This is a genomic window from Providencia rettgeri (genome assembly GCF_001874625.1).
Classification (GTDB): Bacteria; Pseudomonadota; Gammaproteobacteria; order Enterobacterales; family Enterobacteriaceae; genus Providencia; species Providencia huashanensis.
In genome coordinates this window covers 2,305,480-2,363,150 of the sequence record NZ_CP017671.1, presented here as the reverse complement: position 1 = coordinate 2,363,150, position 57,671 = coordinate 2,305,480, and the positions used below count along the sequence as shown (strand labels likewise).

The window sequence follows — 57,671 nt, the reverse complement described above, 5'->3', positions numbered from 1 at the left end:
TGAAATGCAATTAGAAGATGCTTTCATACCATTTGTTAGCTTGTGCCTTATCTTATATACAATTCCAAACGTGATACTTTTACTCCCAAACATTGGAATCATAAAAAAGACTGTTTATCTCTCACTGTATTTAATATTTTTATCCTTCACCACTAATATTCTTAACCTTCTGGCTTATAAAACATTTGACTCCATACATTTCATTAATAAAAACAAAATCGAAATAACAGCAAAAAAATGGCATGATGCTGACACACCTATTCCTGCAACACTGAATAAAATTCAAATGACTGCTTTCAATGCATTTCAAACACCAACGCATTCTATCTTTTGTAACTATGATGATATTAAATCATTAACCACAAGAATTGAATTTGATTTCTTTAGACCTGAAAAAACTCCCCCTAAATGTATATTTGTCAACAATGACGATGTAAGTCTAGTTGAAAAGGATAAGTTTATAATATTAACAGAACCTCTAATGAGTTTACTCCTCATTCAATACCAACATCTTTGATCCTTATTTCTAACTCCAAACTTGTGATAAAGCCGTGGCCATCGATTTGATGAACAACACGGCTAATCACCCACTGATGACTGTCAATGGTCGGTTTAAATCCAGTTACCGTGACAGGCATTTCAGGGTATAGGTCTGCGCGTCCCTCAGCCAACGTAATATTAAATTCCGCTACGCCCCTTTGTAGTTTTGACCACTTGGCCGCGGCGGCTCGTTTAGCGGACTGCTCGTTTTTAAAGGTTTGCCGCATCACAAAAACATTACCCTCGGCACCCTCGATGTAATCGCCCTCTTTTTTGCTCGACTTCTCTTTTTTGGGCTTTTGCTTGCGTTTTAGACTGGTTTTCTTTTGTTTGCCGCAGTTCAAATCTAACCAGTAAGCTTGTACGCCGGTGTACGCTTGACGGTCTGCTAACCTGAAATAATGCCTATCCCCACTTTCGCGCATGATGGTAATGACGGGCAATGGCTTGCCGCTTTGCGTGACTCCTTGATTAGGCACGATAAACAACAAACTGCCGTTTTTAGTAGTGGCTATCGCGCCGAGCATTTCAGCCATACGCGTTAAAAAGCTGATATCACTTTCATTGGTCTGGTCGGCGTGGTCAATTTCAATGTGCATCAATTGCTTGCTGACTGCCGGCTTGAGGTTATAACGCCCCGCTATCGCGCTCACTACATCCGGTACTTTGATATCGTGCCAGCTGTATTCCCGTTTGACGTTAAAGTCTTGCCGAAAATCCGCACTACGGGCGGTTACCGTGATTTGGTCGGGAGGGCCTGAGTGACTAATTTCATCAACAGTATATATCCCTTTGTGTACCAAGGCTTCCCCCTGCCAACCAAGGGAAACGGAAATCTCAGCCCCACGCGCCGGTATCGGCTTCAAAACCGCGATTATCCGTTAATGTTAATGACATGAGTCGGTCATTGACGCTCAAGAGCTGCACGCCGCCGACCGTTAAATCAAAGGCAGGAACTTTGACTAAATTCCCCTCTGTCCAATCCGTAAAAAACAATTAGAAAAACTCGGCGTTATCCCCTCCGCGGCCGAAGCTGCCACCGATGCGGCGCGTGCTATGGAGGTTGACCCTAACGAAAAAGACCCATTCAAAGTGCTGAACTCCGTTTCCGCTTATGCAGGGAAAACCGCCAAGACCAACGAGCAAGCGCAGAAACAGCAAGCCGAGGCAACCCAGTAAAATCACCAGTAGCGTCACCGTTGCTGGTAAGCAACTGGAAAAAAGCAGTGAACTACAACAAAAAACCAATGACGTTAACCCGTTAGAAAATACGGAAAAATACGGTACCTTGGTGTATGACAGCGCAGAGAAAAAGAGTAAAGCCAAAGGCAGTAAATCTGCATTAAGTGACGCCGCGGGAAGTGTCGATAGAAATAAACTCGGCGACATTGTGTTTAAAAACTTTCCTGCAGTAACGGCCGTTAATGGGCTATATCAAGAGCCCCGCATTACCGCGAGAAAACCTCACTATTTCCCCAGTTCAATGATGCGCTGATTAATACCTTAGCCCCTATTCAACCCAAATTAAATGCAGTACCGGTGGCAGTATCGCCTACACGGTCAGAACGGCAAATCATGCAGCCGGAATACAATACATTCGAGTTGAATTTTTACGGTGTTGATATGAGTAATAAAAAAGAAATTGCCGATATTGTGAAGCAACAATTAACCATCTTGTTACGTGAACGTGATAGCCGCCGCCGTTCCAGCTTAAAAGATCAGGACTAAATTATGATGATGATTTATGGCATGTTTGTGTTTGAGCTACGCACCGCCCCTTATCAAACCTTTAACCATTCACTTGATTGGCGCCATGTGAAAAATGACCGTGTTGGCCGCAGTGCCAAATGGCAATATGTGGGTGCTGGTGAAGATAAAATCACGCTGTCCGGTACGCTTTACCCCGAAGTGACCGGCGGTGATGTGTCGCTGGAATTATTAAAAACCTCGGCCTATGTTGCCCGCCCATTGCCCTTGATTGAGGGCTCTGGCACTATTTATGGGATGTATGTGATTACCAATTTAGTCACTGATAGAACAGAGTTTTTTTCGGATGGTAAGGCGAAGAAAATAGATTTTACGTTGCCGTTGAGTCGGGTGAATGAAGATGTGAGGGAGAGATTGGCGGGTGTGGATGTTGGGGAGTTGATTACAATACAATAACCAAATTATCATTCCAGCGCTATCAACTGGAATGATATTTTTTTAATATAACTATGCAGTAATTTGAACTATTACTGAAACACACTCATTCCAATTCACTTTACCACCAGAACAGTTTTCAATTGACCAACATTGATTTCTAGAACTGTAGAAACATACATATAAATTAAAGTCTTCATCAGAAAGTGCATTATTAACGATACAAAGTCTATAATCAGGTTCATTTTTTAAGAAGTGTTTATATTCATTGGGGGTTAGCTGAATTTGTTTGCCAAAGCCAAATAAACCTTTAACTTCGATTCTTAATAATTCATCAGATTTATACGCTTCTAAATCCCAACCAACATTGTCACGCTCAACACTTTTTACACTATAGCTCTGTTTCTCATAGTATTCCGTCGTTTTTGCAACTGCTGATTTTTCTGTTTTCCTTCTTAGCTCAGGGTTACTATTATAAATAGCAGAGATAATATCTTCTTGCGTCATACTATCTTGTTGTTCATTTATTAAAGAGGTTCTTAAATTTATAATTCTTTTCACTCGTTCAACAAAATCAGCACCTTCTATGCTATCTCCATACCAAAATGGTGATGTTCCCATCAAGCCTTTACCATTTCTAGGCACCTTCAAGGTTCTTTCTTCTACAGGAAGCAATAAAATATCTTTTGCATCAGCTTCAAACCAATAGCTTTCTTCTTCATCATAATGAGCTCTTGGTTTGGCAGTATTCTCATCTAGTTTTTTGAATATTCCTAAAAACACGTGCATTTCTATACCAACCAATGACAACGTTCCCATCACTAGGACTAGTCGCGCACCAGATAATATCAACACCATCAATGTATGGCTCTTTTATATTATCATTGCCTGAAATTCGCTCTAAATCAAAAGAAGAGCCCCTATTCCTTACATAACCATAATATTCACTGCCAAACTCCAAAAAGTTTCGGTTTTCATGACCTGTTTTCATTTCACTTACGTAAGAACCACCATTAATTATTTTATCCGTAGTTTCTCCACGGTAATTTTCCATCCATCCAATGTTACAAAATAAAATAGCTATACTTTTCCTTAATAATTATATCTTCTTAATCTTTCGGTGCCTCATCAGGGTTAATCTCAGCCTTCAACTTCCAAAATTTAATTAAATTTTCTAATCTGTTAAGCAGGTCATCATAGGTAATAATATCTATTATATGTTTATATTTTCTTTTTATTATTTCAAAATCATGACGTTGTTCATCTGTAAGGTTATGACTTCTCCCAAGAAGCACAATGCCATTAGGATTAGTTATTTTTATACTCATTTCACCATTTGGAAATAAACGCTGGCTAACTAATCTCTCACCTTCAACTCCACTTTTATTCAAATGAAATATGTATTTTTCAACTTGCATTATAGAGCCTGAAAGCTCCTTCAATGGTATGTAATTCTCTCTATAACCATTATTTGTAACTATACACTTTTCAAATGGCTGTTTTATTTCTACAATATCTAAATTCCCATCATAATCGACTAAAATTATATCTATGAATCGATCTTTCCCCCTATATTCATCTTTTATTTTTACATTTTCAGCCACGTGAATATACTTAGGGAATAATAACAATACTATTTGCAGCACCTCTTTCTGCCAAGAATTTTCATTATATAATTTGTAATCAACAAGCATTTCGTTTAGCTTCAAAAGGCTGTTTTCATATTTAATAATCTCTTGAAGTGCATATTGCCCTAAAATATTCTCAGAACTTATTGTGACTTTTTTATTCATATATTTGTTATACTGACTAAAGAAATCACGTTTTTGATTTATATACTCAGAAAGAATCAATGATATTCTTGATTCTGTGTACCTATCCAATTCATAACTGTTAGGAAATTCTTTGATAAGTTCAAAATAAGCACTTTCAGGTATATTACCATCATGCTCCCCACCAACGTATATATCACCATCTATAATATTACTTAGTTTTCTAGGGATGGATATATTTCTATGTGCCACAAAGCTTTTAACTGAAAACTTAACATTTCTATGAATATAGAAATTAGAAGTCATATCCAAAACTTCACTATCTATTTTATAATATTCACCTATCAACTCACCTATTACAAATAGATACCTTCCTTCACTTTCTTTCCCAATCAGTTTTTTTTTACGCAAAAAAAATGTTCTTAGTAAACAAATAGTTCTTCCATTTTCAAATTCATGGAGAACCCAATCATAACTAGCATTCTCAACCTTGTAATCTAAATATACAAATCCATCTTCCCCATAGATACTTATCATGCAAAAATCCTTTTATATTTAATAATGTAGAAATATAATTTTTTTCCTCATTAAAAGCTACAAACAAAATCACACTATCCATAACAATCTACATTTCTGGCCAATTAACACCCACCCCCAACCCAACATCCACCCTATTCACTTCTACTCGATGCTCTTTCCAAGCCCTTAACTGCTCCCGTTCCTTATCTGTCGCAATACCAAGGTCAACGGCGTCTTGCAAAGGTGCAATTGCGGCGGTAGCCTCATTTAATAGCGCTTGTTTTTGATACTCGGCTTCAGCGATTAATTGTTGTTTTGATGGTGGAGGATTGGCAATTTCTAACGCTTTCTTTTCTGTAATTTCAATCAACGCATCGCTAATTAAATTGTCTTGGGAACCATCTGCTGAATAAGCAAAAACTGTATTATTTATATCAATGTAATATTTCATTGCCTCATCTCCATCACCCGTGCTTTCGCATTTACGGTAGTAACAAATTTATAGGTAGAGCCTCTAGGGACAATACACATCGCCCCTTGCACCGCAGCGCCTGATGAACGAACCGTGCTAAATAATTCAAGACCATCAACAAAAAATGTCACTCCGGGGTTTTGTGAGTTTTCAGTCTGCATAACCGCAATTGCGATGGTATTTCCCGTTGAGTTTGTATAAGTCACCCCACTTTTTCTATCTGCTGATACATCTTTCCATTTTTGGGTATATCCAAATCCTGTATTTATTTTTGTATCGACCTCTGCTTTGGTATACGCCCCCACGTCCCCTGCATTCAGTGCTATATCTGCGGTCAGTGCTTTATTGTTTATTTTGCGCCCACTTGGCACGCGTCCATTCGCGTTATTATTCGCATTGTTTGCTGCAGTGTTGGCTGCATTGGCGGTCGCTTGTGCATCTGTACCAGCTTTTTTCGCATCGGTGACTTTAGTGTTGGTTTCTGCTTTGGTATAAACGCAATGTGATCACTAGCTGTTTTGAACCAACGCCGTATTTATCACGCCCTGATTTCACCACCTTAGCGCAGGATTTTGTGGTTTTTGGTAATGGTTACCTTGAAAAGCGCATTAACCGGCTCGGCGATATGTTAACGCTTAAACCCTCTTTGGCTAAGTACACCCGCACCGGTGTGAATGAGGGGCAATACTGGCAAATGAAGAATTACCAAGATGCCTACGAATTTCGCAAAAATAGCATGATTCATTTGAAAAACCCGTGTATTCACCAAGAGATATACGGCGTTCCCGATTATTTGGCTGGACTAATTTCCGCTAACTTGAATCATTCAGCTACCCTGTTTCGGACAAACTATTATGAGAATGGCAGTCACGCCTATGTGATGGTTTATCTATCGACAACTCTAGCAAATGATGAGGCTGTGGAATCATTAAAGAAATCACTCACAGAAGCGCGCAAAGGTAAGGCGTTTAAGAATATCTTTGTCTATGCTACTAATGGTGAAAAGGATGGGATTCAAATTTTACCATTCTCACAAATCAGCGCCAAAGATGAGTTTGTCGGTATCAAGGACACCACGGGTGATGATTTGTTGGCCATGCACCGTATACCACCACAACTTATGGGGATCATCCCGCAAGGCTCGGGTAGCCTTGGCGATATCGAAAAGGCCGCTATGGTATTTTGGTTTAATGAATTATTGCCACTGATGGAAAGCATGAAATCAATTAACGACATGCTAGGCGTTGAGGTGATCCGCTTTAAACAATATGCGTTGCTGGATTTCTTGACTCAGGCAAAGGGAAAAGAGCCGAATTATAAATAAACCATTCAATTCACATTAACCGATGTTCCCCCTTCAAAGCTAATAGAACGGCCTTAGCGCCGTTCTACCTATTCCACATACCCAAATTTATTTTTTATCTCATCTAGGCTGTACAGCCTGAATACTCACAAATAACACCACTCATGGACTAATCACATAATAGCCAGCGCGGCTCACCTTTACCCCTTTGCGCGCGCTTGCTCCCCCGCCTCGCCCGCACGCAAAAGGTGTGGGATTTTGTGCGGGTGTGCAATACAGTTAAACCCGCACCAATTCAAATAAGTAATAACAATTTGATGATAAAATAATTGTGCTGTTTAGTGCAAAATTTTAATACTCTTCGTTTTAAGAGTTCCTAACTTTGAATCTAACTGCAACTTTGAAAATATTTTTTGACATTTTAATTATTATTATCATGATATTACTTAATTTTATGAAGCGTTAACAAAAGGTGCAAAGTGTGATTGAAAGTTTTAGTTTAAAAAACGTTGCAACATATGATGAAAATGGCGTAACCATAAAAAATTTGAACAAAATTAATTTTATTTATGGTGGAAATGGATGCGGAAAAACTACTATTTCTAATTTTCTAACGGACACTAGCGATACAAAATATACCAATTGTAATATCAATTGGAAAAATAACAGTCCGTTACAAACTTTAGTATATAACAAATCATTTAGAGATAAAAATTTTGGCTCTAGTGATATTGCAGGCGTTTTTACATTAGGACAAGCATCTACTGAAGAAATAGAAAAAATAAATAATAAAAAAAGAGATGCTGAAAAAGAAAAAGAAGGAGTTAGTACGCTTAGAAAAACGTTAGATTCAGCAGAAAAAAGCATAATAGAAAAAGAATTAACGTTTACGGAAATAGCATGGAAAACTTATAGAAAGTATCAAGGTGATTTTAAAGAGGCTTTTAGAGGCTTTATTGGCAGTAAAGTTAGCTTTAAAAACAAAATCATAGATGAATATCACAATAATAAATCCACTGAATTAAAAACACTTAAAGACTTAAAGGAACGCGCAAGTGTTTTATTCGGTGACACTCCCATTGAATACGAATTAATTCCTGAAATAACAGGGTTTAACTTAAAGGAAATAGAAGAAGATATTATTTGGACCAAAAATATAATTGGTAAATCTGATGTTGACATCGCCAACTTAATAAGTTTTCTTAATAATAATGATTGGGTAAACCAAGGAAGGAAATATTTAAATAATAGTTCAACATGCCCTTTTTGTCAAAAAAACACTATAGATGAAGAGTTCAGAGTAAAACTTGAAGAGTACTTTGATGAAAGTTTCACTGATGATATTGTAAAATTAAAAAACCTATCTGAAAAATACATTACATATAAAGATAGAATAGAAAGTCACATTGAACATGTTAATGAACTATTGGCTAAAACTCCAAATGTAGAAGTGGAAAATATAAAACTATATTCGTTTTCCTTGATAGCAGCCATAAATGGAAACATTTCATTATTCAAATCAAAAATAGAAAAAACAAGTTTAAAAATTAACACAGATAAAACATTCGATTTTATTGAACAATTAAATCAAGCGATAAGTATTGAAAACGAAAAAATAACCAAACATAACACATTAGTAAATACCCTTAAATCATCATTAATATCACTTAAAAAAGACACATGGTTTTATTTAATAAATGAAATAAAAAGCGATATACTCCAATTTGTAAAGGATAAATCTCAATTTAATAAAACAAAAGATAGTTTACTTCCGAAGATAGAAGAAAAAGAAAAAAAAGAAAAAGAAATCACACGTGAAATTCGTGAGTTAAATAAAAACATGACAAGTGTCAAGCCTACTGTAGATGAAATAAACTCAACATTGCTTTCATTTGGGTTTATTAACTTTAAAATAGTTCCTTCGAATACATTTGATAATCATTATAGCATACAACGACCAAATGGAGAGCTAGTTAAAGATACGTTAAGTGAAGGCGAAGTTACATTTATAACTTTTTTATATTTTTACCAACTAGCTAAAGGAGCACTATCGGAAGAATTGGTTTCAGAAAATCGGGTTTTAGTAATAGATGACCCAATTTCAAGCTTAGATAGTAATATCTTATACATTGTTAGCTCACTAGTAAAAAAAATAATTTATGAAATAAAAAAATCCCCCACATCTAATATAAAACAACTTATATTATTAACTCATAACGTTTATTTTCACAAAGAAGCATCATTTCAAAATGGTCGTTCAAATGGATGTATGCATACTCACTTTTGGATATTGAAAAAATCTAATAGCGTAACTAGCATAAACTATCATGCGCAAAAAAACCCTATAGAATCATCTTATGAATTATTATGGAGAGAAATAAAAGATAAAGAAAATTGTTCTGAAATAACTATCCAAAATACAATGAGAAGAATTTTAGAAAATTACTTTAAGATTTTAGGTAAATTCAGTGACGAAGATATAATTTCTAAATTCAGCAATCCGGAACAACAACAAATATGCAATTCTCTACTATATTGGATTAATGATGGTTCCCATTGTATACCTGATGACTTATATATTCAGCGCCAAGGGGATTCTATTGACATATATCTTTCTGTTTTTAAAGATATATTCAAATTAACAGGACATGAATCTCATTATGACATGATGATGAATTGAGTTCAACATAACTCTGCCACTCAATTTTTTATATTAAGTGGCAGATTAATTTATTTATTATTCATCATCCAGTCTATTCCAACTACTACCCCACTCACGAACTGTTTTCCTACTACGACTTTTCACAACTGGGAAGTATCTTTTAATATACTTAGCTCCTTCGTATTCTACTATCTTTTTACTTTTAGCATTCGGATATTTTTCATCTAAAATCCTATTTAGCTTTTCTGAATTATTTAACTCTATCAATCCTTCTGATTTTGCTTTTGCATCTAATATTCTCACTTTTATTCTAGCATCTCTTATCGATGCATCATATTTATTTGGATTATTACCAGAATAATTACTATTCCTTTCTTCTATTTTTTTTAGCTCATCTATTGCTAATTTTAATTCATTAAGAGTATCCATTTATGTATCCTGCATATTTTCTATCTATTTATATATGTTTAATTAAAAATAACATAAAAAACAATTATAAATATAGTATAGCCCCATTTCAGAAGTCGATTACAATGGTTACAAGTAACCGTAAAGTACCCCATTTGTAACCTTCTATCACTCCTACATTTCTATATATTATCAATGAGATACAAGACTATTTTATTTTTGTAACCATTGTAACTGCTTTCCGAACCCCACCCACGAATTCTGATTACTCGTCAAAAAGATTAGGTAATAGCCCATCTTTACTTCACTATTAACAAACGAAATTCGTATCACAAATAACGTGAGGGGTTCGGAAAAGCGTTACAACCGTTACACCATCTAAAAACCAATCGTAACCTATTGATAATAAAACATTCTCATGTAACGTTTGAACCGTTACAAAGCATCACAAAATAGAGTCTAAAACGTTACAGCCTTATAAAACAATAAGTTAGATTTCTAATTTGTAACCTTTTAAAACCGTTACACATAACGGCAAAGTAATGCTTTTGTAATGTTTTCATATATCAACATTTTAATTATTAATCAATTGGTTATAGAGAAATATTAAAATTGTAACGTTTGTAACGCCTTTCCGAAGCCCCCCCATAAATTTTCTATATTTATAAAAGAGTTTAAATAATAGTCAATTATAACTCTAATGCTTATAGACCTATCTACTCTGTGTTAATAGTCATGCAAAGCTGTCAATTTCCCTGACCCCTTCGGAAAACGGTTACAACGGTTACATACACAAAAAAGACTTATAACTTATTGATAGTAATATACTCCGATGTAACCTTTTTTCGGTTACAACAGGTTACAGAGCAAACCTAAAAAGTTACACCATAATAAATCAACAAGTTAAATTACCGTTGGCGGTTAAGCGGGCTTGCAGAAGGAAGGATATCTTTAAATAAAAGAAAGGCTGCACAAGGCAGCCGATAGAAAGGAAATAGACGATAACTAACTTTCACTGTTTTTTTGGAATACCCAACATCTAAGCACATCAGGCTTCGTTAAAGTACTCCCCACCGCAAGCGTGCTATTAAACTGACTGTTTACCACACTTCGCACCGTCTTAACCCCCACAAACTTACGCATACGCCCCGCTTTCAATAAATTCTTAATATCGGTATTCAATTGTATAGACTGGCGGTATTCACTGGCCACCTGTGCAATATGGTTAAAATTCACCGCATAAACTCCCTTTTCACCGCAATGATTCACACCAAAGACCTCATTATCGTGTAAATAATCAAACAGCTCCCAAAACTCCATCACTTGCGGTTGGTCAAGTTGGATCGCTTGAACTCGTTGTTTGGCCAACTCAATAATAAAGTCACGGGTTTGGCGAATATGAGCCGCTTTTACAGGAAGAACTAACGCTAACGTTTCCAATAATGCGATTAACTGTGCATGGTTTTTGGCGATCCGCTCATGGTTAATCGCCTTGTCCGCAAATAACTGCGCCTGTAAGCCATCTACGCGCTCATTGTATTGCTTTAAAATCGCCGCTTCTTTCATCAATACCGTAGGCAAAAAACCGGATAACCTTTCAATGGGATAACGTTCAAGGGCAATAGCGGCATAACGGGTTTCAACACTTTGCTCCGCTTTATCGGTATAAAGATGAATAATCCGTTCTAAAACGGCGCGTGACGCATTAATTTCAGCATTCTGAGCAATCACAATACTGCCTTTAAATAACGGCTCGTAGGTCTCATTACCGCTATTTTTTACCCCTAACGAACGCGTGGCACGGCCGTTATACAGTGATTTAAGTTCTTCCCAATCAAACGCTTTTAGTTTTGCGTTATCTTGCACGCGATCACTTTCAATTAAACACACCGGCAAATTACTAATCTGTGAAAAGTTTCGCCCTCGAGCGGCAACACTCGATTTTGATGCATCGAACCCCTCGTAATCTGCGCGGCCACATAAACGCCATAAAAACTCAATCAAGGTACTTTTACCAGAACCAGGCTCACCGCATATTTCTAAAAATGGGTAGCTTTTATGGGTCTTGCGTATCTGCTCCGCAAAGAACGAACCCAACCAGAACGCCAATACCACATAACCTTTTGCGCCAAACGCATCCCAAAGGGAACTTAACCAACTGGTATCAAATTCGCTAAAATCGGTATTAATGGCCAATGATGGGCTCAGGCTTAACGTCTTGATATCCAACTTATTGAGAGAGAAATAATCTTCCTCATTTAACGTAAAACACTTACCATCCTGCACCGCAACATCATTAAACACATACACACCATACTCTTTGTTATAACCCACATAATTTTGCGTGATTACCTCTTTGATATCCGGCAAAGCTTGCTTGCAAATGCGGTCCAATTGCAAAGTTGTGCCGGTATAAACCGCCCCTTTGGCCACATGCAATAAACGCTTTTTAAATTCACTGGCACTGGTTAACTGTGAGGCGGTAAAAGTGGCTTTAACTTGCGGCTGGCGAGGGAAATCGACGCGCATGTAATACCATGATTCGTCAGTTTCAACGGACTTTTGGAAATATAGCGGAGTGGGATAACAATTGGCAATTTCAACTACCGTACCGGACTCTTTTACCGCTTTTTGTCTGGCTTCATCTTCATCTAAATCGGGTTCGGCATCATGAATACGCTCAATGGTTTTCATCATTTTATCGATATCCAACTTAAACCAATACAAGCGGTTATCATGTTGAAAATCGAACTCTGAACGCTCCGTCCAGTTAAACATTAAACGCGCCTTTTCAAACGCGGTTGAGGCTAGCAATAACTTGCCGTAATAGCGATAACGGGCAATATCACGCTCCGTTAACTTGCCTTTCATATGCAAGTCATTCCAATCGTTGCCACACTCTTTTTCAGCGGGTCTCGCGGCCGTAGCTTTCCAGCCATCATCATAGCTGCGGGCAACAAACTTTTTCATTGCGCGTTCGCCGGCTGCGCCATTATCTAATGCCCAAACTAACAACGGCTTTTTATTATTTCCTAGCGCAGTACTCAACGCATTCAACGCGACTTCAGGGTAATTATGGCAAGTCATTAACGATACAGCCGCAATACCATTTTGAATCAAGCTAAGGGCATCAAAAATACCTTCCGTTAGCCAAATCTCTTTGGCTTGGGTTAAATCCTGTTGTGGCAATGTCCACCAATACCCTTTATAAGAACCAAAAAAGTTAGCTTTGCGATCAAACCGTGAGGGTCTATCAATAATGCGCTCCCAATATGCCCCCTCGGGTAAAGCAAATTTCACCGTTGCCGCACCTAACCCATTAGCATGATAACTAGACTCGGAATACAACCCTTTCAAGGGAGCGATATCAAGCCCTCTGGCGTGCTGTAAATAGGCATCTGCGGCTGCATTTGGTGCTTGTTGCGTCTTGGGGTAGTGTGCTGACCAGTCATCAAATATATCGGGATAAATCTCTTTTACAATCAACTCAGCGCCACATATATTTTCACGGCCACAACGCAACACAAACGGCATTTCAATTGAGGTAAATAGCTCTTTTTTCTTACAATTTGGGCACACACCTTGGCGCAAATAGCCATTTTGCTCTTTAAATTGAAAGTCGAGTATAAGGCGAGGTAATAACGCCTGAATATGATATGATTTCATGTGATAACCTTAGAGCACACAATCACCGTCTACCCGCGGGTTGTGTGCTTTTTATTTGCTTACAGAAAATGATTTCTCATACGCTGTGGTAATGTTTTTCTTTCAGTTCAAACAGAATTTGGCAGTCAATACACAAGGTGCAGCCAATCACCGCTTGGCGGCGGGCTTCTGGTATCGGGTGATCACAATTCTCACACTCAAACGCAGATACCCTATTCGCGGGTTTCCTTGCAGCTTGAATATTCTGTTCTAGCACTAATGCTGCATGTTCATTGGCGCGGTCGATAACATCAGACATAGTTAAGATCTCCCGCTTGTGACTCGAATTTATCCGCTTCATCAATCAATAACTGATGAATTTGCGCATAATCTAATTTCTCTGTTGTTAGCTTAATAGATTGTTCGTTTTAGGATGATTTTGACGACGAAAATCGAGGCAAATTTAACTTCTGCGTGTCCACAAATTGTCCACACTGAAATGTATTTCTCCGCTGTAAGTACCACCAAATCAGCGTTTAGATCGTCCACAAGTTGTCCACACTTGAACACTTTTAGGCACTTTTGAGCCTTTTTTGTACAGATTATGCACAAAAAAAAGGCACTCGCCCCCGAGTGCCTTTTGACTACAACTCACTGAATATAAAGTAAATTACACCTATTCAGCGGTTCTGGTACTTGTGCGGATGAGGTAGTCAAATGCGCTAAGTGCGGCTTTTGCCCCTTCTCCGGCTGAAATAATAATTTGCTTATAAGGTACTGTTGTACAGTCCCCCGCGGCAAAAATACCTTTAACACTCGTTTCGTTACGTGCGTCGATTTCAATTTCACCCATACGGTTTCTTGCGATGGTATCTCCCAACCAATTGGTGTTGGGTAATAAACCGATTTGTACGAATGCCCCTGCAACCTCAAGTAAATGAACGCTATCATCTGTACGGTCTTTATACTCAAGACCCGTCATTTTGCTACCATCACCTTTAACCTCTAAGGTTTGTGCATTCAAAATAATATCGACATTACTTAAACTGCGGGCTTTTTCTTGTAACACAGAATCCGCTTTCAGTTCTGGTGCAAATTCAAGCACAGTAACATGGTCAACGACTCCCGCTAAATCGATAGCCGCTTCAATTCCTGAATTACCACCACCAATTACCGCTACACGTTTACCTTTAAACAATGGACCATCGCAATGTGGGCAGAATGTAACGCCTTTAGTGCGGTACTCTTGTTCCCCAGGAACGCCCATGTTTCTCCAGCGAGCCCCCGTAGAAATAATGATGCTGCGTGATTTTAAGATACCACCTGATGCTGTCTCAATTTGGTGTAAACCACCTTCCTCTGCTGCGGGTATCAATTTCGCTACCGATTGACCATCAATGACATCAACATCATAACTATCGACATGATTTTTTAACGCGCCCGCAAAAATTGCCCCTTCGGTTTTAATCACTGAAATATAGTTTTCAATATCAACGGTATCCATTACTTGGCCGCCAAAACGCTCGCCGATCACCCCAGTACGGATCCCTTTACGAGCAGTATAAATTGCAGCTGAAGCACCCGCAGGGCCACTGCCAATTACCAGTACTTCAAATGGCTTACGTTCTGTCAGTGATTTTGCTGCGCGTGCATCCGAGTTGGTATCAACCTTGCTAACAATCTCACTTAATGTCATACGCCCTTGGCCAAACTCTTTTCCATTAAGGAAAACCGCAGGAACGCCCATTACATTACGCTCGTCAATTTCGTTTTGAAAAAGCGCACCGTCAATCGCGGTATGGCTAACATTGGGGTTCAATACAGCCATTAAATTCAGTGCTTGAACAACATCAGGGCAGTTATGGCATGATAACGAGTAATAAGTCTCAAAATGGAACTCACCTTCTAGGCCTTTAACTTGTTCCAATAACTCTTGTGCTTCTTTCGATGGATGACCACCAATTTGCAATAATGCCAGCACAAGAGAGGTAAATTCATGTCCCAGTGGCGAACCTGCAAAACGCAAACCACTATCTATTCCTGGGTTAGTAATTAAAAAAGAAGGTGTTCTTATCGCGTCGTTGCGTTCTTCACGCACACTGACTTTATCTGATAGTGATGCGATTTGTTCTAACAGCTGTTTGATTTCATTTGATTTTTGGCTGTCATCTATATTAGCAACTAATTCAACGGGTTTAGTTAAACGTTCTAAGTAGGCTTTTAATTGTGCCTGTAAATTATTGTCGAGCATGTAATCCCCTTTAATTTTAATCATAAAATCGGGTACATATACCCGTCCATGCTTCAAGTTGCAGGCCTAAACACCTGCAACTTGAATAGTTTTTTTATTAATCTAGAAACTAATTAGATTTTGCCAACTAAGTCTAAAGACGGAGACAGTGTCGCATCACCTTCTTTCCATTTCGCTGGGCAAACTTCACCTGGATGGCTAGCTACGTATTGCGCAGCTTTAACTTTACGCAGTAAATCTGAAGCATCACGGCCAATACCTTCAGCAGTGATTTCAATTGCTTGAATGATACCTTGTGGGTCAACAACAAACGTACCACGGTCTGCTAGACCTTCATTCTCACGCATATTTTCAAAGTTACGAGTTAATGCGCCAGTTGGGTCACCGATCATGGCATATTTAATTTTGCCAATAGTGTCTGAGCTTGCATGCCATGCTTTATGTGTAAAGTGGGTATCAGTAGATACAGAGAAAATCTCAACACCTAATTTTTGGAATTCTTCGTAATGGTCAGCAATATCGCCTAATTCCGTTGGGCAAACGAAAGTAAAGTCAGCTGGATAGAAGAAGAAAACACTCCATTTACCTTCAACGTCTTTTTCAGAAACTTCGATAAATTGACCGTCTTTGAATGCTTGGTTAGTAAAAGGTTTGATTTGAGTATTAATTAATGACATATGATGTTCTCCTGTTTGGTTGCCTATTAAGTTACTGTTTTACAGCAATTAAATCCAATCAGTACCCACTATCGATTTGATAGGTATAACCTAATCATTGTCATACAATTAATAGGTGCGACATTAAAACGCTTACTGAACTCTTCAGCAAGCGTTTTGTTGTTAGGAAGGTATTTTTTCTATGATTATGCCATCGTGGCAATAGTTTTGCGGAAGCGGAACAATGCAAGTGTAAAGAAAACACTCCCAATGACGATTAAAATAACAAATTGCGGCCAAACTATTTGGAAACCTGCACCACGATACAAAATAGCTTGCGCAAGGCTAACAAAGTGAGTTGTCGGCATAGTTTGCATAATATCTTGCACTAATTGAGGCATACTCTCACGTGCCGTCATTCCCCCAGAAAGCATATTTAAAGGTAATAAAACTAAAATCATCAATAGACCGAACTGAGGCATGGACCTTGCGATAGTTCCCATAAAAATCCCGATTGACGTCGTCGCAAATAAACTCAGCGCAACCCCTCCCATAAAGAGCAATATAGACCCCTCAATAGGAACTTGCAGCAAGGTTTTAACCACCAGCAACAATGAAACACCCGATGCAATCAGTACCACCAGCCCCATGGACCATATTTTCGACATCATGATTTCAAATGGCGTCAACGGCATCACCATCAAGTGCTCTACTGTGCCATGCTCCCGTTCACGGATTAACGCAGCCCCAGTCAAGACAATAGACAACATCGTGATATTGTTGATAATCGCCATTACGGAACCGAACCACGATTGCGTCAAATTAGGGTTAAAACGCATCCTCACTTCTAAGTCTACTGGCAAGCTTGCATTACTTCGATACTTTGCTAAAAACTCGTTGACCTCTCCTAATGTAATATTTTGGATATAGCTATTTCCTAAAAAAGCTTGACTCATCCGTGTTGCATCAATATTAACTTGGATTTCAGGTTGTCGCCCTGCAAGAACATCTTTTTGAAAATTAGGCGGAATATCGAGTGCGAAGGTGTATGAACCTCTATTTAATAAACCGTCAATTTGGTCAGGTGTAATATCTGCTGGGGGTAAAAAATACGGGGCATAAAAGCTGTTGATGATCCGATTCGATAACTGTGAGCGGTCTTGATCGGCTATCGCAATAGGCGCGTTATGTAACGAACCCGGCGTAACCGTTGCCGATGAATAAATCGAAACGGTAAACGCAAAGACGATCAATGCAAGCATCGCTTTATCTCGGCCTAAGCTGCGTAACTCTTTAACCCCTAGGTTGATGATATTTTGTATTTTACGCATCATACTAAACCTCCTGCTTTTTCAAAAACAATACGCTTAAGCCAATAACAAGCGGTACCGTGATAAGTAGCGGGATAAATGATGCCTGTAAATCAAATAAATTCAGCCCCTTAGAGAATGTCCCCCGAGTGATGGTTAAGAAATGTGATGTCGGGTAGACCATACCAACCCACCGACCTATTCCTTCTAATGAAGATACGGGGTCAATCATTCCTGAAAATTGAGTCGCAGGAATTAAAGTAATGATTGATGTACCAAAAATAGCAGCGATTTGGCTTTTCATAAAACAAGAAATGAGTAAACCAATCCCCGTTGCAATACTGACATACAAGAAAGCCGCTAACGTCAACGTTAGGAAGCTCCCCTTAAATTCCACACCAAATATATATACCGATAAAATGCACAGTAATAAGAAGTTAAACATGCCTAATAAAATATAAGGCAATTGTTTACCAAGCAAAAACTCTAATTTGGTGATCGGGGTGACATAAAGATTGATTATCGAACCTAATTCTTTTTCGCGTACCACACTAAGAGCACTTAACATGGCTGGGATCATCATTAATAACAACGGGATAACCGCAGGTACAATAGCGGGTAAGCTGCGAACATCAGGGTTATAACGATAGCGAGTTTCGATATCGATAGCCGGCATCCCTGCAACCCCGACAGGTTGACGAGCAGCCATTGTACTTAGCCAAGCAAGGTGCATAGCTTGCACGTAGCCACGTACCGTTTCTGCTCGGTTTGGCATTGCGCCATCAATCCATACCCCAATTTTGACATTATTTCCTCGAGCAACATCCCTCGCAAAGTTAGGTGGGATTTCTATAGCAACGGTAATCTTACCACTACGCATTCCAGCCTCTAAATCATCATAATCTTTGATAGGCGGCTGCTCGATAAAATAACGAGAACCTGCGAGGTTTAGAGTATATCCTTGACTTAACCCCGTTTGGTCACGATCTAGTACTGAAAAGCGTAAGTTTTCGACGTCCATGCTAATCCCATAACCCATAATAAACATTAGGATCACTGTTCCAAGTAACGCTAATGTTGAACGAACCGGGTCGCGGCGAAGCTCCATGCCTTCACGAATGGAATAGCTGAATAACCGACGTAAGCTAAAACGCTTTTTAAGTGCATCTGTTGCTTGCTCTTTTAATGCAGGGTCAACATGGAATTCAGGGGCTGTTTCTTGCTCAGCTCCCGCTTCCCCTACAGCATCTTGTAAATAGGCGATAAAGGTTTCTTCAAGAGTGCCTAAACCTCTTTTTTTGGTTAAATTAACTGGCGTATCACAATCCAGTACTTTCCCTGCATGCATCAACGAAATTCGGTCACAACGCTCAGCTTCATTCATAAAGTGGGTCGAAATAAAAATTGTGACACCGTCACGTCTTGATAGGTCTACCATCAAATTCCAGAACATATCCCTCGCGACAGGATCGACCCCTGAGGTAGGTTCATCTAGGATTAACATCTCTGGTTCATGTATCACCGCAACGGCCAACGATAAGCGCTGGCGGATGCCTAGAGGTAAATCATCTGGCATGGTTTCTCTAACATCTTCCAACTCAAAGCGTTGGCACATGTCATTAATACGCTGTGCAATGTTATCTTCTGGAATATGAAAGAGTTTCGCATGCAGTTCAAGGTTTTGCTCTACACTCAGTTCGCTATACAGGGAGAAGGCTTGTGACATATAGCCCACACGCTTACGCGTTTCAATATCTTTAGGGTCAATTTCTTGCCCAAATAACCAAGCTTGTCCTTCACTCGCTTGTAATAGCCCGGTTAGCATTTTCATGGTGGTCGATTTACCACAACCGTTAGAACCTAAAAAACCAAATATCTCCCCTTTAGGGATTTTTAAGTTCACATGGTCAACCGCCACAAAATTACCAAAGCGCATCGTCAAGCCTTGCGCCTCAATCGCAATCACATCATCTTTTGATTTATCACGCGGGGGAATAATGACTTTTTTGTGGCCACTGCGTTTTTCTTCAGGTAACAATTGAATAAACGCAGCTTCAAGATCATCACAATGGGTTTGTTTTTTTAGCTCCGATGCGTGACCGGTGGCTAAAACTTTACCGTCGTCCATCGCAACCAACCAATCGAACCGTTCCGCTTCTTCCATATACGCGGTTGCCACTAATACGCTCATGTTTGTTTGACGTAAACGAATTCGGTCAATCAGGTCCCAGAACTGCGCACGAGATAACGGGTCTACCCCTGTCGTCGGTTCATCTAAAATAAGTAAATCCGGGTCATGAATCAACGCACAACATAGGCCTAATTTTTGTTTCATCCCTCCCGATAGCTTACCAGCGGGTCGGTCTTTAAACGGAGCGAGCCCTGTGCTTTCAAGTAAGTCTTGAATCCGGTACTCACGTTCAGCTTTTGATTGGCCAAACAGCCGGCCAAAAAAATCCACATTCTCATATACGGATAGTGTGTGGTACAGGTTCTTTCCTAGCCCTTGCGGCATGTAAGCAATTCGTGGGCATACTGCCCTGCGATGCAAAGCGCTGTTCATATCCCCATCAAGTACCCTTACATGGCCTTGCTGAATCGCCCTAGCCCCTGCAATTAGTGAAATTAGACTCGATTTACCCACTCCATCAGGCCCTATTAGCCCAACCATTTTCCTCGCAGGGATAGAAAGAACAATGTCATCCAACGCACAATTTTCACCATAATGCTGGCTGACATGCTGTAAATCGATTATCACATCATCCATCAATTTGTTGGTCATTGCGGTAATCTCACCTCAAGTTCAGCAGGCCAAGGCTCATTTGGGTCTAAACGCACATAAGCCTTTCCTGGTAACCCCGTTTTGACGTATTCAAGGTGTTGCTCTAATAATTCAGGTGATATGCGCGCCCTAACCCGGAACATTAGCTTTAAGCGTTCATTTTGGGTTTCCACCGTTTTTGGGGTGAATTGAGCCACACTGGCAACAAAGGTTGTTTTTGCCGGAATAACAATATTAGGCGCAGCATCAAGGATAATATGGACATCGCTACCTATCGCAACTTTCCCTGCATCTTCTGTCGGCAAGAAAAATGTCATATAAACATCGCTTAAATCAACCATATTTAAGACCCGCCCACCGGCTCCAAGTACCTCTCCTGGCTCAGCTACACGGTATTGAACGCGTCCATTTCTTGGGGCTTTTAAAATACTATCGTCTAAATCTGCTAAAATCCTGCGCTCTGTAGCCGTCGCGGCTTCAACACGGTTTTTAGCTTGTACAATCCCTGCAGAAGCAGAATCAATGGCAGAAGTCGATGCGGCAACTTGTGCTTTAGAAGCTTCTAAAGCGGCTCTAGCCCCTTGCATCTGCGCGGTATCATCATCAACTTGCTGCTGTGAAACGGCGTTTGTTCTGACTAATGCTCTAGAACGATTAAGCCGTTTTTGTGCGGCATTCAACTCAGCTTCACGTTGGCGAACGACTGCTTGAGCGGCTAATTTTTCGCTCTTACGTTGTGCTAAGGCAGATTCAGCCGTAGTGACGGCACTAATCGCTTGACGCAATTGTGCTTGTACTTCATGCAGTTGCTCTTGAAGAGCACGAGTATCCATCCGTGCGAGCTCTTGACCTGCTTTAACAAAGGCCCCTTCTTTTACGTTGATTGTTTCAATTCTACCTGCTGTTTTAGTCGCAATATCAATCTCAGTAGCTTCAATACGGCCGTTACTCTGCGCAAAGCCCGCAGGTAGCCCCCCAGAGTTCACACTCCAGTAATAATAGCCGCCCACGGCAATAATGATTATTAAAATGAGATACAACGATACTTTTCGCTTATTTATTTTCATACCATCCCTTTTCCATTAAATGAGAAAACAATGAACAACAATTATTTTGATTATTAACCTGGTGAAATTAATAAAGCCGTATAACTGTTTATATACGAAATAAATACGATTAAGACTGAAGTTGTGATGCTTTCTTTTTTTTAATCGAGCTACATTTTTCCAAATACAGTTCGATTATTAGCTATCTATCTAATTTAACGACATTTTATCAGGATTTATCTTAAGTATAGTTGCCGTACATCACAAAAAAATAGAATAGATTAGAAAAAGTGATAATAAGGCATTTATTGTATATATTTATACAAAAATAAAGCCAGTATTTAATTTACTGGCTTACTTGAATAAACTTTAAAAACATCTTTAATATTACATTTACAAGTTGTTTATTTTCTACAAAAATTAACTAGCAAATATTGCAATTGTTTTTTCATCCATCCGATAACGAACCCACTCATCTTGTGGCTGTGCACCGATACTTTTATAAAAATCGATTGCGGGCTGATTCCAGTCTAAAACGCTCCATTCAAGGCGCTGACATTTGCGCTCTACAGCAAGCGTTGCAATGTATTTCAATAATTTTTTCCCTGCACCAGCGCCTCTGTAATCAGGAGAAACGTATAAATCCTCTAAATATATTCCATTATTCCCTAGCCAAGTTGAATAACTTGTAAAAAATACGGCATATCCTGCAGGTTGCCCGTCAATGTAACAAATTAAAGCTTCAGTATTTGAATCTGAACCGAATAACGAATTTTCAATGTCAGTAACGGAGGCTTTTACTTCATGACGAGCCTTTTCATAATCAGCCAACTCGATGATCATGTCTAAAATTAATGCAGCATCTTGGCGTGTTGCGGGTTTTATTTCTACGTTCATTAGTCATTCCCTTATAATTTGAGCATCAATTTTATGTATTACTCGCTGAAATCCCAACCATCAGAAATTTTATTCATCTCATCATTAGCTGTATAAGTTTTGTTTATACCAATAACTTACTTCTGAGTAGATAAATTAAACAGCGCATTTTAGGACATTGCTCCTTAAACAGTCTATTTGCTATGATACCGACATTGTTCAACTTAACTAAATAATAAGGAGGCTAATCTATGTTGTTGTGTGATTTAATTGAATATTCACACTTCTTTGGTAATCGCCAAAGCTCAGGCTTTCACAGTTTTATACTGCGATAACCCTGCCTGAGCGAAATTACCAATTGGGTGTTCCCTCAGCTTACTGGGTTGTCGTTCTGACAATTCCTTGGCATTTTTATGCCTAAAAATTGAGTAAGCTATGAGTACTTTATTATCTGTAAAATCATTAAACTACGATACACCAACAACGTCTTTATTAAATGATGTTTCTTTTACCTTACAACAAGGTGAACGTATAGGCTTAATAGGCCATAACGGCAGTGGGAAAAGTACATTATTAAAACTGATAACCCACCAGTTATCTCCAAATAGTGGCACTATCACTTATGCAAACCATTGCGTCACCGCTTACATCGAACAGCATTTACCTGCAGATGTTGCTAATCTGTCACTCATTGATGCTATTGTTGAGAAGCTTCCTGAGCAAGATAAAATAACAGACCGCTGGCGGGCTGAAGTTTTATTATCTGAGTTAGGCTTTACGACACAACAATGGGAACAAAAAGCAAACACAATAAGTGGTGGTCAACATACTCGTTTATTATTAGGCCGTGCTTTAATTGAACAACCTGATTTATTACTGTTAGATGAACCGAGTAACCACTTAGATCTGCCTACCCTTATTTGGTTAGGTGATTTTCTGCAATCATGGAAAGGCAGCTTTATACTTGTTTCCCATGACCAAGCGTTACTTGATAAAGTGACCAACTGCACATGGATTTTGCGGGATAAATCGCTCCATTTTTTTCGGTTAGCTTGTAGCGCCGCTCGTCAAGCGCTAATTGAAAAAGATATCGCAGACGAACATCGGTTTCAGGCAGAGCAAAAGGAAATTGACCGCATAACCTCAAGTGCTAAGCGCTTAGCCATATGGGGACACGTGTACGATAACGAAGCACTTTCTCGTAAAGCAAAGCAGATGGAAAAGCATATTGATCGTCTTAAGGATGACCAAACAGAAGTCACAGAGGGTTACCAATGGACATTATCTTTAAATGGCAAATCCATCCCTGCAAACCGCGTACTTGAGTTAGAGAATACCGTCATTTCAACACCTAATGGCTTGCATTTATTTACTAGTGCATTTCATCAAGTTAAAAGTGGCGATCGTATTGCTATTATCGGTGCAAATGGTTGTGGTAAATCAACATTATTGCGTCTACTTTGGCAGCACTATCAGCAAGATTTACGCTATAGTTCGCAGCTAAAGTTTCATCCTGCAATTAGCACTGGTTATTATGATCAGCAACTTGCGCAGCTAAATGATAATGACACTCTACTGGATGCATTACGCCCTTTTGCACCGTTAACAGATGAACAACGCAAAATGGCCTTAATCAGTGCAGGTTTTGCTTATACTCGTCACTCACAAAAAGTAGCAACACTGAGTGGCGGGGAACGCTCTAGACTGTTGTTTATTGGTTTAAGTTTGGCTCAATATGAATTATTGTTACTGGATGAGCCAACAAACCACCTTGACCTTGAAGGGAAAGAAGCACTAAGCGAGCAAATCCGCCAATTTTCAGGGGCATTACTGGTCGTCAGCCATGATAGGTGGCTGATCGAAAATAGCTGCCAACGTTTTTGGTTTATTAACGATAATCGTTTGGAAGAATACCTCAATGTAGATGATATCTATCATAAAATTGAGCAGCAATCCCAGCTGTTGTTAGTCAATAATCCCCCGCTTATTAATGCAAGTGCGGAGCTTGATGTTTACCCTAGTAAAGCAACTCAGGAAGATGAATTGCTAGAAAAATTGTTAGTGTTAGAGGAAAAGTTACAAGCTGACCAAAAACGCAAACTGAATCATCAAAAACCACAATTACAGCAGCAATGGATTGAAGAAATTGCCTATATACAATCTCAATTAGGTTTATAACCTATTCCCCTGATAATTCAATATTATCAGGGGAATTTATACCATTCATGTTTCTATGATAAATTTAATTTATTATAATTTTAAGTAAGAATACTCTTTTTTTAGCATTCTAATTATTTATTTTTTTCATTAACATTAACAATCTTTGAATGTTAATAATATTTTTATATTTTATATTTCCCATTAAAGATAAACATATAGTCCAAAATTTAGTATACCTACAAACCCAATAAACAAGGTTAATTATTATGCAGAAATATAGGATCACCGATATTGAAAAAAATCATGATGGCATCACACTATATAAAATAGAAAACCTAATAACCAAAGAATATGGTGGATGGATTAGTAGTGAAAGTAATTTAAGTCAGGAAGGTAATTGTTTTATTTTAGATGATGCGATGGTATATGGTAACGCTCATATTTCTGGTGATGCACAAATATCTGGTAATGCCTGCATATGTGACGATGCAAAAGTATATGACAATGCTATGGTTTATGGTAATGCTCTAATATCCGATAATGCAAATATTTATGGAAATGCAAAGGTATCTGATAATGCTAGTGTTTCTGGTAATTCTAAAGTATTAGATAAATCCGATGTTTTCGATAATGCTAAAGTTTCAGGCAATGCTGAATTAAGAGGAAGATGCCTTATTATGAATTCAGCTGAAATAAGCGAATTTGCTCAAATCACAGGAAAAGATTATACCGCAGTAATAATAAAAGACTCTGCTAAAGTTTATGGTAATGCCATAGTGACTAATAATTCTATTATTAGTGGCCATGCTGAGGTTTATGACAATGCGAAAATACTTATTAGTTGTCAGGTAACTAATTATGCAAAAGTCTATGAAAATGCCACTGTAGAAGGCAGTCCACTCATTAGTGAAAATGCTCAAGTTTATGGTAATGCCCTTATCAGGAATAATGCAATAATAAGAGGTAATGCGAGGGTTTATGGCAATGCGTCAATAAATTTAGGCACCGTGATAGAGGGAAATGATTATGTATCGGGTATTTGCTACTGGGAGGATATTCACTCTCTATCCGCCTTAAAAATATTCATTCCTGGTGGGGGTAAAGCTGCATCTATTTATGCTAATGGCAACCACCAAGTTCAGGTTGAAATTAATATCGAAGCGAAAAACAATCACAACCAACCACTTGACATATCGCCAAAAGATATATTTAAAAACATTCAACTAGTAGATTATAAGAATGAACCGTTTTCTAATGTACTTCACTATACTGATATATGCGGAAACTATGCCACAAACAGTGGTACGTCTAATAAACAGGTTAACATTTCATCATGTATTGTCTATGTCTCTCTTAACCATCTAATTGAAGCATTTAAACTCTGTGTAAGATGTCAAATTAATCAAGATGAATATACTACAGCCCTAGAATATAATGGGAAAAATAAAATGCCTGATTATGTCCTATTGAATGTACTACCCAAACGTATTTTTTCAGAGTCCGATCTTGATAAGTACTCTCTTGAACACCCCATTATCGAGAAAGGCGTGGGTGGTTACTCAAATAGCATTTTGACTAAATACTACGTAAGATTTAATAATACAAATGGCACAATTACTCATGACGCATCATGCCAAGAGCATCTATGGTTCCACTATAAACAAACAGGTAATTACAAAGGTTGTAGCACATCAACAGACTCTTCAGTCAAACAAAATCACGATGCCGCATATACAACAACATTTCATTTCACACAAAAATGGTCCATCACTGTTACATCAAAAAACCATGAAAAATCAGGGTTATGCTTTTGGAGTTACCGTGTTTGGTATGGTGCTTTATGGAATTATAGTGAATGGGGAGAAAAAATGGCGTTTATTTTGCGTGACCAATATGGAAATGAAGCCACAATTATAGCCAAGGTAGGTAATGATGAACATATTAAATTTTATGTTAGCTAACCAACCGCATTATTATATTTATTAATTTCTCAGCATTATAAATTATAACGCTTATTATTTTAATAATGTCATAATCAAAAACATCCAACAAAAATCAATAATAAATTAAATGGATAATATTCTATGAATACATTTTTTTCACAAAGCCAAAATTTCATAAGTGCATTAAAAACAGGAATAGACCCTAGAACCGGTATTTTTTCCTTAAATATCCCTATCGTTAATATTAATTGTAACTATGGCATGGGCCCCGAAATTAACTTATCATTATGCAGTAGTTCATTACAAAATAATAATAGTGGCTTTGGTATGGGCTTCTCATTACCATTAACCACCTATGACAGTAAGAACAAACTACTTCACTTATCATCTGGTGAAAAATATCTTATTAATGATACTATTGCCAATTTTGAAGTAAAACAAAAAAAGTTAAATAATTTTATTTTTGAACGTTTTGATGATTTTTATAAAATCACCTATAAATCAGGTGTAGTTGAAATATTAGAAGGACCATCTTCGGGAAGTGATATCAAAAATACATTAAAAATCGAAAGTTATGATGGCCATTTTGTTATCCTAAAATGGGCGTTTTTTGGCTTCCCTCACCTTTTAGAAATAAAAGATGAAAATAATGTTTTATTATCGATAGACTACGAAAATTATAATCAGCCTATAATATCAATATATCCCCTATCACTAGAGTGCTATAAAATAAAATTAAAAATATTCAATGGACATTTACAGCAACTTATAAAAACAACAGAAAATTATATTTGGCATTTCAGTTATAATGAATATGGTTACATAGAAAAAATAATACATCCTACTGGGTTGGTTGAATCTATTTATTATCAAAGAGACCTCATTAGATTCCCTGAGGATATATACCCTGCACTAATTGCCGCAACTCGCCATACGTTATCTTTCCAAGGAGAACAACCTGATATTGTCACCTCCTATACTTATACAAACACAAATTATTTAGGCTTTGCTAGCGGATTAAATTTCAAATCGGATACTGATAATTTATATTCGCTTTTAACTAATTATACTTATGGGTCTACAGAAATACAGAGAAGTGATGACCTAATTATAGAAACTAAACGGCTCTATAATAACTATCATTTACTGACAAATGAAATTACAACATATCAATCACATAATGGTTCTATTAATATTAATCGTACAGACTATGATTATTACGCCGTTATCGGTCTTCTTTTTGATAAGCAACCCCCTCAATTTCAATTCGTTAACAAAAAAACTATCACATGGGAAAATCAACAAGGTCAAAAACGACAAGATGTTTATCAATCCGAATTTGACGAACATGGCAACCCTACATTAGAAATACATCCCGATGGTACGCGAACCATTATGCAATGGTATTCAGCAGAAGAAAGTAGCGATACCAATAATAATTTATTGTGCCCTCGCGAAAAAAATGGATTTGTCCGCTTCATGAAATCCAAAATAGTAATACCTAACCAAACTGATTATCAAACACCGACTACATCAACATATTATTCCTACAGCTACCTAGAAAATACCGAGATAATTATTTTACACCAAGAACAATATTATGCAGATAATCGTTTATTGCAAAAACGTATTTTTGAATTTTGTAGCCAGAGAAATGGTATAGAATATGGTAGAATAACAGCTAGTTATAATATTTTTTATCAAGATGGGGAAAACTCAACCCACTTCGATTCAAAACAATCTATTAGCACTTCTATACAAAACCAGCAAATAGTTCAAAAAAATCAATTTCAAGGGCATGATGGTTGCCAATTAGCAACAATGAAAAAACTATCAATGCTGAGTTTATGTTTGCTGAGTGAAATAAATAGGTTAGGCATTCAAACTAATTATACTTATGACCAGATTGGCCGGATATTGAGCCAAACTGAAGCTGTGGGTTCCGCCTATGAGCGAACAATATATTGGCATTATAAAATCACTCATTTAGGCCCTATTACTTATGAAAAAGACTCATATGGTAATCAAGCAAAAATACTCTTCAATAGTTTAGGTTACCCTATAAAACAATATCAATTTGATAATGATGGAACCCAAGAATGGTACGAGGTAAAGCATCAGAAATATGGGCCATTAGGTAACCTACAAGCAACAACAGAACAAGATACCCAATTTTCTGATAGAAAACAGCAGTGCTATACCATAAATACAACCTATAAAAGAGACTCATGGGGTGAAATTACCACGACAAGGCTTAATAATAATTTTGAAACACATCGAATAGTTGACCCAATCTTATTAACCGAAACACATACTCAGCAAGGTTGGTTAAACGGCCAACATCTACAAAGTGGCCAGTGGATGACTATTCTTAATAAGAAAAATCAATTGCCCAAACTCACACTACGTATTGATTCGAATAGTGAAATTATTGCCTCTCAACAACACTTTTGGGACGGTTCAGGGCGTTTACGTAAACAAATTGATGAGTTAGGCAATCCTATTGAATGGACCTATGATGTGTATGGTCGTGTTCTTAGCCAAACATTACCTGATGGTACAGTAATTGAACAAACATATGTCCCATATTTAATGGGAAAAGAAGTTTCATCCATTCAAGTAACTGATATCAATGGCCATTGCTGGGTTCTAGGAAGCCAAGAATTTGACAGTTTAGGCCGTTTAACCCTACAAGAAAGCGGCAAACGAGTCACAACCTACCAATATGATAACGCATCCCCCTCGCCTTCATTCATCACATTACCTTCAGGAGAAACCGTACATTATGAGTATATCCCTGAATTAAATAATGCCATAAATAAGGTCAATGTATGTGGCGTCACTCAGGAGTTTGAATATGATTTAGCCACCGCAGAACTGTTACATTCTACAGAAAAAGACACAAAAGTGAGCAATCAATGGAGTAATTCAGGCACATTGAAACGAGAAATAATGATTTTATCGGGTGTAACTAAGCAGACTGAATATCAATGGACATTGCAAGGAAAGCCCGTGTCATACCATGATATTACAGGGGCAAAAACAGACTATCAACGAGATAAATATGGTCGATTAAGTCGAATTTTTGATAGTGCTCTGATAACTGATTTTACCTATGATGCGCTTGGTCGTTTAATTACGCAAATAGTAACTGATAATTCTACCCATGCTTTTATACTCACCACATTCACTTACAATGAGTTTAATCAGGAAATTAGACGGAGTATCACCGATAACCAAGGTTCTCAATTGGTTATTCAAAGTATATGGCTAAAAAATGGCTTACTATCATCCAAACATACAACATTGGATAATAAGCCCGTAAAAAATGAAAAATATCGCTATGATAAACGTAATCGTTTAATAGGTTACTCTTTTGAAGGTAATGAGCACCCTATAGACTGCTATGGGCAATCAGTTAGACAGCAATTCTATGATTACGACCCATTAAATAACCTTATTCAGGTACGCACCGTACTAAAAAACCACGAAGTGGATATTGCCCAGTACCATTACAATAATAAAGATGACCCTACACAATTAACCGCCATATCTCATTCACACCGTAATTACCCTGCGAATATTCCACTTGAGTATGATAAATGTGGTCGTCTGATACTAGATAATGCAGGTAGGACATTACACTATGACCCTCTAGGGCGGCTTATTCGCGTTAATGGGCTGGAAAATAGCAAATATGGCTACAATGCTCTAAATCAAATTGTGAGCCAAACCGTCAAAAATAATCAAAATCATCAACTCTATTACCGCGCCGACGAGCTAGTTAATGAAATCACCACAGAAAAAAACAACAAAATTCGTTTAATAAAAGCGGGTCATACTTGCTTAGCTGTTGGATGTAATACTGAACTAACCTTAATGGCGAATGAATATAATGACAATTTAATATGGTCTTTAAATACAAACAATAAGCTTAGCCAGTCCCACTCTAGGTTGCCATATGGCGAAGATAAAACAACAGAACATTTTCTTGGCTTAAATGGTGAGCGAATTGACCCAATTACAGGTGTTTATCACCTAGGCAATGGTTATCGTGCATATAACCCATGCCTAATGCGCTTTCATTGCCCTGATAGTTTGAGCCCTTTTGGCAAAGGGGGGATAAATCCCTATGCCTATTGTGCCGGAGACCCGATAAACCGGATTGACCCATCAGGGCACTTTAGTCTTAAAGCAATGAGTGGGTTAGCGATTGGGGCATTAGGGATAATTTTCTCTGGTGTAACATTTGGTGCATCATTAGCAGCCTCTGGCGCCATCATGGCAAGTATTACACTAATATTAAGTGTTGCCTCAGATGCTACGGGGATCGCTAGCATGTTAACTCGGAAAAGTGACCCCCAAGCTTCAAGTATCTTAGGCTGGGCATCTCTTGCACTGGGTATTGCCAGCATAGGTACTAGTGTAAGTAGCCTTAAGCTCAATTCCAATAGGCTATTTTCTATACTAACAAACAAAAATAGCTCACCTCTCAGTACAAAATTAACAACCTTTGGTGGCAAAATGGAAGGGATGGTCCCTATGGGGAAAGATTTTTATTTTTTTGAAGATATCTATCATAATGAAAAGCGACTAAATATTGTTGCACATGGAATAAAACAACAAAACGGTACCGCACTACTCTACAGAAGCGCTCAAAATCATATGACCCCAAATGAATTGTATGAAATATTATCAAAAAGAAAAGACTTATCTAATTATACCAATATACGCACAATTATGTGCCACTCAGGAAATGGAGGAGAGCAGTCATTTGCAAAACAGTTAGCTAGGTTAACCAATAAACCCGTAAAAGCGTACTTAGGGCCCGTAACTGGAAATTTTGAAACCGAGGAAGTCAATAAAATTTTGCTGGGTGCGACGCGGCGTTATGGAGACGAGGGGCTCGAATATATGGTTAATCTATTTTCCCAAAAATATGAATTTCAAATAAGAAAAACCAATCCTTATTCGATTTTTTCATCGGAATATTTTTCCTATAAATATGACCCAATAAAATTTAACCCATAAAGGTAACAACATCATTATACTGATGGCACAAGCTCAATACCTTTTTCATTAGCAGGACAGTACCCATCTTTGTTATACAACCGCTGTCCTCTGGAGTTTTTTATTGGTTTATCAATAAAATAAGTTACCCTATCAATAATTATTTATAAAATACTTTTTTTAATAGCCTAAATACTAAACAAGCTTTTTAGTATTTTAATTTTTGTTTTTTATTTTTTGCACGTTTAAAATAAGAAGTTGGCACACTAGGGCAAACGACTTCTTTGAATTTTACGTCTTTATTTGAAGGTTGTATTGCTTCACCGTCAGCGGGTGTTGAGGCTTTATTCTTCTGTGTTTTGTTAGTATCTTTCATATATGATTGCTCATTCACTTGTATAATATCATTTGTTTTAGCCATTTGATTTTCCTTCTGTCACTAATACTGCATTCACTTGTTCTATTCTTTCTACTGCTCGATTGATGATCTCAACCACTTTAGTCGATTCATCCTTCGTCAATTGTTGAAGAACAATTTTATGCCTTAACAATGATTTAAATTTATCTACTGCACATTCAATTTCATTAGCAAACTGATTTCCGGCTTTCAATTCCTGTGCATATTTTAATTTTAGCTGAACCTCAGCTAAAATCTCGGCTTTGAGCAATAAAAAACACCGCCCTTCAGGTGTGATCACATAGCATTTACGGCCTTTCCCGTTATCTTTACCCTCTGTGATAAAACCTAATTCTTCTAACAAAGTCAAAGTTGGATATATCACCCCTGGGCTTGGGCAATAAAAACCAGCGGTTTCTTCCCCAATTTTTTTAATTAGGTCATAACCATAGTTTATTCCCCCTGTCAGTAAATGTAAGATATATATCCTCAACTGTTTTGGGTTGAACATGCGACTGACACTTTTGCCATTACATAAGCATGACCCTGACTGCGGTTCCCTTATCATTAAAACTCTCAGTGGTTATTCGCTATCAAAACCGATATATCTAACATAATAGCCATTTTTATAGAAAATGCTAGCTTTAGATATATCGGTTTTTCTCATATCGTGCTAATGATAATCATTCGTATATAAATCATACCAGCAATGTCGAGATAATATGGTGAAAAAATGCGATAAACTGACGATGAAAAAACCAGTCATTAAAATATGACTGGTTTACAATAAGAATGGTAATTAGCCTATATTAGGTAATATATTGAAAACTATACCTAACTGAACACCTATAACGATAATACCACAAATGAATACCAGTGATAACCCTAACCCGCCACCTAAGACTTGATACTTACGTTGATTTAATGCTCTGGATTTAAACGCCATCGCACTAGGTAATAACAACGCCAATATTGAAAGTGCTATCGCGGCATAGCCTAACGCCATCACAAACCCTTTCGGATAGAACAAGGCAAAAACTAGTGGTGGAGCAAAAGTCAGTATTCCGGTTTGTAAACGCCCTGATGCGTTATCTTGCCGTTTGAACAAATCCGCTAAGAAATCAAATAACCCTAATGCAACACCGAGGAATGACGTTGCTAAAGCGAGACTCATAAACATTTGAGCAACCAGTTCGGTTCTTTCAGATTGCGCTACATTTTTAATAGCATCTAACAGCCCGTTTAACCCTGCATTTTCAGCAAGAATACCCACGAAGGTCGTTGTACCTATACTTCCAAGAGTTGCTATTTGCCATAAGATATAAGCGATTAAAGGAATAGCACTACCAATGATAAATATGATCCGTAATTTTTTTACGTCTCCTCCCATATATTTAACAATACTAGGCACACTACCATGGAAGCCAAAAGAGGTAAAAAATACCGGAATAGCAGATAATATCAGTACCTTTTCAGTCGGCGCCGACAGCAAATTTTGCTGTTCTACATGTGGTATCATTAACGCCAAAATAATCACTAAAAATACAATTTTTGCTGTAAACAATATACGGTTAATAAAATCTACCGATGACGTGCCAAAACAAACTACCCCGCCGCCGATTACTGTAAATAGTACGATCCCCATCCAATCAGCCATTTCAATGGCCAAACTGCTGTTTAAATTTGATGTGATAATTTCCCCTGCACCACTAACGTAAGCTGCTGTCAGAGCATACATCAGAAACATCATGCTAAAACCGGTAATAAACTTACCGCCTGAACCTAAATAGCGCTGAGCAACACTCCCGATCCCCGTTTCATGGGATTCATGTTGATAAACTTCAACCAATAATAATGCGGTGTAACACATCAATGCCCATAACACTAATAGCATGGCTAAACTGGCCATAAAACCATTGCCAGCGGCTGCAATTGGCATAGCCAACATACCTGCGCCAATCGTAGTACCTGCAACAATAAAAACACTACCAAGCGTGCGATTTTTCATATTGAGATCCTAGCAAGTCAATTAAACACTAATTTTATAATTGGAATGATTGAGTTTATTTTCTTCATCAACGAGTTGTTGTAGCTTGTCTGCAAAGATATTTTTTAATTCCGCCCAGTAATTATCGAAATGCCCTTTATCTCGTAAACAGTGAGTCATAATTGCCGCCCTTAATACATATACTGAACGGACCTTCTGCCACTCTTCATCTGAAAAATGTGCGTCTCGGCATAGTTTTAACGGAGTATCTCCATATTCTTCATGAGTTAACGAAGTTGAGGATGTTAGAAAATCATTAGAATAAGTGCGCCCTGAAGCATACGAACACAGCTCATATAACCGTTTATTTAATTGGTTTTGCTTTTCTAATGATGTGTTGCCTGATTCGCGGAACATAAAATTCACCATGTGGAAATCAGGTGCGGGCATTGCAGCAATTGAAAATTGACGGTCGCCAATAATAAATGGCTCACATTGGTTAATTTCCTGAATTATCCAATGAGCCGTCGTTACTCCTGCCGCGATCACCTTCCCATAGCCTAAAAGATTTAGCGGCACTAAACGATGTGCCGCCCATACCGCAGCTGCGGTTGCCCCAGATTTTGAACCTTCCATAATAGAAGAACCAAGCAACACATTCTGTACTTTGTCCGTTTTACGCTGTTTTTCTTGTACTTCCTCAAATACATAAGCAGCATGATAAGAAATCAAATCGACAATGCGCTTATCTTTCATACAAATAGCGCCAGCTGAATAAGGAATGAAACCAACTTTATGCGGGTCAACAGTAATAGAGTCGGCTTGGTTTAGTGCTTTAAAACTCTCGTATACCTCAGGCTTCGGCCAAACGATCTCTTTAGGGAATATCCCTTCACTATGATAGCGTTTAATTAGTGCATCATAATCAATGAATTGATTATTTTCATCACGGAACATTGCACAAGCATACCCCGCATAAGCTGCATCAATATGCACATAAAATGAAACCCCGAAACGCTGTTCGCATTCCTCACGTAACTTAATGACTTCTTTAATGTTATCAATTGATCCTGTTTCTGTTGTACCCACAACAGCAACCACAGCAAGGATCGGTTCACTCCGCTCTATCAATGAAAAGACCGTTTCACGCATTTTTTGTACATCAGTTCGGTAACTTTCATCGACGGGTAACTGGACGATGTTCTGTTGACCTAAACCAAGAATATCCATCGCTTTCATCCATGAATAATGCTTGGATTGCGGCACTAATAATTTACCTAATTTTCCTTGCTCAATACCAACACCACGGCACGTTAAATCACGAACCTCTTCAAAAATGTGGCGTTTTTTTAATTCATCAATTAAGTCCAATATTTTACTAACCGGCAAATTCAGTAATTCTTTTTCTGATTTACCATTCAGTAAATGTTGTGCTTCTGGGTGTTGCGCAACAGCTAATGGTAACGTTTTGATGTTTCGTGCCACCCATAACCCTTCATAATTGGCCACCGTACCACCAGAGGTAATATGCCCCCAAGCTTGTTGTACGTCATAGCCAAACATAGCGCATAAATCTAAACCAGCTTCTACTTCTAATACCGTTGTTGTAGGTGAAGATTCTTGTGCACAGTTATTGGGGTTGTACATCATCGCCATCACATAAGCGAGATTAGAGATCATCAGTGTATCGGCATTCATGTGCCCCATATAACGGGGTGAAAACCAAGGAACAGATGTTGTTTTTAGCTTTGAAGAGAGTTGGTTAAGAATACCCTCGGTACGGTATAATGTATCCCTATATTCAGGGGCATACCGGTCAACAGTAGAGATAAGGTCAGGGTCTTCAGGGTGGTATCCTGAACGCCAATGCATGTGCTCTGTGATGGAATACTCCATCATCTCTTTGAAAAACACCGCATTTTCTGATTTAGGGCCTAAGAACAAGGCATCGACATTCATTTTTGAATTTTTAAAATTATTCATTATTACTACACCTTCAAACTACAAATAACTTACGTTAATTGTCTTTAAGTTAATTAACTTAATATCATTGGAAAGTGCATAACGGGCTGTGTGTTTAAAAGACATCAATATGTTAATGATATACATTTTTTAAATATCATTTAACAAGAAAATATTGATAGACAAACCGTTAATGGCCAACTTATCTATAGATATAATCTATTCCTATTAAATTATTAATAAACTAATAAGAATTTCGTTCGAAATTGTGGGCGGGGACAAAAAATCAATAATTATTTAGCTGTAAAGAGATATTTACGGTAAAAAGACTTGATAGTGTAAATTATTTGTTATAAATGACAAGTGCTTTCACTACTAACACATGCCATCAGCCAGTAGTGAAAACGCCAAGAAAAAAAACAAATAATTAACTGTTTAATAAAACTATTTTACCCAGCAAATCACCAGATTCCATATATTGATGGGCTTCTTTTACCTGTGTCAATTGGTACACTTTGTTAATAATTGGTTTTATTTTACCTTTTTGCAACATATCCCATACTTGTGTTTTAAGATCTGTTGCAATCAATGCTTTTTCTTCAGTTGAACGGGAACGCATTGTTGAACCTGTATGAACTAATCGTTTTACCATTAACGGCATCATATTTAATTGTTTAGGGTTACCTTTCATCATGCCAATTTGAATAATCCGGCCAAATTTAGCGGCTACCTGATAGTTTTTCTCGACATAATCACCGCCTATAATATCCACCACCATATCAACCCCTCGTGATAAGGTGTAATTTAAAGCCGCTTCAACAAAATCATCGGTTTTATAATTAATGACACAATCAGCTCCTAGCTTTTTGGCTGCGTCAACTTTTTCTTCTGAACCAACAGTGGTGATCACTACTGCACCAAATGCTTTCGCTAACATAATCGCAACACTACCAATGCCGGATGTTCCTCCATGAATAAGTACCGATTCATCTTTTTTTAACTTACCAATTTGGAACACATTGGCCCAAACTGTGAAAAAGTTTTCTGGAATGCAGGCGCCTTCAATAAAAGATAATGAACCTAGCGGCAACGCTATGTCCTTATGTACTAAGCAATATTGCGCATACCCTCCACCTGCGACTAATGCACAAAGCTTATCGCCTAATTGCCACTCATCAACGTCATCAGCTTTAGCTACAACAGTTCCAGCAACTTCAAGCCCCATAATTGACGATGCATCTGGAGGCGGTGGATAAGCCCCTTTTCTTTGAAAAATATCCGGTCGATTAACCCCTGCGGCCTCGACTTTTACTAACATATAACCTGCAGAAATTCTTGGTAGTGGTTTTTCTATTAATTGCAATTTTTCAGGCCCACCAGGTTCTATAATGTCAACAGCGGTCATTGTCGTCGGTAAAGATGGTTGAGCGTGTATCATCATAATCTCCCTTCTTAAAGTTAAGTTGAAAAATTGATATTTATAAATTTATTTTTGTGTTAAATTAATGCTAATTAGTTTAGTATTTATAGCTTGAAAGTCATATTTCTAAGTAATTATTATCGAAGTGATAGCAATCACCTTTTTTACTGTTTAGAGGTCAAAATTTAATCTACATCAAATTTAATCTTTAATAATCTTCTTTAATTTAGCATTAACGTCTAAATACGCTAACAATTAGCTCCTCTCTAATTGGCTTTTTTATCTATTAAGTCGATTCTGCCATACATTACTACTTACCAGTCTCATTATCTTATGTTAAAATTGACGCATATCAATAATTTTAACTTGATTGAGCCTTAAATATGATCCCAGAAAAAAGAGTTGTTCGTCGCATCCAGTCTGGTGGTTGTGCTATTCATTGTCAGGACTGCAGTATTAGCCAACTTTGCATTCCTTTTACACTGAATGAACATGAACTGGATCAACTTGATAATATCATCGAGCGCAAAAAGCCTATCCAAAAAGGCCAAGCTTTATTTAAAGCTGGTGATGAGTTGCGCTCATTATATGCCATTCGCTCCGGTACAATAAAAAGCTACACAATAACTGAGGAAGGCGATGAGCAAATTACCGGTTTCCACTTAGCTGGTGACCTTGTTGGTTTTGATGCCATTATTCATACACAGCACCCAAGTTTTGCACAAGCACTTGAAACCTCAATGGTTTGTGAAATCCCATTTGAAACATTAGATGACTTATCAGGCAAAATGCCTAATTTACGTCAACAAATTATGCGATTAATGAGCGGTGAAATTAAAGGCGATCAGGAAATGATCCTTTTACTGTCCAAGAAAAATGCTGAAGAACGATTAGCTGCATTTATTCTTAATTTATCTCATCGTTTTGCAGAACGTGGTTTTTCACCAAGAGAATTTAGGCTAACCATGACTCGTGGTGATATTGGTAATTATCTCGGTCTAACCGTTGAAACTATTAGCCGTCTTTTAGGTCGTTTTCAAAAAAGTGGTATGCTTAGCGTCAAAGGCAAGTACATTACTATTGAAGATATGACGAAGCTAACTGATATTGCAGGTAAAGTTACAGCTATTACATGCTAACCATCCTAAACGGATCACATTCTTAGTGGTCCGTTTTCGTTTTTTTTCCCAGATTTCTTGCCTATTTAATGCCAATATCATAGTTTATCTATGTGGAAGTATCCGTATATCGAGAGGATTTCAATATGGCAAACTATAAAAACCTGCTAGTTACAATTGACCCAAATCAGGATGATCAACCTGCATTAAGACGTGCTGTCTACATCGTGCAGCGTAATGGTGGACGGATAAAAGCGTTTCTTCCTATCTATGATCTTTCCTATGATATGACAACATTACTCTCCCCTGAAGAGCGTAATGCAATGCGTAAAGGGGTCATTAGCCAAAAAGCGGCTTGGATTAAACAACAAGCCCATTTTTACCTTGAAGCTGGGATTGATATTGAAATTAAAGTTATTTGGCATAACAAGCCATATGAGGCCATTATCCAAGAGGTTATTAGTGGAGAACACGACCTGCTACTGAAAATGGCACATCAAACCGACAATTTTGAATCAATAATTTTTACCCCACTCGACTGGCATCTACTTCGTAAATGCCCTGCGCCAGTTTGGATGGTAAAAGATAAAGTTTGGCCTGATCATGGCTCAGTTGTAGTGGCCGTAAACTTATCAAATGAAGAATCCTACCACGACGATCTCAATATTAAACTGGTTGAAAAAACTCGGGATTTAGCAACCCGTATCATTAAAGAACAAGAGATTCATTTAGTGAGCGCGTACCCTGTTGCACCGATGAATATCGCCATCGAGCTGCCGGATTTCGATCCTAGCCTATACAATAACGCTCTTCGAGGCCAACACCTAATCGCGATGAAGGAATTACGCCAAAAGTTTGCTATCGATGAAAAATACACTCATGTCCGTGAAGGGCTACCTGAAAAAATAATTCCCGATATGTGTGAAGAACTACACGCCGGTGTAGTTGTATTGGGGATTTTAGGCCGTACAGGGATTTCTGCTGCCTTTTTAGGTAATACAGCTGAGCATGTGATTGATAAACTCAAATGTGACTTATTAGCCATAAAACCGGATGGCTTTGTATGTCCTATCAGTGCAGCTGATGATGATTGATTTCACTTCCCTCCATTTTTAATGGGGGGTTCCTATTAACACTTATTTCTACATTAAATAGCGGCCAAGGTTTCATCGGGTTGTAAATGACTTGATTAAACCTATCAAGCTCTACCTCATCTCAGGCTTATATTGTAAAACCATCTTTCAATATTTTGTCGTCATCAGTAGTAAATTATCCCCCTGTAAAACAGGGGGAATAATAAAGATGTAAAAGCAATTTAAATAAGCTAAAACCATCATAAAAAATACAATTTGCTCAAAGTTGAGCAGATTTGGAAATATTTTACATAGAAATTTTCACAAATAAAGGAGCGGATTTTATAGTATTATTGATTTCCTCTGTTTTAGCATAAGCCGCATCAGCATCAGTTGTATTAAAAATCACAACACAATCAATTAATTTATTCTCTAAAAAACCAATGAAATCATTTTTATTCACTACGCCAAACGTGATGTTATTATCCAAACCTGAAATAACTTTATTGCTATTTTCATAATTATCTATATCCTTAACAACCTTATTAGCCAAATTAATATATGATGTTTTCAGATTAAATACTTTTTTTCTGGTATCTAAAGTTCGATTATGCTCTACTCGCTCAAACTCAGTCATTTCTTTACTATTTAATTCTTCATTTAATCTACTAATATTAGCATTTAATTCCACCATATCTCTTTCAAAATTACTTACATGTCTAAGATGATTTGGCCCAGTATATTCCCCATTTTTTTCATAGTTATTTATCGCGGAATAATTTTTGTTAGCCTTATACAATAATTCCCCATGCTTACGGTAAAGAAGTGTAGCTTCAAGCTCCACATTGATTAAATACCTTTGAACATCATGAGGTAGGTCAGGCAATATTTTTCGTAATTCACTCCCTATTGCAGGGATATTATCGAACTTATCGAACATCCCTTTTAGCTTTGTAGAACGTTCCAAAATTGAAGTAGCAGCCTTTTTTCGAGAGCCTGGATTATCAATATAACCTCTTATTTCAGATATTAATTTATTATGAGTATCTATGCTACCATTTAATTCATTATAATGATTATCAATCTGTTCAAGATACTCCTTAACTAATCTATATTCTTCAGGCTTAAGTATTTTACTCTTTCCTTGGAGGTCTACCTTCAAGATACGTTGGCGTTCTGGCTCATTTTTTGCCATATATTTTTCATATATCTCAGTTATTTCTCGCACATATGAAATATTATTATTTGTAGAAATTATGGAACATTCTAAATCAATAATATAATTAGCCTGAGTAGCTTTATCAAACATAGCATTTTTCATTTTAAAACTCCGTTTTTAAAAAATAAAAAAGTAAGGACAGAAAAAACAATAATACATTAAATATCCAAAAACAAATTTAATATTCGTATATTACGCGCATTAAAATAACAATAAAAAAAATACCATTATCACAATGAATGATTATTTAAAATAGATAATAAGACATTTGATGATGTATGATTTTATTTTTCATCTAAACTTTAAGGTTAAATAATGTATCTAATACCTTATTTAATAAAGCCATATCCAGTTTTATGCTTAATATATTAACAAGGCTTAACACCATAAAAGTGGGGCTACTGGTATCGACCAATAGCCCCATCATATTAATTAAACGCTTTAATTATTTAGTAGTTATAGTGCACGTAAGATGGCATCAACGCTATCTTTCGCATCACCAAATAACATTTGGGTATTTTCTTTAAAGAATAATGGGTTTTGTACACCGGCATAACCTGTATTCATCGAACGCTTGAATACAATGACATTACTCGCTTTCCAAACCTCAAGCACTGGCATCCCAGCTATTGGGCTATTTGGGTCCTCTTGTGCCGCAGGGTTAACTGTATCGTTAGCACCAATAACTAGCACAGTATCGGTATCAGAAAAATCGTCATTAATTTCATCCATTTCTAATACGACATCGTAAGGAACTTTCGCTTCCGCCAATAATACGTTCATATGCCCTGGTAAGCGCCCAGCAACTGGGTGGATACCAAAACGAACTTTGACCCCACGTTCCCGCAACTTAGTGGTAATATCAGCAACAGGATATTGAGCTTGCGCCACAGCCATACCATAACCTGGAGTGATGATCACTGATGTTGAGTTTTTTAGCATTTCAGCGACTTCTTCCGCTGACGTTTCACGATACTCGCCCATCTCTTCTTCAGAGCCAGTCGATGACCCATCGGTACCAAACCCCCCCGCAATAACACTAATAAATGAGCGGTTCATTGCCTTACACATAATATAAGACAGAATTGCACCTGAGGAACCAACCAATGCACCAGTTACGATCAGTAAGTCATTACTTAACATAAAGCCTGCCGCCGCTGCTGCCCAACCTGAGTATGAGTTAAGCATCGAAACAACGACTGGCATATCAGCACCACCAATAGAGGCGACCAAGTGCCAACCAAAAGCTAATGCGATCACAGTCATGATTAACATTAAGAACACTTGTAAACCAACGCTTTGGGTCTTAACGAAAATCACTAACAAAATAAATGAAACAACCAGTGCCGCTAAGTTAAGTTTATGTCTATTTGGCAACATCATCGGTTTAGATGACATTTTGCCTGACAACTTGCCGTAAGCCACAACCGAGCCCGTAAAGGTCACCGCACCGATAAAGATACCTAAGAAAACCTCAGTTAAATGAATATTTTCCATTACGACATCAGCATGTGCTTCACTTGCGATAAAGCTATTGAAACCGACTAGTACCGCAGCTAAACCAACAAAGCTATGTAAAATAGCCACCAGTTCAGGCATTTCCGTCATTTCAACTTTTTTTGCTAAACGGACTCCAATCACGGCACCAATCACCATGGCAACGATCATCCAGCCCACATTTGCGCTATGGGGACCTAATATGGTAGCAACGAGTGCGATAGCCATCCCCACGATGCCATAAGTGTTCCCTCTTTGAGAACTTTCATGGCGCGATAGCCCCGCAAGGCTAAAAATAAATAGGATAGCAGCAACAATGTAAGCCGCTGTCACAATTCCACTTGACAACATAAGTTACCCCTTATCCTTTACGAAACATTTTTAACATGCGTTGAGTTACTGTGAACCCACCGAAAATATTGATACTTGCTATCAATATGGCAATAAAGGATAAGAAGCTTACCCAGCCACCACTCCCTATTTGGAGTAAGGCACCGACAACAATAATCCCTGAGATTGCATTCGTGACTGACATTAATGGCGTATGTAATGCATGAGTCACATTCCAAACCACGTAATAACCTACAACACAAGCAAGTGCAAATACCGTGAAGTGTGATAAAAACTCTTTTGGCGCTGAATTGGCAAACCAACCAAATAATACAATTGCTAATGCCATCAAGCCATATTTCACCACTGGCGACATCTTTTTCTCAGGCGCTTTAACCTTTTCAACTGGTTGCGGCTTCGCCTGCGGTTGAGCAGATACCTGAATTGGAGGTGCTGGCCAAGTGATTTCCCCTTGTTTGATCACCGTTACACCACGAATAACGAGGTCGTCGAAATCGATATCAATTTCACCATTTTTATCTTTACACAATAATTTCATTAAGTTAACAAGGTTAGTACCATATAACTGTGATGATTGTGTTGGTAGGCGGCTTGGTAAATCTGTGTAACCAATAATTTTCACACCATTATCGGTAACAACTAGCTTATCAGCTTGAGTTAACTCACAGTTCCCCCCCGTTTGTGCGGCTAAATCCACAACCACACTTCCCGGCTTCATTGATTCGACCATTTCTTTAGTAATCAATTTAGGAGCAGGTTTTCCAGGGATCAGAGCGGTAGTGACAATAATATCCACGTCTTTAGCTTGAGCCGCGAATAATTCCATCTCAGCCTTGATAAAGGCTTCTGACATCACTTTCGCATAACCATCGCCGCTTCCAGCTTCTTCTTTAAAGTCCAATTCAAGGAACTCAGCGCCCATACTTTGGACTTGCTCTTTCACCTCTGGGCGAGTGTCGAATGCACGAACAATCGCACCAAGGCTGCCAGCCGCGCCAATAGCCGCAAGCCCAGCAACCCCAGCCCCGATGACCATGACTTTTGCTGGCGGAACCTTACCTGCTGCGGTAATTTGACCAGTAAAAAAGCGACCAAATTCATGGGCAGCTTCAACAATCGCACGATAACCGGCAATATTTGCCATTGAGCTTAGCGCATCAAGTGATTGTGCTCTTGAAATACGAGGGACTGCATCCATAGCCATCACATTAATATTACGCGCTTTTAGAGCATCCATTAGCGCAGCATTTTGAGCTGGCCAAATAAAGCTCACCAGTGTCGCTCCCTCTTTTAATAACGGTATTTCATCTTCCAGTGGAGCGTTGACTTTAAAAACAATATCAGCTGCAAATGCAGTGTCACGATCAACTATTTCTGCACCTACCTGCTCGTATGCTACATCATCAAAACTCGCTAAGTGCCCTGCGTCTTGTTCTACACAGACAGAAAAACCCAACTTTACTAGTTGAGTCACTGTTGAAGGTGTAGCAGCAACACGCGCTTCATTGGCAAGTCGTTCTCTTGGTATACCAATACGCATAATGTTCCCTTTTTAAAGCCTAAAGTAATGTTGTTGATTGAATGTTTGCTAAAATAATGACCATCATCACAGAGAAAAGTCTTATTTTGTGTATAAACAGATTTTTAATGTTCTAATAACCTACTGAAAATATGCTTCTTGATCCATAATTGATCACGATTCTTAGACAGTAAATGGAATTCGCAGTGAAAATCTTAGTTTTAGGTCAATAAAATACTGGATACTTTAAAAAATCTGGTAAATTTAACTAGTCAATAATTATTTATTTCTTATAAAAAGAAAATCATGAGACAACAGGTTCAGTTACGTGTAATAATCACGTACATGTGATACAACTAAGATTCAGCACTTTTATAATAAATTGCGCAAGGCGGAAGGATTTTGTATGAAGCTGAAAACTACGGTCATCGCAGCCGCGGTGTTATCATTAACTAGTATAACTGCTACTCAGGCGGCTGTTGAATTGACGCCAAAACAGGCTACTGAATTAAAACCTTATGAGCGTATAACAGTTACCGGGCGCTTTAATGCTATCTATGAAGCATCCGATGCAGTCTCCCGTAGGGCTGATAAAATGGGGGCGTATGCCTTTTACATTCAAAGCCTTGATGATGTAGGTGATAGCGGCAACATGCGTGTTGTTGCGGATGTCTACGCGAAAGATGCACCTAAAGTCGACGAACCAAAACGTCGTGTCTTTGGCGGTGTTGAAGAAATGACTAAAACTGACGCTGCACAGTACGAACCTTTCGATACTGTTACAGTTAGCGGTTTTTACCCTTCTCAACCTGACCTTTACGAAGCTATTGCAAAAAAAGCGCTCGAAAAGAATGCAGCATCATTCTATGTCGTACGTAATATTGCAATGAACGATGGTGGTAATACCTTAGCAACCGCGTACATCTATAAAAAAGATGCACCAAAACGGCAAGTTCTCAATGAAGATGCTGTTGTTCCCGCTGATTCAGATGCAGGTCGAGCGCTGCTCGCTGAAGGTGGTGAAGCGGCTAAAAAGGTAAGAATACCTGGTGTTGCTTCATCCGAAGAACCCACAACAGCGGTAGGTCGTTTCTTTGAAACTTCTAGCAGCCAACCTGGTCGAACAAGTGTAACACTACCAAGTGGCTATGTAATTGAAGAAGTCAATAAAACAGCTGCTGCACAAATGGTTCCATTTGATTCAATCACCTTCTCTGGTTACTACACAAATACACCAGAAGTACGTTATCAAATTGCAAAACGTGCTGAAGCGAAAGGTGCCAAATATTTCCATATTACAAGAGAATGGCAATCTAACGGTGGAAGTGTCACCATTAGTGCCGATTTATTTAAGTAATAAATAACGTCTCTAAAAAACCAGTCTAATTATCTAGGCTGGTTTTTTTATTTTAATAACTCAAAATGCTTGAAACCCCATCTTTACCTCTTTCTTCTGATACTTTTTCATCATTAACATAAAAGTGAATAAATCATCCAATAAAATGCATACTTTCCCATTGCATATCGGCCATTTCATTCGTAGAATCCCACAACTTAAATTACGGCAGTCAAAGTCACTAGATTATTTAAACCTGCCAGTTAAACTCATTACTGCAATGACGTTTTAACGTCATTTTAACTTTTGATTGCTAAACACTCAGGATTTACTTTGAAAAATACATTGAGCCTTACTGCACTAACCGCCCTTGTTCTTAGTTCAATGGTTGGTGCTGGTGTATTTAGCCTTCCGCAAAATATGGCCGAAGTGGCTAGTCCACTCGCTTTAATCATTGGTTGGTCTATTACAGGTGTTGGGATCTTATTTCTCGCATTTGCTCTATTACTATTGTCTCGAATACGCCCTGATCTAGATGGCGGCATTTTTACCTATGCAAAAGTTGGCTTTGGTGAACTCATCGGGTTTTGTTCTGCGTGGGGTTATTGGCTCTGTGCCGTTGTAGCAAACGTGTCCTATCTCGTTATTGTTTTTGCGGCGATCAGCTTCTTTACTGATACCCCTGATAACATTATTTTTGGTGATGGAAATACCTGGCAGGCATTGATAGGTGAATCAATACTATTGTGGTTTGTTCATTATTTAGTTCTACGAGGCGTACAAACCGCCGCCGGCATCAATAAATTAGCAACAATGGCTAAATTAGTTCCCCTTGGCTTGTTTATTGTCTTGGCGTTTTTTGCATTTAAATTAGATATCTTTAATGCAGATTTCAGCGGAATAGACCTAAAAATGCCGGTTTGGGAACAAGTCAAAGATACTATGCTAATTACCCTTTGGGTATTTATTGGTATTGAAGGTGCTGTAGTTGTTTCTGCACGCGCAAAAAATCGCAGAGATGTTGGTTTAGCAACAGTCTTTGCGGTTAGCTCAGCACTAATCATCTATATCCTTGTTACCCTACTATCACTCGGTATTATGCCTCGCGCTGAACTTGCAGAAATCAAAAACCCATCAATGGCGGCTTTGATGGTTAATTTAATGGGCTCAAGTGGTGATATCATCATTGCTGCTGGGTTAATTATTTCGGTATGCGGTGCTTATTTAAGCTGGACAATCATGGCTGCAGAAGTACCTTATATTGCGGCTCAATACCAGTCATTCCCTAAAATTTTCAATAAATTAAATAAAAATGATGCCCCATCTTCATCATTATGGCTAACCAACGGTGCGGTACAGCTCTCACTGGTTTTAATTTGGCTCAGTGGTAGCAATTATAATACATTGCTAACAATTGCCTCTGAAATGATTTTAGTGCCTTATTTCTTGGTTGGCGCATTTTTGATGAAGGTTGCATTTGAGCGCCATAACAAAGCATTACTTGCCGTCGGATTTATTGCCAGCATCTATGGTTTATGGTTACTTTATGCATCAGGTTTAATTAACTTGCTATTATCTGTGGTGCTATATGCCCCTGGCATTCTAGTCTTTTTCTATGCACGCCAACAACAGACCAATAAGGCCCCATTAAAAACGATAGAAATAATCATGGCTTATGCTATTGCTGTCGCAGCAATACCCGCACTCTATTATTTACTCGCATAGCGTCCATCATTTAGGTAGGCTTAGTCTAATATTATTAAGCCTACCTTCTTTGACCATATAGGCTCATCATTCTCACTGTATAAATCATCTTTTTTCGTTATCTCCCCCCCTCTCTTTGTTTTCAATTTCAACCTAGTTAAATGTTTATTTTGTAAGAACACAGTGGCTAATTGGATGTAATTCTTACAGTATGTTGTAACTAAATCAGGGTGAAAATAGTTTTATTAAATACGAAGCTAAATAAAAAAGCTTCGTGCCGTTAAGTACGAAGCTTTGGTAAATCAAAAGGCGATTATTACGACAATTTTTGCGATAAGCTATCCATCGTCTGAATAATTCTTTTATCTGAAATTGGATAAGGCGTCCCTAATTGCTGAGCAAACAGACTGATACGCAATTCCTCTATCATCCAGCGAACCTCTTGTACTTCAGGCATATCTTTTTGAATTGGTGTCAGTTTTGCTAACCATTGCTGCCACATATTTTGAATGTGTTCGACTTTACTCATTTGAGCCCGGTCACGATTTGGGTCAATAGCCAACTTTTCAAGGCGACGCTCAATACCATTTAAATACCGCAACACGTCGGGCAAACGTTTCCAACCATGAGCAGTGACAAAGCCTTTAAATACCAGCCCCCCCATTTGTGCTTTTATATCAGAAAGTGCTAGAGCCATCGAAAAGTCTACTCGCCCTTTCAAACGTTTACTAATTGCAAATACTGCACTAAGAATTTGCTCAACTTGCTTTGCAATAGTGACAACGACATCGTTTAATTCAGCACGAGCAAACTCTTTAAGCTTCTCAAATTGCGCTTCATCCCACACAGCTCCACCAAAATTAGCAATTAATTGGTCTACCCCACAAGAGATACAGTCATCGATTAGGTCTAAAACTTTACCATAGGGATTAAAATACAACCCTAATTTCGATTTATTCGGTAGTTTTTCATGCAAATATTTAATGGGTGATGGAATATTTAGCAATAATAACCGGCGAATACCACACCACATCGCTTGCTGTTGCTCAAATTCTGTTTCAAATACACGAATTCCTACACTGTTTTTTTCATCAACTAAGGCCGGATAGGCTTTAACTGAATACCCTCCTCGCTTTTGCTCAAAACGTTGAGGTAATTCTCCAAAACTCCAAATATGTAAACCAGATTGTTCAATCCCATCGTCAACGACCTCAGAGAGTGTTTCTTGCACTTTTTCCTTCAGGCTATTTTTCAAAATATCGAGATCTTGGCCTTCCGCAATAGTTTTATTTTTGTCGCCAATAACACGGTAAGTCATTTTTAAATGTACAGGAAGTTGGTCAAGCTGCCACGCTTCACGTTCAACAGTCACTCCAGTCATCCGACGCAATTCTTTTTCTAGCTTGTCTAACACACTACCTTCAGGTTCTGGCACACGCTCAAGAAAGGCTGAAGCATAGTTTGGCGCAGGAACGAAGTTTCTTCTAATTGGTTTGGGTAATGACTTAATTAATGCAACAATCAATTCATGCCGTAAACCTGGCACTTGCCAGTCAAAACCCATATTCTGCACCTGATTTAAAATAGCGAGAGGAATATGTACTGTCACGCCGTCTGCATCAGTGCCTGGTTCAAATTGATAGCTTAAGCGAAATTTAAGCTCCCCTTGATACCAATAATTAGGGTAATCAAGCGCCGAAACTTTACTGGCATCTTCTTTGATTAACATGCTTTTTTCAAAACTTAGCAAGTCTGCCTGCTGTTTTGACGCAGTTTTCCACCAGTTATCGAAGTGGCGTGAAGAAATCACGTCATTCGGGATCCGCTGGTCATAAAAAGCAAATAAGGTTTCATCGTCAACTAATATGTCACGTCGACGTGATTTATGTTCTAAATCCTCAACTTCAGATAACAGTTTAAGGTTTTCTTTAAAAAATGCGTGACGCGTTACCCAGTCCCCTTCTACTAAGGCGTGCCGAATAAATAACTCACGACATAATAAAGGGTCAATGTTGCCATAATTCACTTTCCGCGCTGAAACAATCGGTAAACCATATAAGGTCACTTTCTCTGATGCCATTACCGCACCTTCAGATTTTGACCAATGGGGTTCACTATAGCTATACTTCGTCAAATGCTCTGCTAATGGTTCAATCCACTCAACATCAATAGAAGCCGCAATTCTCCCCCATAGTTTTGATGTTTCAACTAACTCTGCAACCATTGCCCATTTAGGGGGCTTTTTGAATAAACCTGAGCCAGGAAAAATGGTGAACCGCGCATTCCTTGCTCCAGTATATTCTGGTTTATCAACATCCTTTTGCCCGATATGTGAAAGTAACCCAGCCAATAAAGAAATATGGATACTACGAAAATCAGCTGCTGAGCTATTAATCGCAAAACCTTGTTCTTTTACAACTTGCCTTAGTTGCGTATATAAGTCTTGCCATTCACGAATACGTAAATAATTTAAAAACTCTTGTTTGCACATTTTCCTAAATTGAGCGTTAGACAGCTGTGTTTGTTGCTCTTTCAGGTAATTCCAAAGGTTTAAAAAAGCCAAAAAGTCTGATTGTTTGTCATGGAAGCGACGATGTTTTTCATCAGAAGCTTGTTGCTTATCCAAAGGCCTTTCTCTTGGATCTTGGATTGAAAGCGCAGAAACTATGACCATCGTTTCCCTAATGGCACCATGTTTTCTCGCCTCAATAACCATACGAGCTAACCTCGGGTCAACAGGCAGTTGGGCTAATTGACGACCTGTATCTGTTAATTGGTAGCCCTTATCTGCCTGCCTATGAGGTTTAATTGCCCCGAGCTCCTCCAACAGTTTTACGCCATCTTGTATATTACGTTTATCAGGAGCCTCTACAAATGGGAATGCAGAAATATCACCAAGGCCTATAGAAGTCATTTGCAAAATAACTGAGGCTAAATTGGTCCGTAATATTTCCGGGTCAGTAAACTCCGCTCGTGAAAGAAAATCCTCTTCCGAATATAGGCGAATACAGATACCATCAGAAACACGCCCACAACGCCCTTTTCGTTGATTCGCAGAAGCTTGTGAAATGGCCTCGACAGGCAAACGTTGCACTTTTGTTCGATAACTATAACGACTGATCCGTGCATAACCTGTATCAATTACATATTTGATACCAGGTACTGTTAATGATGTTTCTGCTACGTTGGTTGCTAAAATAATTCGCCTTCCTCCATGAGGATGGAAAATACGATTTTGTTCTGTATTAGAGAGCCTTGCAAACAAAGGAAGAATTTCAGTGTGACGTAATGACAACTTTGATAAAGCATCAGCAGTATCACGTATTTCACGTTCACCACTCATGAATATCAGAATATCACCATTACCTTCTAGTGATAATTCGTTAACAGCATCAATAATCCCATCAATTTGGTCACGGTCACTGTCATTATCTCCGCCAACAATTGGGCGATAACGCACTTCTACAGGGTAAGTACGCCCAGATACCTCAACAATTGGCGCATGATTGAAGTGCTTCGAGAACCTTTCAGGATCAATAGTTGCTGAAGTAATAATAACTTTTAAATCAGGGCGTTTGGGTAATAATTGACGCAAATACCCTAAAATGAAGTCAATATTTAAGCTTCTCTCATGTGCTTCATCGATAATAATCGTATCGTATTGTAGGAGTAATTTGTCATTCTGCAGCTCTGCAAGGAGGATACCGTCCGTCATCAATTTAATTTGGGTGGTTTCACTCACTTGGTCACTAAAACGGACTTTATAACCCACATTAGTGCCCAATTCACACTCTAATTCTTGTGCTAAACGAGAAGCAACTGACCTAGCAGCAAGGCGACGCGGTTGGGTATGGCCAATATAGCCGAGTACACCTCGTCCAAGTTCAAGACAGATTTTTGGAATTTGGGTTGTTTTACCTGAGCCAGTTTCACCTGCAATAATAACCACTTGATGTTTTTTAATCGCATCAAAAATAACATCTTTTTTCTGGCTGACCGGTAAATTATCAGGGTAAACAATTTTAGGTGGATTTAACCTTTTGGCTAACACCTTCTGCTTAGCCGTTTCAATATCCGACTTAATGATATCAAGTACAGCTGAACGCGATTTTTCATCTTGAATTTTCGCGACTCCATGCACTCTTTTTTTCAGTAACCATTGGTCACGTAATGAAGTTTGTCCAATATCAGCGTTTAATGCTGTCAGTATGGATTTCACTTTTTAATCCTTATATTTTTAATTACAATTACGATAGTCATTAAACTTCGCCGTTTAGAAGTAGCATTTAGATTAGGTTTTGATTGTTGTTATTACATAAAAATACCATCATTTTTTTTGAAGTAAGCTATCTAATTTTCTGTCTATCAATCAGTTATGTATCACGTATGATTAGAGTAAAGTAATACAATAAATTTGAGGAACATATGAGTAAAATATTACTATTGAAATCAAGTATTCTTGCTGACTACTCACAAAGCAATAAAATGGCAGATTACTTTATTCAGCAATGGCAGGAAAAATACCCAGCAGACGCAGTTACTGTACGTGATTTAGTCAATCAGCCGGTCCCAGCAATTGACAGTGAAATTTTAGCAGCTTTTGGCCCTAGTGACACGAAAACAGAACAACAACAAGCACATTTAGACCTATCAAATGCATTAATTGAAGAAATCAAAGCTCATGATACGATTGTTATTGCAGCACCTATGTACAATTTTACGATTTCGTCTCATTTAAAACACTACTTTGACTTTATTGCACGTTCAGGGCATACCTTTAAATATACAGAACAAGGTTCCGTTGGTTTATTAAAAGATAAACGCGCTTATGTATTAACAAGCCGAGGCGGCATCTATAAAGATACACCTGCTGATACTATGGTGCCTTATTTAACATTATTTTTGAATTTTATTGGTATCAGCGATATTGAGTTTATTTTTGCTGAAGGGACTGCGTTAGGGTCCGATTCAGTTTTACAAGCTCATCAACAAGCTCAAGAACATATAAATAACATCATAAATTAATAAGCACCTCATATACCTAAAGCTACCATTGTTATAATTTTGCGCGCTTTCTTAGTGCGCTTTTTTAATTCTTTTGTAGCCATTGCCCATTAATTCCACGTACATACTCCCCTTCACTTGCTCGCTCAACTAATTTCTGCCCAGCAATTCTCGCTACTTCGCTAGTTTTTAGATTGTTTTTTTAGCAATCTCACTATACTTTTTTTCGCGTTCTTGATTAATTTGGTTTGCCAACTTTACAGCATCTGGATTATTTGTATTAACAGGGGCTAAGTATCCTGATAATGTTTCCCCTAACACCCCTCGATCTTTCGCTTCATCAATTGTTAATGCCATAGATTGAAAAACACTAAACAATGAGCATAAGGCTAACACTTTAATTATCTTACTCATTTTTCACTTACCTCGCCAAATAGATCACTGTTTTCCTTAAGTAACTCCTCAACCTGCCTATCCGCTTTTATTTGGATTTCATGCTCAATTTTCACATTCATATTAATGTTAATTGGCTTATCCGGGGTGGCAACCTCAACTCGCAAACAAGCTGATAATAAAAAGGTTATTACTACTACTGTACTCAGTTTCAATATATTCACATTCATCCCTACGCCTATTATAAATTTTTTTCTAACCACTCTTCTAAAGAGCTACCAAATCGCAAACTACGCCATAGTTGAAAGATATTTTCTTCATGATGATAATTTAAATGAACTTCACGCCTTTTCTTTTCTTGCGTGTTATAACCTTCAAGGATCGTTTTCATCGTTAACATCCCTAAATTAGTTATATTTACATCTGTTCTGCTACGCTGTATTTCTAAATACTGCAACCAACTCATTGCAGAACCTGCAGATATATTATCTTCACGAATAGAATCGACAAATTGGGTATCTAACCGTAAAGTCAGCGGTCCACTGTTTTCCATCCAACCATTTTTAACTATCCATTCCGGATTATTTAAATAAAATGGCAGCTCTCCATTAACTTTACCTGAGACTGCAAACTGTGACACTTTCAGTATGGTAAATAACTGGCTAAGTTCAATTTGTCGCAATTTAATCGTTGAAGCTTGTGTCTGTGGCCAGCGTAATAAATCCATTGAAATATTCCCTCCTAATGTCTTAAAACCGACATTAGTTAGCTTCAATGGCGCACTATCTGTTGGAGGATAACTTCCAGATAAATCAGCTTTAATATCCGTAAGTTCAAATAAATTATTTAGTTGTTTAATCCGTAATTCAACAGGTGTTTTTCCACCCAAAGTCCATGTGCTTTGCTTTAACCGCCATGGTAATACAAAATTTAACCCCGATAGGTCTCCATCTTTCAGCCAAAGGCTAGTATTTTCAACTCTCCAGTGCCCACCAGCAATAAAGCCATCTTCAGGTGTAATAGAAAATGCAGCTTGAGAAAATAATTTACCCTGTTTTAATTCAATACCAAGATCTGCGGGTATTAATGTTTGAAATGCAGTCACTGATTGCTCAGGCCAACGGGCTTCACCTCTTAGCCTTTCCCCATCCCAACGACTAAAAATCACAATTGGCCCAACATCCTTAGTACTCAGGTCGCCTTTTAACTGAAAATCAGCAGGTGATTTACCATTAATATCTGCATTTACCGTGATTTTTGGTAAATAACTTTCTTTACCAAATTGCATTCGTTCACTCGTAAGTTGCAATGACCCCTTAAAGTTAGCTTTGTTGAGATCTCGTTGCCAAGATAAAGGTTTTGTTAATTGCAAACGCGGTGCACTCATCGACAGTAAACCATAGTGTATTTGGTTAAAACCTGTCGTTAAATTATTTAGTGTAATCAGTGTATCTTGCCAACTACCATTCCCTTTAATATCCCAATTAGCAGAGATTGAAGGCAATACAGCATTCCCCCAATAATTCCAAAACCATGTGCCGTTATCGAGGGTAAATTTATTGGCTTTACCATCTAAATGGATATCAAAATCCCCCCAATATTGCTCTTTAACCTTTAATATCGCTTGTAGAGGCCCGGAAATACCCTCTTCACTAAGGGAAGTGCCTGCAAGAGGTAAACGGATTTCTTTAATTAATACTGTTGGTGATGCTCTTCCATATGCTCTAAGTAATGACCCCGATAAAAATGAGATTTTTGCCGCGGTTAGTTCGCCTGATACTTGAGCTGGCAAGTTGATATCTAAAATCATATCTTCATATTTCACTCTGCCATTAAGCTGAAAATTGACCGCAGTATTTATTAAATCAATATGTGTTGGGGGCAGAGTTAATACTAAGTTTGCTTTTCCTTTTTTCCCTTGAGTCAATAGATTGATTCGCCCTGAAAAAACCATTTCACTCAATATATTATTCCAGTTATTAACCTGTAAGTTTATTCCCCCTTTTAAAGGAATATCAGCCTCATCCCACTGCCATTTACCGTCGGATATTTGAATAACTTCAGGGGTTAAAACCCAAGGAAGGTGGAGTATTTCTTGCTGTTTGTCTATATCAACGACACTTATTTTACCTTTATTATTTCCCCAACTAAATTTAGCAGTCAGGAATTTTTCAGGGTTTAATAATTTAAAATTAGCGTTTAACTCACCTTTCTCAGGTAATCGATTTGCCATCAAAGGTAATTGGATTTCACCTGAAAGCTCTAACGTTTGTTTTTGTTCTGGGAGGTATGTAGAAAATTCTTGAATAACCAATTGATTATCCGCGGTAATTAAAGAGGTTAGCTGTAAATTATCTCCTCTAAAATCCAATTTTAAAGGATCAGTATGGCTACTTCTGAGCAATAAGCTACCTTGGTAGTCCTCCCAAGGATGAACGTCTACATTTTTTATGACAAGCGAAAACTCGGGAATACTGCCTATCAGCTGCTCAACATTTATAGCATCATCTGTGCCATGACTACTTGATTTAATAGCACTAAAACATTCAGGAGCCACAGTGAGGTTATCAACAATAAAATGCAATGGGAATATTGAAACCCGAGTATTTTTTATCTCAACTAACTTGCATTTATCGACGTTTAGATTGATCTCGCTAAGTTGTAATTGCCCTTCTATAATACGCGGCGTTGAAAATGAAAGCTTCAACGGTTCAGGAAGATAGTGAGAAGCAACCACTGGAGCCCAACGAGAAATGGTAATCCATAATAATGCTAAGAGAGCAATACTTACCCCTGAAAAACAAAGTAATATCATAAATGCTCTTTTTAATAGCTGCATTAGCTTCGTCCTTGTCTGATTTGCTCTACACTGCAAGTAATGAAGTTCATTCGACTGTCACATTAACTCATTGTCTAGCAAGCATAAACTATATCTGATTGTAAACAGATACCTATTTTCTTAATTTATAGGTGATTTACAAACTTAATTGCCTTATTCTGAGTTTATATTTTGTAGGTACACATTTTTACCTACTGTTATTTTATTGGTTCCTAAAAACTGGAGTCTCTCTGATGAAAATTGTTTCTTATAGTACCAAACTGTATGACCGTAAGCACATGGAACAAGTTAATCAAAGTTCTGGGTTTAATTTTAATATTGAGTATTTTGATTTTCCATTAACGGTTCAGACTGCAAAAAATGCGGTAGGTGCTGATGCCATTTGTATTTTTGTTAATGATGAAGCCAACCGTGCTGTTTTAGAAGAATTAGCTGCATTAAACATTCGAATTTTAGCTTTACGCTGCGCGGGTTTTAATAATGTCGATTTACAAGCGGCTAAAGAATTAGGGATTCAGGTGGTACGTGTGCCTGCTTATTCCCCAGAAGCCGTTGCTGAACATACTGTTGGCATGATGCTATGCCTAAATCGCAGGATCCACCGAGCATACCAACGGACTAGAGATGCTAACTTCTCTCTTGAAGGTTTAACCGGTTTTAACATGCACAACCGCACTGCTGGTATTATCGGAACAGGTAAAATTGGCCAAGCCACTCTACGTATTTTAAAAGGTTTTGGGATGCGACTCCTAGCCCATGACCCATATCCAAACCAAGCAGTTTTAGATCTTGGGGCTGAATATGTGGATTTAGATACCTTATATAAGCAATCAGACGTTATTTCTCTACATTGCCCATTAACCGCAGAGAATCATCACCTACTTGATGAAAGTGCGTTTAATAAAATGAAAAAAGGGGTCATGATTATTAACACCAGCCGCGGTGCACTCATAGACTCTGTTGCAGCAATCAATGCGTTAAAATCACAAAAAATTGGTTCGTTAGGTATGGATGTATATGAAAACGAACGTGATTTATTTTTTGAAGATAAGTCTAACGATGTTATACAAGATGATGTTTTCCGTCGTCTTTCATCTTGCCATAATGTGTTATTCACGGGGCATCAGGCATTTTTAACTGAAGAAGCGTTGATAAGCATTAGCCAAACAACGCTTAATAATATTCGCCAAATTAATAGTGGTGAAACTTGCCCTAATATTGTTAATGCTTAGTTGGATAATGGAACAATGAAACACCTAATTCCACTTACAATTTTAAGTGTACTATTAGCCGCTTGCCAAACACATCAAGTGAATGCCAGAAATGACGACCAAGAACTTAGAAACAAATTAATGCACCATCGTTTTATTCTGACCGAAGTTGACGGCAAAACGATTCAAAATAAACAAACAACGCCATCTATTTCTTTTGGTGAAAAAATGTTTATTTCAGCATCAATGTGCAATGATTTCAACGGGTTCGGTAATATTAACAATGCTAAAATTACCGTTAAAGATCTAAATAAAACAGAACTTGAATGTGTCGATGAAGATTTATCAAAATGGGACCCATTAATAAAACGAATGTTAACTGATGGTGCAACTGTTACGTTGAAAAATAATCAACTTGTCTTGATTCAAGGGCATTACAAACTCGTGTATACCTTACGTGATTATATGAATTAACAGGCAAGATTATCTACTCACGGTTTGCATTCTATTGACTAAAATGCCTCCTGTTGGGAGGCATTTTTCATTTAACACAAAAATTATTTGGCTTGGTCAAACAGTAAATTAATCTTCGCCGCTTCTGCAATACGGGCCATATAATGACTAATATTTGTACTGAATGACAATTCGTCGACAATACTCAAACTACGTAGAATTGGGAAAATAATAAAATCATTAATATCAATAACTTCCCCACGTGTTTCTAACCACGCATCTAATAATGACATTTGAGGTTCTAACTCTACCAATAAAGTGTGAGTTTCTTTCTTCAGTTCTCCTAAATCACCATGCGATTTGGTAGAGCGTTCAATATAAGCCTCCCTAGCTTTAGTTGTACTGATTTCAGGAAAATCAGTTTCAGTGAAGCGAGGTGTCACAAGTTTATAAACGACTGAAGATACGGCCTTAGACCAAGTTTCTATTTCAGGGAAAATCGTTCCATTAGCATATTTAGGCTCATTAAGGCTATCAATATAATGGACAATATCTAAGCTTTCCGGTAAATAGCTGCCATCCTCTTTTTGCAAGATAGGTAACATTTTTTACCTATCATACTGATCGGTGTTTCTTTATCATCATCCAGTAAAAAAACCTGTTCTACCGCTAACTTTTTCAAACCAAAAAT

At 38.0% G+C, this 57,671-nt stretch carries 42 protein-coding genes and 2 pseudogenes (1 of these 44 running past the window's edge); 16 read left to right on the top strand and 28 right to left on the bottom strand.

Annotated features, from left to right (window positions below; translation table 11 throughout):
* Window positions 1-517 carry the end of a hypothetical protein gene (locus RB151_RS10855; RefSeq protein ID WP_071548070.1) on the top strand. Its footprint begins 851 nt before the window's first position, so 517 of the gene's 1,368 nt are visible here — the last part of the coding sequence; the start codon falls outside the window, past its left edge; the stop codon is at window positions 515-517.
* Here RB151_RS10855 and RB151_RS10850 read toward each other — a convergent pair.
* Window positions 495-1,536 (bottom strand): annotated as a pseudogene (locus RB151_RS10850) (phage late control D family protein). The gene RB151_RS10855 and the pseudogene RB151_RS10850 overlap by 23 nt on opposite strands.
* Window positions 1,537-1,654: 118 nt before the next feature.
* On the opposite strand from RB151_RS10850, the gene RB151_RS23675 reads away from it, so the two are divergent.
* From RB151_RS23675 to RB151_RS10840, 3 genes are read left to right on the top strand one after another with little or no spacing between them, the layout of a single operon-like run.
* Window positions 1,655-2,035, top strand: coding sequence for a hypothetical protein (locus RB151_RS23675; protein WP_225832925.1), 381 nt, complete (start codon window positions 1,655-1,657; stop codon window positions 2,033-2,035).
* 44 nt (window positions 2,036-2,079) lie between these two features.
* Window positions 2,080-2,268, top strand: a complete 189-nt coding sequence (locus RB151_RS24325; RefSeq protein ID WP_225832922.1) for a hypothetical protein — start codon at window positions 2,080-2,082, stop codon at window positions 2,266-2,268.
* A 3-nt stretch (window positions 2,269-2,271) separates the two neighbouring features.
* Window positions 2,272-2,703: a phage tail protein gene (locus RB151_RS10840; RefSeq protein ID WP_071548069.1), complete on the top strand. Its 432-nt coding sequence runs from the start codon at window positions 2,272-2,274 to the stop codon at window positions 2,701-2,703.
* Between the two features lie 51 nt (window positions 2,704-2,754).
* Here the strand turns inward: RB151_RS10840 and RB151_RS10835 are convergent, their stop codons facing one another.
* The 5 genes from RB151_RS10835 to RB151_RS23660 form a co-directional block, all read right to left on the bottom strand.
* Window positions 2,755-3,471 carry a protein NO VEIN domain-containing protein gene (locus RB151_RS10835; protein WP_071548068.1) on the bottom strand — a complete coding sequence of 239 codons (717 nt, stop codon included), beginning with the start codon at window positions 3,469-3,471 and terminating at the stop codon, window positions 2,755-2,757.
* On the bottom strand, window positions 3,434-3,736 hold the full coding sequence (locus RB151_RS24320) for a hypothetical protein (protein WP_071548067.1): 303 nt from the start codon (window positions 3,734-3,736) through the stop codon (window positions 3,434-3,436). The genes RB151_RS10835 and RB151_RS24320 overlap by 38 nt, the downstream gene beginning before the upstream one ends.
* Window positions 3,737-3,791: 55 nt before the next feature.
* Window positions 3,792-4,991 carry a Shedu immune nuclease family protein gene (locus RB151_RS10825; RefSeq protein WP_071548066.1) on the bottom strand — a complete coding sequence of 400 codons (1,200 nt, stop codon included), beginning with the start codon at window positions 4,989-4,991 and terminating at the stop codon, window positions 3,792-3,794.
* 88 nt (window positions 4,992-5,079) lie between these two features.
* On the bottom strand, window positions 5,080-5,424 hold the full coding sequence (locus tag RB151_RS23925) for a tail fiber assembly protein (protein WP_071548065.1): 345 nt from the start codon (window positions 5,422-5,424) through the stop codon (window positions 5,080-5,082).
* Window positions 5,421-5,816, bottom strand: coding sequence for a hypothetical protein (locus tag RB151_RS23660; protein WP_081363948.1), 396 nt, complete (start codon window positions 5,814-5,816; stop codon window positions 5,421-5,423). The genes RB151_RS23925 and RB151_RS23660 overlap by 4 nt, the downstream gene beginning before the upstream one ends.
* A 131-nt stretch (window positions 5,817-5,947) precedes the next feature.
* On the opposite strand from RB151_RS23660, the gene RB151_RS10810 reads away from it, so the two are divergent.
* Together RB151_RS10810 and RB151_RS10805 are read left to right on the top strand one after the other, a co-directional pair.
* Window positions 5,948-6,769 (top strand): phage portal protein, encoded by an 822-nt coding sequence (locus RB151_RS10810; protein ID WP_225832919.1) that lies wholly within the window; start codon window positions 5,948-5,950, stop codon window positions 6,767-6,769.
* 460 nt (window positions 6,770-7,229) lie between these two features.
* On the top strand, window positions 7,230-9,428 hold the full coding sequence (locus tag RB151_RS10805; RefSeq protein WP_081363947.1) for an AAA family ATPase: 2,199 nt from the start codon (window positions 7,230-7,232) through the stop codon (window positions 9,426-9,428).
* 57 nt (window positions 9,429-9,485) lie between these two features.
* On the opposite strand, the gene RB151_RS24315 is transcribed toward RB151_RS10805, so the two are convergent.
* From RB151_RS24315 to RB151_RS10760, 9 genes are all read right to left on the bottom strand, one after another.
* A complete protein-coding gene (locus RB151_RS24315; RefSeq protein WP_071548064.1) occupies window positions 9,486-9,839 on the bottom strand; it encodes a hypothetical protein in 354 nt (117 codons plus the stop codon).
* 984 nt (window positions 9,840-10,823) lie between these two features.
* Window positions 10,824-13,484 (bottom strand): toprim domain-containing protein, encoded by a 2,661-nt coding sequence (locus RB151_RS10795; protein WP_071548063.1) that lies wholly within the window; start codon window positions 13,482-13,484, stop codon window positions 10,824-10,826.
* A 76-nt stretch (window positions 13,485-13,560) separates the two neighbouring features.
* Window positions 13,561-13,782 (bottom strand): TraR/DksA family transcriptional regulator, encoded by a 222-nt coding sequence (locus RB151_RS10790; protein ID WP_004254739.1) that lies wholly within the window; start codon window positions 13,780-13,782, stop codon window positions 13,561-13,563.
* 357 nt (window positions 13,783-14,139) lie between these two features.
* Window positions 14,140-15,714 (bottom strand): alkyl hydroperoxide reductase subunit F, encoded by a 1,575-nt coding sequence (gene ahpF / locus RB151_RS10785; RefSeq protein ID WP_071548062.1) that lies wholly within the window; start codon window positions 15,712-15,714, stop codon window positions 14,140-14,142.
* A gap of 113 nt (window positions 15,715-15,827) precedes the next feature.
* Window positions 15,828-16,391, bottom strand: a complete 564-nt coding sequence (gene ahpC, locus RB151_RS10780; RefSeq protein ID WP_042843832.1) for an alkyl hydroperoxide reductase subunit C — start codon at window positions 16,389-16,391, stop codon at window positions 15,828-15,830.
* A gap of 185 nt (window positions 16,392-16,576) precedes the next feature.
* Entirely contained in the window at window positions 16,577-17,701 is a 1,125-nt protein-coding gene (locus tag RB151_RS10775; protein ID WP_162493717.1) for an ABC transporter permease, read from the bottom strand.
* 4 nt (window positions 17,702-17,705) lie between these two features.
* Window positions 17,706-20,462: a ribosome-associated ATPase/putative transporter RbbA gene (gene rbbA, locus RB151_RS10770; RefSeq protein WP_048607162.1), complete on the bottom strand. Its 2,757-nt coding sequence runs from the start codon at window positions 20,460-20,462 to the stop codon at window positions 17,706-17,708.
* Entirely contained in the window at window positions 20,459-21,529 is a 1,071-nt protein-coding gene (locus RB151_RS10765; RefSeq protein WP_042843835.1) for an HlyD family secretion protein, read from the bottom strand. Before RB151_RS10765 ends, rbbA begins: the two co-directional genes overlap by 4 nt.
* Window positions 21,530-21,928: 399 nt before the next feature.
* Complete coding sequence (locus RB151_RS10760) at window positions 21,929-22,405, bottom strand: GNAT family N-acetyltransferase (RefSeq protein ID WP_042843836.1); 477 nt, start codon at window positions 22,403-22,405, stop codon at window positions 21,929-21,931.
* Between the two features lie 414 nt (window positions 22,406-22,819).
* Between RB151_RS10760 and RB151_RS10755 the strand changes: the two genes are divergently transcribed.
* The 3 genes from RB151_RS10755 (at window position 22,820) to RB151_RS10745 (ending at window position 31,518) form a co-directional block, all read left to right on the top strand.
* The gene (locus RB151_RS10755; RefSeq protein WP_048607160.1) at window positions 22,820-24,562 is read left to right on the top strand and encodes an ABC-F family ATP-binding cassette domain-containing protein; all 1,743 of its coding nucleotides are present in this window, start codon (window positions 22,820-22,822) and stop codon (window positions 24,560-24,562) included.
* A gap of 248 nt (window positions 24,563-24,810) precedes the next feature.
* Entirely contained in the window at window positions 24,811-26,505 is a 1,695-nt protein-coding gene (locus RB151_RS22945; RefSeq protein WP_081363946.1) for a hypothetical protein, read from the top strand.
* Window positions 26,506-26,628: 123 nt separating this feature from the next.
* Complete coding sequence (locus tag RB151_RS10745) at window positions 26,629-31,518, top strand: RHS repeat domain-containing protein (protein ID WP_071548061.1); 4,890 nt, start codon at window positions 26,629-26,631, stop codon at window positions 31,516-31,518.
* Window positions 31,519-31,705: 187 nt separating this feature from the next.
* Here RB151_RS10745 and RB151_RS10740 read toward each other — a convergent pair whose 3' ends face one another.
* From RB151_RS10740 to RB151_RS10720, 5 genes are all read right to left on the bottom strand, one after another.
* Complete coding sequence (locus RB151_RS10740) at window positions 31,706-31,918, bottom strand: hypothetical protein (protein WP_042843838.1); 213 nt, start codon at window positions 31,916-31,918, stop codon at window positions 31,706-31,708.
* A complete protein-coding gene (locus tag RB151_RS10735; RefSeq protein WP_042843839.1) occupies window positions 31,911-32,462 on the bottom strand; it encodes a PadR family transcriptional regulator in 552 nt (183 codons plus the stop codon). The genes RB151_RS10740 and RB151_RS10735 overlap by 8 nt, the downstream gene beginning before the upstream one ends.
* Before the next feature lie 231 nt (window positions 32,463-32,693).
* Window positions 32,694-33,842 carry a tyrosine transporter TyrP gene (tyrP, locus tag RB151_RS10730; protein ID WP_230232918.1) on the bottom strand — a complete coding sequence of 383 codons (1,149 nt, stop codon included), beginning with the start codon at window positions 33,840-33,842 and terminating at the stop codon, window positions 32,694-32,696.
* 81 nt (window positions 33,843-33,923) lie between these two features.
* Window positions 33,924-35,864, bottom strand: coding sequence for a pyridoxal phosphate-dependent decarboxylase family protein (locus tag RB151_RS10725; protein ID WP_071548060.1), 1,941 nt, complete (start codon window positions 35,862-35,864; stop codon window positions 33,924-33,926).
* 406 nt (window positions 35,865-36,270) lie between these two features.
* On the bottom strand, window positions 36,271-37,281 hold the full coding sequence (locus RB151_RS10720) for an NAD(P)H-quinone oxidoreductase (RefSeq protein ID WP_410054825.1): 1,011 nt from the start codon (window positions 37,279-37,281) through the stop codon (window positions 36,271-36,273).
* 365 nt (window positions 37,282-37,646) lie between these two features.
* On the opposite strand from RB151_RS10720, the gene RB151_RS10715 reads away from it, so the two are divergent.
* Both RB151_RS10715 and uspE read left to right on the top strand, forming a co-directional pair.
* Window positions 37,647-38,402: an FNR family transcription factor gene (locus RB151_RS10715; RefSeq protein WP_042843842.1), complete on the top strand. Its 756-nt coding sequence runs from the start codon at window positions 37,647-37,649 to the stop codon at window positions 38,400-38,402.
* Between the two features lie 125 nt (window positions 38,403-38,527).
* Window positions 38,528-39,475, top strand: coding sequence for a universal stress protein UspE (gene uspE / locus RB151_RS10710; RefSeq protein WP_071548058.1), 948 nt, complete (start codon window positions 38,528-38,530; stop codon window positions 39,473-39,475).
* 286 nt (window positions 39,476-39,761) lie between these two features.
* Here the strand turns inward: uspE and RB151_RS10705 are convergent, their stop codons facing one another.
* The 3 genes from RB151_RS10705 to pntA form a co-directional block, all read right to left on the bottom strand.
* A complete protein-coding gene (locus tag RB151_RS10705) occupies window positions 39,762-40,775 on the bottom strand; it encodes a hypothetical protein (RefSeq protein WP_071548057.1) in 1,014 nt (337 codons plus the stop codon).
* 354 nt (window positions 40,776-41,129) lie between these two features.
* Window positions 41,130-42,518, bottom strand: a complete 1,389-nt coding sequence (gene pntB, locus RB151_RS10700) for a Re/Si-specific NAD(P)(+) transhydrogenase subunit beta (protein WP_042844348.1) — start codon at window positions 42,516-42,518, stop codon at window positions 41,130-41,132.
* 13 nt (window positions 42,519-42,531) lie between these two features.
* A complete protein-coding gene (pntA, locus tag RB151_RS10695) occupies window positions 42,532-44,061 on the bottom strand; it encodes a Re/Si-specific NAD(P)(+) transhydrogenase subunit alpha (RefSeq protein ID WP_042843845.1) in 1,530 nt (509 codons plus the stop codon).
* A 385-nt stretch (window positions 44,062-44,446) separates the two neighbouring features.
* Between pntA and ydgH the strand changes: the two genes are divergently transcribed.
* Together ydgH and RB151_RS10685 are read left to right on the top strand one after the other, a co-directional pair.
* Entirely contained in the window at window positions 44,447-45,397 is a 951-nt protein-coding gene (ydgH, locus tag RB151_RS10690) for a DUF1471 family protein YdgH (protein WP_071548056.1), read from the top strand.
* Window positions 45,398-45,760: 363 nt separating this feature from the next.
* Window positions 45,761-47,101, top strand: coding sequence for an amino acid permease (locus RB151_RS10685; protein ID WP_395346592.1), 1,341 nt, complete (start codon window positions 45,761-45,763; stop codon window positions 47,099-47,101).
* Between the two features lie 295 nt (window positions 47,102-47,396).
* On the opposite strand, the gene hrpA is transcribed toward RB151_RS10685, so the two are convergent.
* The gene (hrpA, locus tag RB151_RS10680) at window positions 47,397-51,299 is read right to left on the bottom strand and encodes an ATP-dependent RNA helicase HrpA (protein ID WP_071548055.1); all 3,903 of its coding nucleotides are present in this window, start codon (window positions 51,297-51,299) and stop codon (window positions 47,397-47,399) included.
* A 206-nt stretch (window positions 51,300-51,505) separates the two neighbouring features.
* On the opposite strand from hrpA, the gene RB151_RS10675 reads away from it, so the two are divergent.
* Window positions 51,506-52,105 (top strand): FMN-dependent NADH-azoreductase, encoded by a 600-nt coding sequence (locus tag RB151_RS10675; RefSeq protein WP_071548054.1) that lies wholly within the window; start codon window positions 51,506-51,508, stop codon window positions 52,103-52,105.
* A gap of 64 nt (window positions 52,106-52,169) precedes the next feature.
* On the opposite strand, the pseudogene RB151_RS10670 reads toward RB151_RS10675, so the two are convergent.
* From RB151_RS10670 to RB151_RS10660, 3 genes and pseudogenes are all read right to left on the bottom strand, one after another.
* Window positions 52,170-52,498, bottom strand: a pseudogene (locus tag RB151_RS10670) (YdbL family protein).
* Entirely contained in the window at window positions 52,495-52,707 is a 213-nt protein-coding gene (locus RB151_RS10665) for a YnbE family lipoprotein (protein WP_042843852.1), read from the bottom strand. The pseudogene RB151_RS10670 and the gene RB151_RS10665 overlap by 4 nt, the downstream one beginning before the upstream one ends.
* Window positions 52,708-52,718: 11 nt before the next feature.
* The gene (locus RB151_RS10660) at window positions 52,719-55,316 is read right to left on the bottom strand and encodes a YdbH family protein (RefSeq protein WP_071548053.1); all 2,598 of its coding nucleotides are present in this window, start codon (window positions 55,314-55,316) and stop codon (window positions 52,719-52,721) included.
* Between the two features lie 233 nt (window positions 55,317-55,549).
* Here RB151_RS10660 and RB151_RS10655 point away from each other — a divergent pair, with 233 nt between their 5' ends.
* Both RB151_RS10655 and RB151_RS10650 read left to right on the top strand, forming a co-directional pair.
* The gene (locus tag RB151_RS10655) at window positions 55,550-56,548 is read left to right on the top strand and encodes a 2-hydroxyacid dehydrogenase (protein WP_042843854.1); all 999 of its coding nucleotides are present in this window, start codon (window positions 55,550-55,552) and stop codon (window positions 56,546-56,548) included.
* A 15-nt stretch (window positions 56,549-56,563) separates the two neighbouring features.
* Entirely contained in the window at window positions 56,564-57,001 is a 438-nt protein-coding gene (locus tag RB151_RS10650; RefSeq protein WP_042843855.1) for an META domain-containing protein, read from the top strand.
* A gap of 83 nt (window positions 57,002-57,084) precedes the next feature.
* On the opposite strand, the gene grxB is transcribed toward RB151_RS10650, so the two are convergent.
* Entirely contained in the window at window positions 57,085-57,585 is a 501-nt protein-coding gene (gene grxB, locus RB151_RS10645) for a glutaredoxin 2 (protein WP_237071532.1), read from the bottom strand.
* Window positions 57,586-57,671 lie beyond the last annotated feature (86 nt).

Excerpts from the sequence above, each read along its gene's own strand:
- RB151_RS23675 (WP_225832925.1), top strand. The coding sequence starts at position 1,655 with ATGCAGGGAAAACCGCCAAGACCAACGAGCAAGCGCAGAAACAGCAAG.
- RB151_RS10840 (WP_071548069.1), top strand. The coding sequence starts at position 2,272 with ATGATGATGATTTATGGCATGTTTGTGTTTGAGCTACGCACCGCCCCT.
- RB151_RS10835 (WP_071548068.1), bottom strand. The coding sequence starts at position 3,471 with ATGCACGTGTTTTTAGGAATATTCAAAAAACTAGATGAGAATACTGCC.
- RB151_RS24320 (WP_071548067.1), bottom strand. The coding sequence starts at position 3,736 with ATGGAAAATTACCGTGGAGAAACTACGGATAAAATAATTAATGGTGGT.
- RB151_RS10825 (WP_071548066.1), bottom strand. The coding sequence starts at position 4,991 with ATGATAAGTATCTATGGGGAAGATGGATTTGTATATTTAGATTACAAG.
- RB151_RS23925 (WP_071548065.1), bottom strand. The coding sequence starts at position 5,424 with ATGAAATATTACATTGATATAAATAATACAGTTTTTGCTTATTCAGCA.
- RB151_RS24315 (WP_071548064.1), bottom strand. The coding sequence starts at position 9,839 with ATGGATACTCTTAATGAATTAAAATTAGCAATAGATGAGCTAAAAAAA.
- RB151_RS10795 (WP_071548063.1), bottom strand. The coding sequence starts at position 13,484 with ATGAAATCATATCATATTCAGGCGTTATTACCTCGCCTTATACTCGAC.
- RB151_RS10790 (WP_004254739.1), bottom strand. The coding sequence starts at position 13,782 with ATGTCTGATGTTATCGACCGCGCCAATGAACATGCAGCATTAGTGCTA.
- ahpF (WP_071548062.1), bottom strand. The coding sequence starts at position 15,714 with ATGCTCGACAATAATTTACAGGCACAATTAAAAGCCTACTTAGAACGT.
- ahpC (WP_042843832.1), bottom strand. The coding sequence starts at position 16,391 with ATGTCATTAATTAATACTCAAATCAAACCTTTTACTAACCAAGCATTC.
- RB151_RS10775 (WP_162493717.1), bottom strand. The coding sequence starts at position 17,701 with ATGCGTAAAATACAAAATATCATCAACCTAGGGGTTAAAGAGTTACGC.
- rbbA (WP_048607162.1), bottom strand. The coding sequence starts at position 20,462 with ATGACCAACAAATTGATGGATGATGTGATAATCGATTTACAGCATGTC.
- RB151_RS10765 (WP_042843835.1), bottom strand. The coding sequence starts at position 21,529 with ATGAAAATAAATAAGCGAAAAGTATCGTTGTATCTCATTTTAATAATC.
- RB151_RS10760 (WP_042843836.1), bottom strand. The coding sequence starts at position 22,405 with ATGAACGTAGAAATAAAACCCGCAACACGCCAAGATGCTGCATTAATT.
- RB151_RS10755 (WP_048607160.1), top strand. The coding sequence starts at position 22,820 with ATGAGTACTTTATTATCTGTAAAATCATTAAACTACGATACACCAACA.
- RB151_RS22945 (WP_081363946.1), top strand. The coding sequence starts at position 24,811 with ATGCAGAAATATAGGATCACCGATATTGAAAAAAATCATGATGGCATC.
- RB151_RS10745 (WP_071548061.1), top strand. The coding sequence starts at position 26,629 with ATGAATACATTTTTTTCACAAAGCCAAAATTTCATAAGTGCATTAAAA.
- RB151_RS10740 (WP_042843838.1), bottom strand. The coding sequence starts at position 31,918 with ATGGCTAAAACAAATGATATTATACAAGTGAATGAGCAATCATATATG.
- RB151_RS10735 (WP_042843839.1), bottom strand. The coding sequence starts at position 32,462 with ATGATAAGGGAACCGCAGTCAGGGTCATGCTTATGTAATGGCAAAAGT.
- tyrP (WP_230232918.1), bottom strand. The coding sequence starts at position 33,842 with ATGTTGGCTATGCCAATTGCAGCCGCTGGCAATGGTTTTATGGCCAGT.
- RB151_RS10725 (WP_071548060.1), bottom strand. The coding sequence starts at position 35,864 with ATGAATAATTTTAAAAATTCAAAAATGAATGTCGATGCCTTGTTCTTA.
- RB151_RS10720 (WP_410054825.1), bottom strand. The coding sequence starts at position 37,281 with ATGATACACGCTCAACCATCTTTACCGACGACAATGACCGCTGTTGAC.
- RB151_RS10715 (WP_042843842.1), top strand. The coding sequence starts at position 37,647 with ATGATCCCAGAAAAAAGAGTTGTTCGTCGCATCCAGTCTGGTGGTTGT.
- uspE (WP_071548058.1), top strand. The coding sequence starts at position 38,528 with ATGGCAAACTATAAAAACCTGCTAGTTACAATTGACCCAAATCAGGAT.
- RB151_RS10705 (WP_071548057.1), bottom strand. The coding sequence starts at position 40,775 with ATGAAAAATGCTATGTTTGATAAAGCTACTCAGGCTAATTATATTATT.
- pntA (WP_042843845.1), bottom strand. The coding sequence starts at position 44,061 with ATGCGTATTGGTATACCAAGAGAACGACTTGCCAATGAAGCGCGTGTT.
- ydgH (WP_071548056.1), top strand. The coding sequence starts at position 44,447 with ATGAAGCTGAAAACTACGGTCATCGCAGCCGCGGTGTTATCATTAACT.
- RB151_RS10685 (WP_395346592.1), top strand. The coding sequence starts at position 45,761 with ATGGTTGGTGCTGGTGTATTTAGCCTTCCGCAAAATATGGCCGAAGTG.
- RB151_RS10675 (WP_071548054.1), top strand. The coding sequence starts at position 51,506 with ATGAGTAAAATATTACTATTGAAATCAAGTATTCTTGCTGACTACTCA.
- RB151_RS10665 (WP_042843852.1), bottom strand. The coding sequence starts at position 52,707 with ATGAATGTGAATATATTGAAACTGAGTACAGTAGTAGTAATAACCTTT.
- RB151_RS10660 (WP_071548053.1), bottom strand. The coding sequence starts at position 55,316 with ATGCAGCTATTAAAAAGAGCATTTATGATATTACTTTGTTTTTCAGGG.
- RB151_RS10655 (WP_042843854.1), top strand. The coding sequence starts at position 55,550 with ATGAAAATTGTTTCTTATAGTACCAAACTGTATGACCGTAAGCACATG.
- RB151_RS10650 (WP_042843855.1), top strand. The coding sequence starts at position 56,564 with ATGAAACACCTAATTCCACTTACAATTTTAAGTGTACTATTAGCCGCT.
- grxB (WP_237071532.1), bottom strand. The coding sequence starts at position 57,585 with ATGTTACCTATCTTGCAAAAAGAGGATGGCAGCTATTTACCGGAAAGC.